At 68.1% G+C, this 55470-nt stretch carries 54 protein-coding genes and 1 tRNA gene (1 of these 55 only partly in view); 30 read left to right on the top strand and 25 right to left on the bottom strand.

From position 1 onward, the window contains the following. Positions 1 to 316, bottom strand: partial view of an N-acetylglucosamine-specific PTS transporter subunit IIBC gene (gene nagE, locus ACPYN9_RS12880; protein ID WP_424466937.1) — the 5' portion only. 1634 nt of this gene lie to the left of the window's left edge; the window shows 316 of its 1950 coding nt (coding positions 1-316); it begins with the start codon at positions 314 to 316; the stop codon falls past the left edge of the window. A gap of 94 nt (positions 317 to 410) precedes the next feature. Further along, a complete protein-coding gene (locus ACPYN9_RS12875; RefSeq protein WP_424466936.1) occupies positions 411 to 1127 on the bottom strand; it encodes a GntR family transcriptional regulator in 717 nt (238 codons plus the stop codon). Positions 1128 to 1214: 87 nt separating this feature from the next. On the opposite strand from ACPYN9_RS12875, the gene ACPYN9_RS12870 reads away from it, so the two are divergent. Continuing rightward, positions 1215 to 2033, top strand: a complete 819-nt coding sequence (locus ACPYN9_RS12870; RefSeq protein WP_424466935.1) for a hypothetical protein — start codon at positions 1215 to 1217, stop codon at positions 2031 to 2033. 10 nt (positions 2034 to 2043) lie between these two features. Here the strand turns inward: ACPYN9_RS12870 and ACPYN9_RS12865 are convergent, their stop codons facing one another. Continuing rightward, positions 2044 to 2346 (bottom strand): DUF427 domain-containing protein, encoded by a 303-nt coding sequence (locus ACPYN9_RS12865; RefSeq protein ID WP_424466934.1) that lies wholly within the window; start codon positions 2344 to 2346, stop codon positions 2044 to 2046. A 189-nt stretch (positions 2347 to 2535) separates the two neighbouring features. On the opposite strand from ACPYN9_RS12865, the gene glgX reads away from it, so the two are divergent. From glgX to ACPYN9_RS12825, 8 genes are all read left to right on the top strand, one after another. Next, entirely contained in the window at positions 2536 to 4581 is a 2046-nt protein-coding gene (gene glgX / locus ACPYN9_RS12860) for a glycogen debranching protein GlgX (protein WP_424466933.1), read from the top strand. Between the two features lie 203 nt (positions 4582 to 4784). Further along, positions 4785 to 5390, top strand: a complete 606-nt coding sequence (locus ACPYN9_RS12855) for an RBBP9/YdeN family alpha/beta hydrolase (protein ID WP_424466932.1) — start codon at positions 4785 to 4787, stop codon at positions 5388 to 5390. Positions 5391 to 5537: 147 nt separating this feature from the next. Next, on the top strand, positions 5538 to 6008 hold the full coding sequence (locus ACPYN9_RS12850; protein WP_424466931.1) for an Asp23/Gls24 family envelope stress response protein: 471 nt from the start codon (positions 5538 to 5540) through the stop codon (positions 6006 to 6008). Continuing rightward, entirely contained in the window at positions 6005 to 6205 is a 201-nt protein-coding gene (locus ACPYN9_RS12845; protein WP_424466930.1) for a DUF2273 domain-containing protein, read from the top strand. Before ACPYN9_RS12850 ends, ACPYN9_RS12845 begins: the two co-directional genes overlap by 4 nt. Next, positions 6202 to 6582, top strand: coding sequence for a hypothetical protein (locus tag ACPYN9_RS12840; protein WP_424466929.1), 381 nt, complete (start codon positions 6202 to 6204; stop codon positions 6580 to 6582). The genes ACPYN9_RS12845 and ACPYN9_RS12840 overlap by 4 nt, the downstream gene beginning before the upstream one ends. Further along, positions 6579 to 7160: a DUF6286 domain-containing protein gene (locus ACPYN9_RS12835; RefSeq protein ID WP_424466928.1), complete on the top strand. Its 582-nt coding sequence runs from the start codon at positions 6579 to 6581 to the stop codon at positions 7158 to 7160. The genes ACPYN9_RS12840 and ACPYN9_RS12835 overlap by 4 nt, the downstream gene beginning before the upstream one ends. Then, positions 7157 to 7762 carry a hypothetical protein gene (locus tag ACPYN9_RS12830; RefSeq protein WP_424466927.1) on the top strand — a complete coding sequence of 202 codons (606 nt, stop codon included), beginning with the start codon at positions 7157 to 7159 and terminating at the stop codon, positions 7760 to 7762. Before ACPYN9_RS12835 ends, ACPYN9_RS12830 begins: the two co-directional genes overlap by 4 nt. Before the next feature lie 75 nt (positions 7763 to 7837). Next, entirely contained in the window at positions 7838 to 8011 is a 174-nt protein-coding gene (locus ACPYN9_RS12825) for a CsbD family protein (RefSeq protein ID WP_424466926.1), read from the top strand. 78 nt (positions 8012 to 8089) lie between these two features. Here the strand turns inward: ACPYN9_RS12825 and ACPYN9_RS12820 are convergent, their stop codons facing one another. Together ACPYN9_RS12820 and ppsA are read right to left on the bottom strand one after the other, a co-directional pair. Beyond that, a complete protein-coding gene (locus ACPYN9_RS12820; RefSeq protein WP_424466925.1) occupies positions 8090 to 8806 on the bottom strand; it encodes a GNAT family N-acetyltransferase in 717 nt (238 codons plus the stop codon). 31 nt (positions 8807 to 8837) lie between these two features. Further along, positions 8838 to 11255: a phosphoenolpyruvate synthase gene (gene ppsA, locus ACPYN9_RS12815; protein WP_424466924.1), complete on the bottom strand. Its 2418-nt coding sequence runs from the start codon at positions 11253 to 11255 to the stop codon at positions 8838 to 8840. Between the two features lie 126 nt (positions 11256 to 11381). On the opposite strand from ppsA, the gene ACPYN9_RS12810 reads away from it, so the two are divergent. Further along, a complete protein-coding gene (locus tag ACPYN9_RS12810; protein WP_424466923.1) occupies positions 11382 to 12821 on the top strand; it encodes a helix-turn-helix domain-containing protein in 1440 nt (479 codons plus the stop codon). Between the two features lie 19 nt (positions 12822 to 12840). Here ACPYN9_RS12810 and ACPYN9_RS12805 read toward each other — a convergent pair whose 3' ends face one another. After that, entirely contained in the window at positions 12841 to 13443 is a 603-nt protein-coding gene (locus ACPYN9_RS12805; RefSeq protein ID WP_424466922.1) for a TetR/AcrR family transcriptional regulator, read from the bottom strand. Positions 13444 to 13593: 150 nt separating this feature from the next. Between ACPYN9_RS12805 and ACPYN9_RS12800 the strand changes: the two genes are divergently transcribed. Next, positions 13594 to 14307: an SDR family oxidoreductase gene (locus ACPYN9_RS12800; protein WP_424466921.1), complete on the top strand. Its 714-nt coding sequence runs from the start codon at positions 13594 to 13596 to the stop codon at positions 14305 to 14307. Positions 14308 to 14538: 231 nt separating this feature from the next. On the opposite strand, the gene ACPYN9_RS12795 is transcribed toward ACPYN9_RS12800, so the two are convergent. Next, positions 14539 to 15534, bottom strand: coding sequence for an NADP-dependent oxidoreductase (locus ACPYN9_RS12795; protein WP_424466920.1), 996 nt, complete (start codon positions 15532 to 15534; stop codon positions 14539 to 14541). Positions 15535 to 15792: 258 nt separating this feature from the next. On the opposite strand from ACPYN9_RS12795, the gene ACPYN9_RS12790 reads away from it, so the two are divergent. The 3 genes from ACPYN9_RS12790 (at position 15793) to ACPYN9_RS12780 (ending at position 18906) form a co-directional block, all read left to right on the top strand. Beyond that, a complete protein-coding gene (locus ACPYN9_RS12790) occupies positions 15793 to 16728 on the top strand; it encodes an SDR family oxidoreductase (protein ID WP_424466919.1) in 936 nt (311 codons plus the stop codon). A 218-nt stretch (positions 16729 to 16946) separates the two neighbouring features. After that, positions 16947 to 17795: a helix-turn-helix transcriptional regulator gene (locus ACPYN9_RS12785; RefSeq protein ID WP_424466918.1), complete on the top strand. Its 849-nt coding sequence runs from the start codon at positions 16947 to 16949 to the stop codon at positions 17793 to 17795. Positions 17796 to 18135: 340 nt separating this feature from the next. Next, a complete protein-coding gene (locus tag ACPYN9_RS12780) occupies positions 18136 to 18906 on the top strand; it encodes an SDR family NAD(P)-dependent oxidoreductase (RefSeq protein ID WP_424466917.1) in 771 nt (256 codons plus the stop codon). A 179-nt stretch (positions 18907 to 19085) separates the two neighbouring features. Here the strand turns inward: ACPYN9_RS12780 and ACPYN9_RS12775 are convergent, their stop codons facing one another. The 4 genes from ACPYN9_RS12775 to dnaK form a co-directional block, all read right to left on the bottom strand. Beyond that, a complete protein-coding gene (locus ACPYN9_RS12775; RefSeq protein ID WP_424466916.1) occupies positions 19086 to 19604 on the bottom strand; it encodes a heat shock protein transcriptional repressor HspR in 519 nt (172 codons plus the stop codon). A 9-nt stretch (positions 19605 to 19613) separates the two neighbouring features. Beyond that, entirely contained in the window at positions 19614 to 20624 is a 1011-nt protein-coding gene (locus ACPYN9_RS12770) for a DnaJ C-terminal domain-containing protein (protein WP_424466915.1), read from the bottom strand. Positions 20625 to 20720: 96 nt separating this feature from the next. Then, positions 20721 to 21431: a nucleotide exchange factor GrpE gene (locus ACPYN9_RS12765; protein ID WP_424466914.1), complete on the bottom strand. Its 711-nt coding sequence runs from the start codon at positions 21429 to 21431 to the stop codon at positions 20721 to 20723. 3 nt (positions 21432 to 21434) lie between these two features. After that, positions 21435 to 23300, bottom strand: coding sequence for a molecular chaperone DnaK (dnaK, locus tag ACPYN9_RS12760; protein ID WP_424466913.1), 1866 nt, complete (start codon positions 23298 to 23300; stop codon positions 21435 to 21437). A gap of 376 nt (positions 23301 to 23676) precedes the next feature. Between dnaK and ACPYN9_RS12755 the strand changes: the two genes are divergently transcribed. Further along, a complete protein-coding gene (locus ACPYN9_RS12755; RefSeq protein ID WP_424466912.1) occupies positions 23677 to 25302 on the top strand; it encodes an ABC transporter substrate-binding protein in 1626 nt (541 codons plus the stop codon). A 67-nt stretch (positions 25303 to 25369) separates the two neighbouring features. Here ACPYN9_RS12755 and ACPYN9_RS12750 read toward each other — a convergent pair whose 3' ends face one another. Further along, the gene (locus ACPYN9_RS12750; RefSeq protein WP_424466911.1) at positions 25370 to 26233 is read right to left on the bottom strand and encodes a hypothetical protein; all 864 of its coding nucleotides are present in this window, start codon (positions 26231 to 26233) and stop codon (positions 25370 to 25372) included. A gap of 189 nt (positions 26234 to 26422) precedes the next feature. Here ACPYN9_RS12750 and ACPYN9_RS12745 point away from each other — a divergent pair, with 189 nt between their 5' ends. From ACPYN9_RS12745 to ACPYN9_RS12735, 3 genes are all read left to right on the top strand, one after another. Next, positions 26423 to 27877: an MFS transporter gene (locus tag ACPYN9_RS12745; protein ID WP_424466910.1), complete on the top strand. Its 1455-nt coding sequence runs from the start codon at positions 26423 to 26425 to the stop codon at positions 27875 to 27877. A gap of 87 nt (positions 27878 to 27964) precedes the next feature. Beyond that, positions 27965 to 29026, top strand: coding sequence for an aldo/keto reductase (locus tag ACPYN9_RS12740; protein ID WP_424466909.1), 1062 nt, complete (start codon positions 27965 to 27967; stop codon positions 29024 to 29026). 70 nt (positions 29027 to 29096) lie between these two features. Next, complete coding sequence (locus ACPYN9_RS12735) at positions 29097 to 30143, top strand: lysostaphin resistance A-like protein (protein ID WP_424466908.1); 1047 nt, start codon at positions 29097 to 29099, stop codon at positions 30141 to 30143. On the opposite strand, the gene ACPYN9_RS12730 is transcribed toward ACPYN9_RS12735, so the two are convergent. Beyond that, positions 30115 to 31095, bottom strand: a complete 981-nt coding sequence (locus tag ACPYN9_RS12730) for a diacylglycerol/lipid kinase family protein (protein ID WP_424466907.1) — start codon at positions 31093 to 31095, stop codon at positions 30115 to 30117. The genes ACPYN9_RS12735 and ACPYN9_RS12730 overlap by 29 nt on opposite strands. A 142-nt stretch (positions 31096 to 31237) precedes the next feature. Here ACPYN9_RS12730 and ACPYN9_RS12725 point away from each other — a divergent pair, with 142 nt between their 5' ends. Together ACPYN9_RS12725 and ACPYN9_RS12720 are read left to right on the top strand one after the other, a co-directional pair. Beyond that, positions 31238 to 31522 carry a hypothetical protein gene (locus ACPYN9_RS12725; RefSeq protein ID WP_424466906.1) on the top strand — a complete coding sequence of 95 codons (285 nt, stop codon included), beginning with the start codon at positions 31238 to 31240 and terminating at the stop codon, positions 31520 to 31522. 162 nt (positions 31523 to 31684) lie between these two features. Continuing rightward, positions 31685 to 32158, top strand: a complete 474-nt coding sequence (locus ACPYN9_RS12720) for a DoxX family protein (protein WP_424466905.1) — start codon at positions 31685 to 31687, stop codon at positions 32156 to 32158. A 175-nt stretch (positions 32159 to 32333) separates the two neighbouring features. Here the strand turns inward: ACPYN9_RS12720 and ACPYN9_RS12715 are convergent, their stop codons facing one another. Genes ACPYN9_RS12715 through ACPYN9_RS12700 form a run of 4 tightly spaced genes read right to left on the bottom strand, consistent with a single transcriptional unit; the run spans position 32334 to position 37540 of the window. Continuing rightward, positions 32334 to 33320 (bottom strand): hydroxymethylglutaryl-CoA lyase, encoded by a 987-nt coding sequence (locus ACPYN9_RS12715; protein ID WP_424466904.1) that lies wholly within the window; start codon positions 33318 to 33320, stop codon positions 32334 to 32336. Then, complete coding sequence (locus ACPYN9_RS12710; RefSeq protein WP_424466903.1) at positions 33317 to 34744, bottom strand: CaiB/BaiF CoA transferase family protein; 1428 nt, start codon at positions 34742 to 34744, stop codon at positions 33317 to 33319. Before ACPYN9_RS12710 ends, ACPYN9_RS12715 begins: the two co-directional genes overlap by 4 nt. Before the next feature lie 6 nt (positions 34745 to 34750). After that, a complete protein-coding gene (locus ACPYN9_RS12705; protein WP_424466902.1) occupies positions 34751 to 36430 on the bottom strand; it encodes a DUF7059 domain-containing protein in 1680 nt (559 codons plus the stop codon). Positions 36431 to 36433: 3 nt separating this feature from the next. Then, positions 36434 to 37540 (bottom strand): LLM class flavin-dependent oxidoreductase, encoded by a 1107-nt coding sequence (locus tag ACPYN9_RS12700; RefSeq protein ID WP_424466901.1) that lies wholly within the window; start codon positions 37538 to 37540, stop codon positions 36434 to 36436. Between the two features lie 168 nt (positions 37541 to 37708). Here ACPYN9_RS12700 and ACPYN9_RS12695 point away from each other — a divergent pair, with 168 nt between their 5' ends. Genes ACPYN9_RS12695 through ACPYN9_RS12685 form a run of 3 tightly spaced genes read left to right on the top strand, consistent with a single transcriptional unit; the run spans position 37709 to position 40765 of the window. Beyond that, positions 37709 to 38791 (top strand): trypsin-like serine peptidase, encoded by a 1083-nt coding sequence (locus ACPYN9_RS12695; RefSeq protein WP_424466900.1) that lies wholly within the window; start codon positions 37709 to 37711, stop codon positions 38789 to 38791. Continuing rightward, positions 38791 to 39696: a hypothetical protein gene (locus ACPYN9_RS12690; protein ID WP_424466899.1), complete on the top strand. Its 906-nt coding sequence runs from the start codon at positions 38791 to 38793 to the stop codon at positions 39694 to 39696. Before ACPYN9_RS12695 ends, ACPYN9_RS12690 begins: the two co-directional genes overlap by 1 nt. A gap of 58 nt (positions 39697 to 39754) precedes the next feature. Further along, positions 39755 to 40765, top strand: a complete 1011-nt coding sequence (locus ACPYN9_RS12685) for a DUF4333 domain-containing protein (protein WP_424466898.1) — start codon at positions 39755 to 39757, stop codon at positions 40763 to 40765. Positions 40766 to 40885: 120 nt separating this feature from the next. Here the strand turns inward: ACPYN9_RS12685 and ACPYN9_RS12680 are convergent, their stop codons facing one another. From ACPYN9_RS12680 to dcd, 3 genes are all read right to left on the bottom strand, one after another. Then, on the bottom strand, positions 40886 to 41551 hold the full coding sequence (locus tag ACPYN9_RS12680; protein WP_424466897.1) for an NUDIX hydrolase: 666 nt from the start codon (positions 41549 to 41551) through the stop codon (positions 40886 to 40888). Between the two features lie 5 nt (positions 41552 to 41556). Beyond that, positions 41557 to 42675: a VIT1/CCC1 transporter family protein gene (locus tag ACPYN9_RS12675; RefSeq protein ID WP_424466896.1), complete on the bottom strand. Its 1119-nt coding sequence runs from the start codon at positions 42673 to 42675 to the stop codon at positions 41557 to 41559. A 269-nt stretch (positions 42676 to 42944) separates the two neighbouring features. Further along, positions 42945 to 43550 carry a dCTP deaminase gene (gene dcd, locus ACPYN9_RS12670; protein ID WP_424466895.1) on the bottom strand — a complete coding sequence of 202 codons (606 nt, stop codon included), beginning with the start codon at positions 43548 to 43550 and terminating at the stop codon, positions 42945 to 42947. A gap of 151 nt (positions 43551 to 43701) precedes the next feature. On the opposite strand from dcd, the gene ACPYN9_RS12665 reads away from it, so the two are divergent. Both ACPYN9_RS12665 and ACPYN9_RS12660 read left to right on the top strand, forming a co-directional pair. Next, positions 43702 to 43875, top strand: coding sequence for a hypothetical protein (locus ACPYN9_RS12665; protein ID WP_424466894.1), 174 nt, complete (start codon positions 43702 to 43704; stop codon positions 43873 to 43875). Between the two features lie 73 nt (positions 43876 to 43948). Beyond that, positions 43949 to 44022: transfer RNA gene (locus tag ACPYN9_RS12660), tRNA-Gly, on the top strand. 88 nt (positions 44023 to 44110) lie between these two features. Here the strand turns inward: ACPYN9_RS12660 and ACPYN9_RS12655 are convergent. From ACPYN9_RS12655 to cls, 3 genes are all read right to left on the bottom strand, one after another. Then, on the bottom strand, positions 44111 to 44347 hold the full coding sequence (locus tag ACPYN9_RS12655) for a DUF3072 domain-containing protein (RefSeq protein WP_424466893.1): 237 nt from the start codon (positions 44345 to 44347) through the stop codon (positions 44111 to 44113). 98 nt (positions 44348 to 44445) lie between these two features. Next, positions 44446 to 45363: a VOC family protein gene (locus tag ACPYN9_RS12650; protein ID WP_424466892.1), complete on the bottom strand. Its 918-nt coding sequence runs from the start codon at positions 45361 to 45363 to the stop codon at positions 44446 to 44448. A gap of 133 nt (positions 45364 to 45496) precedes the next feature. Further along, positions 45497 to 46975: a cardiolipin synthase gene (gene cls / locus ACPYN9_RS12645; protein WP_424466891.1), complete on the bottom strand. Its 1479-nt coding sequence runs from the start codon at positions 46973 to 46975 to the stop codon at positions 45497 to 45499. A 113-nt stretch (positions 46976 to 47088) separates the two neighbouring features. On the opposite strand from cls, the gene ACPYN9_RS12640 reads away from it, so the two are divergent. Further along, positions 47089 to 47712, top strand: a complete 624-nt coding sequence (locus ACPYN9_RS12640; RefSeq protein WP_424466890.1) for a TetR/AcrR family transcriptional regulator — start codon at positions 47089 to 47091, stop codon at positions 47710 to 47712. A gap of 125 nt (positions 47713 to 47837) precedes the next feature. Next, complete coding sequence (locus tag ACPYN9_RS12635; RefSeq protein ID WP_424466889.1) at positions 47838 to 49562, top strand: MDR family MFS transporter; 1725 nt, start codon at positions 47838 to 47840, stop codon at positions 49560 to 49562. 175 nt (positions 49563 to 49737) lie between these two features. Here the strand turns inward: ACPYN9_RS12635 and ACPYN9_RS12630 are convergent, their stop codons facing one another. Beyond that, positions 49738 to 50442, bottom strand: a complete 705-nt coding sequence (locus ACPYN9_RS12630; RefSeq protein ID WP_424466888.1) for a hypothetical protein — start codon at positions 50440 to 50442, stop codon at positions 49738 to 49740. 122 nt (positions 50443 to 50564) lie between these two features. Further along, positions 50565 to 52364, bottom strand: a complete 1800-nt coding sequence (locus ACPYN9_RS12625) for a DUF222 domain-containing protein (RefSeq protein ID WP_424466887.1) — start codon at positions 52362 to 52364, stop codon at positions 50565 to 50567. A 461-nt stretch (positions 52365 to 52825) separates the two neighbouring features. On the opposite strand from ACPYN9_RS12625, the gene ACPYN9_RS12620 reads away from it, so the two are divergent. From ACPYN9_RS12620 to ACPYN9_RS12610, 3 genes are all read left to right on the top strand, one after another. Beyond that, positions 52826 to 53545 carry a DedA family protein gene (locus tag ACPYN9_RS12620; protein WP_424466886.1) on the top strand — a complete coding sequence of 240 codons (720 nt, stop codon included), beginning with the start codon at positions 52826 to 52828 and terminating at the stop codon, positions 53543 to 53545. Positions 53546 to 53753: 208 nt separating this feature from the next. Then, positions 53754 to 54950: an MFS transporter gene (locus ACPYN9_RS12615; protein ID WP_424466885.1), complete on the top strand. Its 1197-nt coding sequence runs from the start codon at positions 53754 to 53756 to the stop codon at positions 54948 to 54950. Positions 54951 to 55180: 230 nt separating this feature from the next. Next, positions 55181 to 55387, top strand: a complete 207-nt coding sequence (locus ACPYN9_RS12610) for a hypothetical protein (protein WP_424466884.1) — start codon at positions 55181 to 55183, stop codon at positions 55385 to 55387. Positions 55388 to 55470 lie beyond the last annotated feature (83 nt).

Here is a 55470-nt window from a genome sequence, read left to right as displayed (position 1 = left end):
CTTCTTCGACCGGGATGCCTTGGAACTTCGCGACCGTCTCGGGGCTCAGCAGTCGTGTCACCACGAGCCACGAGACGAGGCCTGCGAGGGCGGCGGTTCCGTCTGGCTTCGATGCCATTCCGATCGCCACACCGAGCGCGAAGAGCAGGGGCAGGTTGTCGAGCAGCGCGCCACCGGCTGCGGTGAAGAAGGCCTGGACGACGTTCTCGCCGGCCGTGTTGAGAATCCAGTACCCGATGCCGGACAGGATCGCCGCTACCGGCAGGACAGCCACCGGCAGCATGAGCGATTTGCCGAGTTTCTGGAGATATTTCATGGCGTGACTCCATGGTCAAAGGAAAAGTTAGGGGGACTCTACTTGGAAAATCCGCCCTGGTATAGACCAGAGTTCGCCGGTGGTTCGGTTTGGGTCAGGAAAGGGGCAGCGTGAGGCGCTCCTGGAGCGGGAACGTGAGCTCGAAGCGGTCGGCCGGGAAGGTCGCCCTCGAGTACGACATCGGCAGTCCTCGGGCGATCGCGGCGCGCGAGAGGCGCAGCACGGGGTAGCTCGCGGCGATGCCGAGCAGCTCGATCTCTTCCGGGCTCGGCAGCGTGGCCGTGACGACCTCAACGCCCTCCGTCGGCAGGAGGTCGAGAGTCTCGAGCATCTCGTAGAGGCTGCCCCGAGCCGTCTCCTCGTTGAGCTGCGGAACCAGCGCCGCGGGAATCCACTCGTCTTCGAGGGCAAGCGGGCGGTCGTCGCCGAGACGCAATCGGCGCAGGTGGATGGTCTCCGCATCCGACGGGAGCTGCAGGTGCTCCTGCACTTCCGCGGGACGCTCGGTGCTTCGGACGAACGACAGCACCTGCGTCTCGGCGCGCATCCCGTGCTCGCGGACCGCGCTGGCGAACGAGCGCAGCCGCACCTGAAGCGAGACGGGCGGGGCGAGCTTCTCGGTGCCGATGCCCCGCTTGGTGCGGACGAGCCCCTCGCGTTCGAGGACGTCGATGGCTGCCCGAACGGTCATGCGTGCCACCCCGAGATCGGTCGCGAGCGTGCGTTCAGACGGCAGCAGCTCGCCGGGAGAGAGTGTTGCGGCGAGGGCTCGGACGCCCTCGAGAGCTGTTGATCCACTGCGCCTTGCCATGTCGCAAGTATCCCATCGTCGCGTGGGCGCGGTCGCGGGACCGGCGAACCGTTGCTCCACGTCGCGATGGTCCGCTAGCTTCAAACGATGGAGACCATCGGCGCGCCACGACGGGCCCTCGCGACGTTGGCCGCCTTCGCGTCCCTTGTCGCGCTGGCGGGATGCGCACTACGGGGCGACCCCGTCGACTTGCCGCCGACATTCACTTACGAGGAGACCGCGCCACCGGTAGCCGTCGACCCGGAACTGTTCTGGAGCGCAGACAGCACCAGCCTGGTCGTTGGATTCGAGAGCACACTGGTGCAGGGGTGCTCCGCAGTGCAGGAGGCCACGATCGAGCAGGTGGATGCACACAACCTCACGGTCGAGATCGTCAGCGTGGCAACGAGTATCGGCTTCTGCTCGGCGACGCCGAAAACCCTCTACGCAACGGCGGGCTTCCCAGACGGGGAAGCGCCGGCGACGCCGGTGTTCATCAATCTGGGCTTCCCCGATACGGGGCACACCTTCGAGCTTTCGCTCAGCGGAGACGCGCCGGCGGAGACAGCACAGGCACCCACAGACCTGGAACCGTCATTCACGTTCGGGGAGGACCCCTACCCGCCAGAGGTGGGCCCCGAGGTCTTGTGGACGGCGGATCGGACGGGCGTGGTCGTGAGATTCGCGAGCCACCAGCTCGCGCGGTGTTCCGTCGAACATTCGAGCACGATCGAACGGGTGGGCGATCACAACTTCACCGTCGTCATCACGAGCACGGCGGAAGCACGTGGCGCCGATTGCCCGCTCGGCGACCCGATCTCCTACGAGGCGATCAGCTTCCCCTCCGGCGAGGTGCCGAAAACGCCCGTGTTTCTTGACCTGAGCTTCCCCGACACGAACACCGGGTACGAGCTGACGCTGAGCTGAGCCCGCCTCGTCAGCCGATGCTGACCTGCGACTTGTCGAACGCGACGTAACCGGCGAAGTCGTGGCCGACGCGTTCGGTCGAGCCGTCGAAGGGCTCCGGGTAGCTCCAGGCTGCGTCGCGGTGCGTGGTGCCGTCGACGACCACATCCCAGTACTGGGCGTGGCCCTTCCAGGGGCACGTGTACTGGGTGTCGCTCTTCGTGAAGGCCTCGGTGTTCAGCGAGGACGGCGGAAAGTAGTGGTTCCCTTCGATGCCGACAAGTTCGGACTCGGGTGCCTCTGCGATGACGCTTCCGTCGATGGTTGCCTTCATGGTGTTCTCCTCCGATTGTCCGACAGACGGGAAGCTTGACCCCGTCGCCTGGGAGAAGGGTGATGCGATCGGATGCGCGTGCGCCGTACCTGAGAGAACGTCGGTAAGCAGGCGCGGGCCCTGCCTTACTGTCAGCGGCGGGGATGCCCGCTTCGGCGCCCCTCTCCCTCACCACTGGAAGGCTCGCCGTTGCCGAACCACGCCCCCTCCCGTCCGTATCCGCTCGGCTTCAGCACCGTCGACGGCCGTTCGAACTTCGCCGTGTACTCCGAGACCGCTGACGCCGTGTACGTGTCCACGTTTGATGAGTCAGGCAGCGAGACCCGCACGCAGCTCGAGAGCCGAACGGGCCACGTCTTCCACGGCTTCGTCGACGAGCTGCAGGTCGGCACCCGCTACGGGCTGCGGGTCGACGGCCCGTGGGCGCCCGTGCAGGGGCTGCGGCACAACGTGCACAAGCTGCTCCTCGACCCGCACGCCACGGCCGTCGAAGGGCGGTACGACTGGGGGCAGGCGGTCTTCGGCCACGACATGAACGAGCCGGAGCAGCGCGACGACACCGATTCCGCTGGCGCCGTGCCGCTGAGCGTCGTCACCGACCCGAGCTTCGACTGGGGCGACGACGCGTCGCCGCGCATCCCGCTCGACCAGACGGTCGTCTATGAAGTCCACGTCAAGGGGTTCACGCAGCTGCACCCTGACGTGCCGGAGGAGATCCGCGGCACGTACGCCGGGCTCGCGCATCCGGCCGCCATCAAGCACCTTGTTGACCTCGGCGTCACGTCGGTCGAACTGCTTCCCGTGCAGCAGTTCGTGCAAGACAGCCACCTCGAGGGGAAGGGGCTGCGCAACTACTGGGGCTACAACTCCATCGGGTTCTTCGCGCCGCACGGCGACTACGCGGCGGCCGGCGACGGCGGCGGGCAGGTCGCCGAGTTCAAGGAGCTCGTCAAGGCGCTCCACGCCGCCGGGCTCGAGGTGATCCTCGACGTGGTCTACAACCACACGGCCGAGGGCAACCACATGGGTCCGACGCTGTCGTTCAAGGGCATCGACAACGCCGCCTACTACCGCCTCGTCGAGGGCGACGAGAGCCACTACTTCGACACCACCGGCACGGGCAACAGCGTGAACGTCAGCCACCCGGCCGCGCTCGGCCTCATCATGGACTCGCTCCGCTACTGGGTGACCGAGATGCACGTCGACGGCTTCCGCTTCGACCTCGCCACGACCCTCACACGCCAGGGCGGCGACGCGGAGCTGCACAGCGCGTTCCTGACCCTCATCCAGCAGGACCCGGTGCTCGCGCCGGTCAAAATGATCGCCGAGCCGTGGGACACGGCCGGGTACCAGGTCGGCGGCTTCCCCGCGGACTGGTCGGAGTGGAACGGCAAGTTCCGCGACGACGCGCGCGACTTCTGGAACGGCAGCGACGCAACGCTCGGCACGACTGCCCAGCGCATCCTCGGCTCCCCCGACGTGTACGAGGCCAGCCGCAGGTCGCCACTGTCGAGCGTGAACTTCATCACCGCGCACGACGGCTTCACGCTCGCCGACCTCACCGCGTACAACGACAAGCACAACGCGGCGAACGGCGAGGACAACCAGGACGGCGAGAGCGACAACCGCTCGTCGAACGGCGGAGCGGAAGGCCCAACCGATGACGAGTCGGTGAACGAGCGCCGCGGCCGCAAGCGCCGCAACCTGCTCGCGACGCTGCTCCTCTCGGCCGGCGTGCCGATGCTGCTCGGCGGGGATGAGCTCGGCCGCACGCAGGGTGGGAACAACAACGCCTACTGCCAGGACAACGAGATCTCCTGGTTCGACTGGGAGGCGGTGGATGCGGACCTGCTCGAGTTCACGCGCACGCTCATCCGTCTGCGCGCCGAGCATCCCGCACTGCGGCCGGCCTGGTTCCGTCAAGCACCGGATACGGGCGCGAGCGACACGGTTGACGTGCTGCGGTCGGACGCGCGTGGTTTCGACGACGCAGACTGGGACAACCCCGAGGCGCGGTCGATCGCGTTCGTGTTCACGCACGATGGCGCCGACGCGTTCGCGTTGCTCCTCAACGCGGCCGAGAACGCCGTCGAGTTCACGGTTCCGGATGCGCCCCACGGCTCCTGGGAGCTGTCGCTGTCGAGCGACGACGAGCAGCGCGTCAGCGCCCCCGTGACGACACTCATGGTCAAGGAGGGCTCGTTCACGCTCCTGAGCTCGCCACTCCAGCACTGACCGGTGTGGCTTCGCCTGAGCCCTCCCCGGAACGCCCCTCCGCGGAGGGCTCAGGCGACGGGCAGCCTCGCCGGAAACATGCGGCAAATGCAGGTTCGCGAGCGCCGGGATCCTGCATTTCTCGCGTGGATGCGGCGCGCACGCGGGTTACGCCCGTGTCCACCCCCTGCCCGCAGATGTCGCCTCGCCCCTAACTTTGAGACATGTCAGCATCCGCAACTGCGTCCGTAGCGTCTGTCACGCCTCCGAGCCGCGTCATCATCGTGCACGGGTACCGCGCGAACGTCGACGCGCATTGGTTCCCGTGGCTTCGGGAGGCGCTCGCCGACCGCGGCATCGCGGCGACGAGCGTCGTCCTCCCGCTGCCGGATTCCCCCAACGCCGCCGACTGGCAGCGCGAGGTCGCGCTCGCTCTCGGGACGCCCGATGAGCGCACCTGGATCGTGGGCCACTCCCTCGGGGCGGTGACCACGCTCCGCACGCTCGCCGCCCAGCTGGGCGATTGGCGTCTCGGGGGCGTCGCCTTCGTTGCCGGCTTCACCGGGCGACTCGACACGCTCCCCGACCTCGACGACTACCTCGCCGAGGAGGTCGACGTCGAGGGCCTGGTCGAGCGCATCGGCACCCGCGTTGTGATCCGCTCGGATGACGACAGCCTCGTGCCGCCCGCCGCCTCAGATGAGCTCGCCCGCCGACTCGACGCGCAGCTGCACGTGGAGCCGGGCGCGGGCCACTTCCTCGAAGCGACCGGCGTGACGGCCTTGCCCGCCGTCCTGCACATGCTGGTTGGCGGCGAGCGACAGAGCTGATCTCAGACCGCTCGCGCCGCCAACCTGTGCGTCAGCTGGGAGCCCGAAACGGGTTTGTGACACATCGGGGGTGGGGTGCGTCTCCTCTGTACAAGCCCACACGGTGCATCGACACCGGGGGCAGAGACCACAGAAAGAGAGATCATCATGGCGAACACGACCCCCAACACGACCCCCGCCCCCAAGACGGTCCAGACGTCCAACAGCGTCGTCCCCACCGGCCACTCCGACGGACGCGGCACGACGACCATCGTCGACAGCGTCGTTGCACGCGTCGCTGGCATCGCGGCTCGTGACGCCCGCGGTGTCTACGACCTCGGAGGTGGTGCAGCCCGCGCGATTGGCGCCATCCGCAACGCCCTCAACGCAACGGACCAGAGCCAGGGTGTGAACGTTGAGGTCGGCGAGAAGCAGGTCGCCGTCGACGTCACCATCGTCGCCGAGTACCCCGTGTCGCTGCAGGATGTCGCCGACGGAGTCCGCGCAGACGTGATTCGCGCGATCGAGACCATCGTTGGCCTCGAGGTCACCGAGGTGAACGTCACGGTCAACGACGTGCACCTGCCCAGCGACGACGACAACAAGAACGATGAGACGGAAGAAGCGCGAGTCCAGTGAACACCACATCCCTCACACGAACCGGCATCCTCATCGGCGCGGTCCTCGCGCTGACCTGGATCATCCTCGGATTCTGGGCGTTCTTCTTCGTCGCGATCGCAATGGTCGTCGGCGGGATCATCGGCCGTATCCTCGAGGGCAAGCTCGACGCGACGGCACTCGTTGACGTCATCCGAGGCAGGAACACCTCCTCATGAGCGCCGCCGCGACCACACTCAGCGGCGCGGCGCAGCGAGGCACAACACGACTCACCGCGAAGGCCCTGACTCGTCTCGTGTCAGCTGTCGCCGGTGACGCGCTCGGGGTCGACGCTGGCAGCGTCAGCGTCGACCTCGACGACCACAACGGCAAGCTCGCGCTCCGCCTAAGAACCCCCATCCGGGTTCCCTCGCTCGCCCGCATCCGCGAGCAGCCTGGCGCGCTGGAGCGCAGCGGTGGCCCGCTCCTTGAGCGAATCGACACCGCCAAGTCCACCATCCGGGACCGCGTGCAAGCCCTCAGCGGCTCGCACATCGCCCACGTCACCATCCGGGTGACTGGGCTCGACATCAAAGCCGAGGAGCGAGTCAGATGAGCACCCCCACCTCGCTGTACGCGCGCATCTCCAGGCGCGAGACGCACTCCCCACGGTCTGCGCTCGCGATCACCGTCGCCGTGCTCCTCATCATCGTGGCGGCCTGGGTCGGCACGGAACTCGTGCTCTCGCTGCTGGCACTGCCAGCGCTCCTCGTCGCGCCGGCCGACATGTTCACGTCGACGCTCGGCGTGCTCGAGCAGCCGGCTCAGTACGTCGGCATCGCCGGTGTGATCGTGGCCATCATCGGGCTGGTCCTGCTCATCGCAGGCCTCGCCCCGGGGCGCCGCGCACGCCACACGCTCACGTCGACCCGAACCGCGACGGTCGCCGACAACGCGGTCATCGCATCCGCTCTCGCCCGGCACGCGGCACACGTCGGCCACGTCAGCCCAGACAACGTCACCGTCTCGGTTTCCCACCGCCGCGCCGACGTGCACCTGGTGCCCGCATCCGGGGTGCCCGTCGACTCTGCAGCAATCGCCGCGGTCGTCAACGAGCAGCTCGAGCAGTACAACCTCAACCCCCGCGTCACCGCCAAGGTGCGCGTCGCAGAGAACGGGAGGGTCGGCGCATGAACAGCACCAACCGAGGCCTGAATCGCCTCCTCATCGTCGCCCTCGGCCTCGTACTCCTCGTTGTCGGCGCGGCTGCCGCCGTCGGCGCCTGGGTGCCAGGCGCGAAGGATGCGTGGACGCCGGTCTCCGAAGGCGTGCAGACGCAGACGAGCAGTTGGCTGCAGCAGACCCCGCTCGCCGACACCGGATCGAGCTGGATCCTCGTCGCCCTCGTCGCCCTCATCGTGCTCGGCATCATCCTGTTGCTGGCCTTCAGCCTGCGACAGGGCCAGGGGCGAACAGGAACGATCATCCGCGACCGCAGCCCGGAGACGGGCCGCACCATCGTCGACGTCTCCGTCGCACGGGACGCGCTCTCGGACGCCCTCGACGCCCGCGACGAGTTTCTCTCAACCAGCGTCTCCGCCTACGACGTGAAACGCACCCCGGTGCTCAAGGTTTCGGCGACCTGCCGACGTGGCGTCTCCCCCAGGGACGCGACCGCGATCGTCGAGCAGAACCTCGAAGCACTGGATGCGCTCCTCGGCAAGCAGGTGCCGGTGCTGCTGCGGCTCAGCGGCGGCTTCCGAGCCCGAGTGCAGCAGTCGACGCGACTGCAGTAGCCCACCCCAGCCACTAGACCCCAAAGCGGCACCGCCAACCGGCGGGACCGCATCCCCCAACAGAAAGGAACTGCCATGAGCGCAGGAGACAAGATCAAGAACGCAGCCGAAGAGTTTGGCGGCAAGGCCAAGGAAGCGATCGGCAAGGCAACCGACAACGAGAAGCTCGTCGCCGAGGGCCAGGCCGACCAGGCCAAGGCCAACGTGAAGCAGGCTGGCGAAGACGTCAAGGACGCCTTCAAGAAGTAGCGTTCACGAGCACCAGCGAAACGGCAGTCACCCCTCGGGGCGGCTGCCGTTTCGTTGCGCTGCTTGGTGCTGGTTCGCTCACCGGCGCCGCAGGGGTGAGCGCTGTTTCCCGTCGGCGTCGAAGTTCTCTGGTGCCAGCCACGCCTCGAAGGCCTCTCGCTTGCTCGGCCATTCCGTGTCGATGATCGAGAACCAGGACGTGTCGCGCGTGCGCCCCTTGTAGACCGTCGCCTGCCGGAACGTGCCTTCGAAGACGAACCCGAGGCGCTCGGCGGCCCTGCGCGAGGGCTCGTTGAGGCTGTCGCATTTCCACTCGTAGCGGCGGTACCCCAGCTCGTCGAACACGTACCGCATGAGGAGGGAGTGCGCCTCGGTCGAGATCGGCGTGCGCTGCATCGCGCGGGAGAAGACCACCCACCCCACCTCGATCACGCCGTTCGCCGGGTCGTGTCGCATGAGCGCGAGGGTTCCGACGGCCCTCCCCGTGGCGGCGTCGATCACCGCGTAGTGCCGCGGGTCTGTGCCCTGCGCCTGCGTGTGCGCGAACGCCAGGTAGGCGTCAAACGACTCGAAGGGCCCCACCGGCAGGTACGTCCAGTCACGGTCGGGGGATGCGGCGTACGCGGCGTGCAGGTCGCTCGCGTGGCGGTCCGGGTCGAGGCGCTCCAACGAGCACCACCCGCCGTCGAGTCGCTCGGCTTCCGGCAGGGGCCGCGTCGTCCAATCCGGCAGGGCCTCGCCGATCGGCTGCCCGGCCGGCGAGGTCCTGCTGTTGCCTGCGTTGTGTGCGCTCACGCCTCAATGCTAGAAGGCGTGCGGTCACGCGTCAGGCGTGCGCTGCGAGCCTCGTCCACGTCTCCACGACCGTGTCGGGGTTGAGCGACAGCGACGAGATGCCCCGGTCGAACAGGTACTGGGCGAGCTCCGGGTGGTCGCTCGGCGCCTGCCCGCAGATGCCGACGTAACGGCCGTGCTTCGTGCACGCGTCGATGGCGAGGTCGATGAGGTGCAGCACGGCGGGGTTGCGCTCGTCGAAGCTGTCGGAGATGAGGCCGGAGTCGCGGTCGATGCCGAGCGTGAGCTGCGTGAGGTCGTTCGAGCCGATCGAGAAGCCGTCGACGAGCTCGAGGAACTGCTCCGCGAGCAGCGCATTCGACGGGACCTCGCACATCATGATCACCTCGAGGCCGTTCTCGCCGCGCCGCAGCCCGTTCTCGGCGAGGCGCTCGACCACCGCACAAGCTTCATCCACCGTGCGCACGAAGGGGATCATGACCTTCACGTTCGTCAGCCCCATGTCGTCGCGCACCAGCCTGATCGCCTCGCATTCGAGCGCGAACGCCTGTGCGAAGTCGTCGGAGATGTAGCGGGATGCGCCGCGGAAGCCGAGCATCGGGTTCTCCTCGACGGGCTCGTAGCGGGCACCGCCAAGCAGCCCCGCGTACTCGTTCGACTTGAAGTCGGAGAGGCGCACGATGACGGGCTTGCCGTCGAACGCGGCGGCGAGGGTCGCGACGCCCTCGGCGAGGCGGCGCACGAAGAAGTCAGCCGGGGAGTCGTAGGCGGCGATGCGCTCCTCAATCTCCGCGCGCAGCTCGGCGGCCTGGTCGTCGAGCTCGAGCAGGGCGCGCGGGTGCACGCCGATCTGGCGCGAGATCACGAACTCCATGCGGGCGAGCCCGACGCCGTCGTTCGGCAGCGCGGCGAGGGTGAACGCGGCGTCCGGGTTACCGACGTTGAGCATGATCTTGCCGGGTAGCTCCGGGAACGAGTCGAGTTCGATGCGCTCCACCTCGATGGGCAAGATGCCGGCCAGCACCGCGCCGGTCTCTCCCTCGGCGCACGTCACGGTCACCTCGTCGCCGTCCGCGAGCCGCTCGGTCGCATCCACCGCGCCCACGACCGCGGGCACGCCGAGCTCGCGGGCGATGATCGCGGCGTGGCAGGTGCGCCCGCCACGGTTCGTGACGATGGCGGATGCGCGCTTCATGATCGGCTCCCAGTCGGGGTCCGTCATGTCGGCGACGAGCACGTCGCCCTGCTGGAACTCGCTCATCTGCGACGGCGAGGTGAGCCGGCGCACGACGCCCGCGCCGATGCGCTGCCCGATGGCCCGCCCCTCGACCAGGGTCGCGCCGCGCTCCTGCAGCGCGTGTCGCTCCAGGGTGCCGGCCGCTCGCCGCGAGACGACCGTCTCGGGTCTGGCCTGCAAGATGTAGATGCGCCCGTCGACGCCGTCCTTGCCCCACTCGATGTCCATGGGCCGCCCGTAGTGCTCCTCGATTGCGAGGGCCGCCTCGGCCAGCTCGGTGACCTCGGCGTCGGTGACCGAGAACCGGCGCTGCGCATCCGGTGCCGTCTCGACGAACTCGGTGGTCCGCCCGACGCGTGTGTCCTCCGTAAACACCATGCGGGTCGCTTTGCTGCCGACGCGGCGCGACAGCACCGCAGGTCGCCCCTCGCGGAGGGTGCGCTTGTGCACCGTGAACTCGTCCGGGTTCACCGCGCCCTGCACGACGCCCTCGCCGAGCCCGTAGGCGCTCGTCACGAACACGGCGCCGTCGTAGCCCGACTCAGTGTCGACGCTGAACATGACGCCGGCCGCACCCTCGTCCGAGCGCACCATGCGTTGAACACCGACGGAGATCGCGACGCCGGTGTGCGCGAAGCCCTGGTGCACGCGGTACGCGATGGCGCGATCGGTGAAGAGCGACGCGAACACCTTGCGGGTCGCGTCGAGCACGTTCTCGATGCCGGCGATGTTGAGGAACGTCTCCTGCTGCCCCGCGAACGACGCGTCGGGCAGGTCCTCGGCCGTGGCGCTCGAGCGCACGGCGACGAGCAGCTGGCCGTCGGTCTCGGCTTCGAGCGCCGCGTAGGCCGTGCGCATCGCTGACTCGAGCTCGGGAGCGAGCGGGGCCGCCTCGATGCGCGAGCGGATGCGCGCCCCGACGATCGCGAGGCGCGCCACGTCGTCGACGTCGAGGCCGACGATCTCGCCGCGGATCCACGAGTCGAGGCCCGTCTCGCGCAGGTGCCGATTGAAGGCGCTCGCCGTCGTGGCGAAACCATTGGGGACACGCACGCCGGCGTCGTGCAGGTTCGCGATGAGCTCGCCGAGCGAGGCGTTCTTGCCGCCAACCTCGGGGAGATCCGCGAGGCGAACGTCGCTGAAGGGCAAGACGTAAGCCTCGTGGCTCGTGGATGCGTCTGCGGCGGCCGGGGGTTCGTGGAGCAGCGTCATGATGAGTCCTTCTGGGTGTCGTCGTTGACAAGTGGTGACGGGGTGCACTCAGTATTCGGCGCAGAAGCGGGCCTCTTTCGTGAAATGAGTCGTAAAGAAGTGGTGTTCTTGCGCTAGCGTCATGCCATGCCCGCCGACGTGTACACCGCCTCCGTGCTCGGAGCCCGCATCCGCCACTACCGCTCGAATGCGAAGCTCACGCTCGACGACCTCGCCGCGCTGCTCGAGACAAGCCCCAGCCGCATCTCGCTCATCGAGAACGGACGCCGCGAGCCCAAGCCATCGGAGCTGCCCTCGTTCGCCACGGCGCTCGGGGTGACGGTCGAGGATCTCGTGCGCGCCGAGGCGCCAAACAGCCGCGCAGCGCTTGAGCTCGAACTGAAGCGCGCCCAGTCGTCGCCGCTGTTCGCGGGACTCGGCCTGCCGAAACTCCGCGGCGGCAAGGGCATGCCAGACGACACCCTCGAGACGCTCGTCGGCTTGCACCGCGAACTCGAGCGACGCGCGCAGGCCGCGTCCGCAACGCCGGAAGAGGCGCGCATCCGCAACACCGAGCAGCGTGCGTGGATGCGGGAGCGCAACAACTACCTGCCCGACATCGAGGCGGTCGCCGAGGAACGCCTCCGTCAGGTCGGGCACGTCGCTGGGGCGCTCACGCACCGCGAGGTGCACCTCATGGTCGAGCAGCTCGGCCTCGAAATCGTCTACGCCGACGACCTTCCCCGCTCGACGCGCAGCATCACCGACCTCGAGAACGGCCGCATCTACCTGCCGCCGGAGTCGATCCCGGGCGGCCACGGGTTGCGCTCGATCGCCCTACAGGCCGTCGCGCACCGCATCCTCGGCCACACACCCCCAGACTCGTACGCCGACTTCCTGCGACAGCGGCTCGAGATCAACTACTTCGCCGCCGCGTGCCTCATCCCCCGCACCCAGGCGGTCGACTTTCTCAGCGCCCGCAAGAAGGACAGAGACCTCGCCGTGGAGGACTTCCGCGACGCGTTCGGCGTCACCCACGAGGCCGCCGCACTGCGCATGACAAACCTCATGACCGAGCACCTCGGGATGCGCGTGCACTTCCTGCGCGTCGGTGCCGACGGCGAGGTGTACAAGGCGTACGAGAACGACGACCTGCCGCTACCGCTCGACGTGACCGGCGCCGTCGAGGGGCAGATCGTGTGCCGCCGCTGGGGTGCGCGCCGCGCGACGGAGATCGAGCACCGCACCACCGAGTTCTGGCAGTACACCGATACCCCGGCTGGCACGTTCTGGAGCACCATCCAGACCGGAAAATCCGCCGAGGGGGTCTTCTCGATCACCTTCGGCGTGCCGTTCGACGACGCCAAGTACTTCCGCGGGCGCGACACCGAGAACCGCCAAGTCTCGCGCTGCCCCGACGAGACCTGCTGCCGACGCCCCGACCCAGCCCTCGCCGCACGCTGGGCCGGACGCGCCTGGCCGAGCGCCCGCCTGCACGCGCAGATCCTCGCGTCCCTACCGGCGGGCCGCTTCCCAGGCGTCGACGACAGCGAGATCTACGCGTACCTGGAGCGGCACGCGCCGTAAGGCTCGGAGGTCGGCAAGCTCAGGCTGGCAGGATCGCGACCAGCTGCGCCCGCACCTGGTCGACAATCTCGTCAACCGAGAGCGAGACGTTGATCGACGCTGCCATGGTGGTGAACATGATGGCAGAGGTGACCTGCGCGAGGGCGCCGGCCGTGTCGGCCGTTGCCGACGTCTCGCGCTCGATGACCTCGGCCACGAGCTCCTGGGCCTGCCGCGTCAGCGTCAGCGCCTCTGCATGCCGAGGCTCTTCTGGGTCGCCGAAGACCATCTCCCGCAGGTAGGTGCGGCCGTTCTCGACCTGCTTGCGGTTGCAGGCGACGACGGGGCGAAGCACGGCAAGCACGCCGTCGAGCGCGCCGCTCGTCTCGGCCGCAGCCGCCCGGCCCTCCTCGAGCGCAGCCTCGTACATGGAGTTCTGCACGAGCAGCAGCAGCTCACCCTTGGTCTTGGCGTAGAGGAACAGCGTTCCGGTGCCGATGTCGGCGCGATCCGCGATCTCCTGCGTGGTGACGTCATCGACCCCACGCTCGGCGAAGAGCTCGCCAGCCACCGCCGTGATGCGCTCGAGCTTGTCGAGCTTGTTTCGCTCGCGGCGACCCATCGGACGGGCGTCGGTGACCATCGAGGACTCCTCGGGGAATAATTCATGAGCAGGCTCAGTTATGAGTTCAGTCGTTACCGTGTCGAGTCGGCACTCGCGCCAATTCTTCCACGCGGCCGCAGAGCCCGTCTGCACCCACGACCCCACCCCAACACCACGAAAGAGCCTCACATGCCATCACTTCAGGGAGCAGTTGTCCTCGTCACCGGTGCGAACGGAGGTATCGGCACGAACTTCGTGCGCGAAGCCCTCGCCCGCGGCGCCGCCAAGGTCTACGCCACGGCCCGCACACCGCGCACCTGGGACGACGAGCGGGTTGTCCCCCTCGCCCTCGACGTCACGGACCCAGCATCCATCGCGTCAGTTGTCGAAGCCGCGCCCGACGTGACCGTGCTCATCAACAACGCCGGCGCTTCGGTCTCATCCCCCAGCATCCTGTCGCACAGCGACGAGGAGATCCGAGCGAACGTCGAGACCAACTTCCTCGGGCCACTCTTCCTTGCCCGCGCGTACGCGCCGCTCCTCGCGGACCGTGAAGGGGCAGCCATCATCGACGTACACTCGGCTCTCAGCTGGTACGCCGCGCTCGGCATCTACAGCGCCACGAAGGCCGCGCTCTGGTCGGTGACGAACTCACTGCGCCTCGAACTGCAGCCAGCAGGCGTGCACGTCGTCGGCGTCCACGTCGGCTGGGTCGACACGGCCATGGCGGCGCACACTGACGACCCCAAGACCGATCCGGCCGTGCTCGTCTCGAAGGTCTTCGACGCGACCGAGGCCGGCGAGTACGAGGTGCTCGCAGACGAGACATCGGTGCAGTTGCGGGCAGGACTCAGCGCCCCACTCGAGGCGATCTACCCGCAACTCGGCACGACCACCAACTAGCGGCTTCCTCGACCGGGGAGGGGCTCCGACACCAGGCGGCACCCCTCCCCGCGCCGCGCCGCCCCGCGGCCCGCGGCCCGCGCCAGGACCTTGATGGGTTTCGCTGACCCTGATGGGTTTTTTCCCATCACCGGTCGGCGAAACCCATCAACGTCGCTGGGGTCGAAGCACACACGGCCAGCACCGACGAGGATCTCGCTTATCGAGCGCCGCGAGTGTGACGACGGCTGATCACGGGTTACTGATGACCACCTTGCCGCGAATACCACCGTCCCGCAGCGACTCGAGTGCGAGCGCCGTCTCGTCGAAGGGGAAGACGCGCCCCACGACGGGCCTGAGCGCTCCACGCTCGATGAGCGCGGTGATCTCGCGCAGTTGCTCGCCGCTCGCGCGCATGAAGAGGAAGCGGTAGTCGACGCCGAGGCGTTTTGCCTGCTTTCGGACTTTGCCGCTGAGACCGGCAATCGCGAGGCGCAGCACGGGGTTCAGCCCGGCCGCCTTGGCGTACTCCGGGGTGGGCGGCCCGGAGATGCCGACGGCGATTCCACCGGGCTTCAGAATGCGGAGCGACTTCTCGAGGTTCTCGCCACCAAGACTGTCGAGCACGAAGTCGTAGCCACTGAGCAGCTGTTCGAAGTCCTCGGTCCGGTAATCGATCGCGTGGTCAGCGCCGAGCCCGCGAACGAACTCAGCGTTCGACGCGCTGACAGTAGTAGCCACCTCGGCTCCGAGGTGCTTCGCGAGCTGGATCGCGATGGACCCAACCCCGCCCGAGCCGGCGTGGATGAGCACCTTCTGTCCGCGTTGCACGTTGCCGATTTCGACGAGCGCCTGCCATGCGGTCAGCGCGACGAGTGGCAGCGAGCCAGCCTCCTCCATGGAGATCGACGACGGTTTGGGCGCCACATCCGCTTCGTCGATTGCGATGCGTTCGGCAAACGTGCCGATGCGGTGATCACGGGGCCTCGCGTAGACCTCGTCGCCCGGATGGAACTCGCGAACCGCGGCGCCAACCCGGAGCACCGTTCCGGCGACATCGTGCCCGAGGGTCAGCGGCAACTTATACGGCAGGATCTGCCTGAATTCGCCGATGCGGATCTTCTCGTCGAGCTGGTTCACACCGGCGGCCTGGACGCGGACGAGGACGTCGTGATCACCCACGACCGGCTCGGCGACGTTGGCCTCGTGCAGGGGCGTCTTGTATTTGGAGAAGGTAAACGCGCGCATGAGTGCAGCTCCGGTTCCGGGTCTCGACTTGAGGATGCACCCAACGTTAGCCGAGTCGACTCAATTCTGAGTCAACTCAGACATATTGCCAATCGATCCCGAAGGGCGCCAGGCACCTCACCCAGGGACCAGGAATCCCTGGATGAGCGAGTCCTGAATCGGTGAAGATCGACGCAGCAGAATGGTTCCAGCGGCCAGACTGGCCATTCGCTTCCTCAGCATCTCGGGCACCTCGCCCGCACAACCCAGGAGAACCTCGTGCCGAAGAACATCGACATCCCCGTCCCATCACTCAATGGCAAGCTCGCCCTTGTCACGGGTGCGAGCGACGGAATCGGCTTCCACATCGCATCCCGCCTCGCCCGCGCAGGCGCCGAGGTCATCATGCCCGTGCGCAACCGCGAGAAGGGCGAGAAGACGGCCGAGCGCATTCGTAACTCGAACCCCAGCGCGAAGCTCGAGCTACGCACCCTCGACCTCTCGTCGCTCGCCTCGGTCACGGCACTCACCGACGAGCTCGTCACCGACGGACGCCCCATCAACATCCTCATCAACAACGCCGGCGTCATGACCCCGCCCGAGCGTCGAGCGACGAGCGACGGGTTCGAGCTGCAGTTCGGCACGAATCACCTCGGCCACTTCGCGCTCACCACGGGCATCCTCCCGCTCCTCAAGGCGGGCAAAGCGCGCGTGACCACGCAGGTCAGCGTCGCGGCGAACCAGGGCGCCGTGCACTGGGATGACATCAACTGGGAGCGCAGCTACAGCAACATGGGCTCGTACAGCTCGTCGAAGATCGCCACCGGCCTGCTCGGCATGCAGCTGCACCGGCTCAGCGAGGCGAACGGCTGGGGCATCACCAGCAACCTCTCGCACCCCGGCGTCTCCCCGACGAACCTGCTCTCGGCGCAGCCGGGCATGGGTCGCTCGAAGGACACCACCGAGGTGAAGGTCATCCGCGTGCTCTCCCGCATCGGCATCGCCGGCACCCCGCAGAGCGCAGCTCTCCCCGCGGTGCTCGCGGCGACGAGCCCCGACGCCAAGGGCGGCCGCCTCTACGGCCCCAAGGGGCCGGGCCACATCGGGGGCGGCCCCGCAGAGCAGAAGCTCTACTCACGAGTCGCCGGCGAAGCGGATGCGCGCCGCATGTGGGAGCTGTCCGAGCAGCTCGTCGCCGAGCACGCCGCACGCTAGCTCTCGCGCACGCGCATCCACCCCGCGCACGCGCATCCATCCCGCTCACGCAGGGCGCGCATCCGCTCGCCCCGCACGACGCCGCGAGCTGCCGCAAATGGTCGCCATACTGCCCGCATGACGACCCTTTGGGGCAGCTCGCGAACGTGACGAGACCGCGCGACGCCGCACACGAGGGGCCTTGCACAACAACACCCCTGGAACGGAGACTCAGCCACATGGACAGAGCCCAGCTTGCAGACTTCCTCCGCAGCCGCCGCGAAGCGCTGCAGCCGGAGGACGTGGGCCTCAGCAGGGGCCTGAGGCGCCGCACCTCCGGGCTGCGGCGCGAGGAGGTCGCGGCGCTCAGCGACATGTCGGTCGACTACTACAGCCGCCTCGAGCAGCGCCGCGGCCCGCAGCCGTCCGAGCAGATGCTCGCCGCCATCGCGCGCGGACTGCGGCTCACCGTGCCGGAGCGCGACCACCTCTTCCACCTCGCCGGCCACCAGCCTCCGAAGCGCACCGCCCTCAGCAGCGAGCACGTCTCGCCCGGTCTCATGCGCATCCTCGACCGCCTCGCCGACACCCCGGCGCAAGTGATGTCGGCGATGGGCGAGACGCTCGTGCAGACCCCATCGGCGCGTGCTCTGTTCGGCGACGAGACCCGCTTCACTGGCAACGCGCGCAGCGTCGTCTACCGCTGGTTCACCGACCCGGCAGCCCGAGACGTCTACCCCGCGGCCGACCACGCGAAGCTGTCGCGTGCGTTTGCTGCGGATGCGCGTGGCTTCGCCGCGCAGCAGGGCCCCGAGTCGCGCGCCCAGCGGGTCGTGGATGCGCTCCTCGCGCAGAGCGGTGAGTTCGCAGCCATCTGGGCCGACCACGAGATCAACGCGACGCACGAGCTCGAGAAGCAGGTGCAGCATCCCGAGACCGGGGTGATCACCGTGCAGTGCCAGTTCCTCGTCGACCCGATGCAGGGGCAGACGCTGCTCGTGCTCACGGCGACGCCCGGCACCGACAGCTACGAAAAGTTGCAGCTGCTCTCCGTGCTCGGCACCCAGCGCCTCACCGCGGAGGCCTGACGGCGCGGCACGACGCGGCGCGGCACGACGCGGCACGGCACGAGCGCGGCGCGGCGCATCCATCACCGCGACGGCCCACGAAGTTGTGGCGTTCTGCTGTTGCGCCGCTTCCCAAGGACACTTCGCCACAACCCTGTGTCTCGTGGAACCTCGCACGGCGCTCCGACCGACCGTCCTCCAACAGCGCTTCGCATCCAACCATTCCGCTGTGTCGGTACACAGTGGATGCGCATGAGCGGCCCCTAGCCTGGTCGCGTCGCTGGCGACACGGACCCGGCGGCTGACGACTGCCGCGGGCGAGCGACGTCACGCGGGCAAGAGACGACAAGGGAGCCCAGACATGACAGATTTCAACGGACGCTCAGTGCTCATCACCGGCGGGGCCGGCGGCATCGGCGCCGCAACCGCAGAGGAATTCCTCAAGCAGGGTGCGCGCGTGGCACTCGTTGATCTGTTCGCGGAGCCGCTCGAGGCGACGCGCGAGCGACTCTCCGCGCACGGCGAGGTCATCGCGATCACGGCCGACGTGACCCGCGAGGCAGACGTCGAGCGCTACGTCGCCGAGACGGTCGAGGCGTTCGGCACGATCGACGTGTTCTTCAACAATGCCGGCATCGAGGGCGCAGTCGGCCCGCTCACGGAGGCGAGCGTCGACAACTACGAGAAGGTGTTCGCCGTCAACGTGCGCGGCGTCTTCCTCGGCATGAAGCACGTGCTCAAGGTCATGACTGAGCGCGGCAGCGGCAGCATCATCAACACCTCGTCAGAGGCTGGCCTCGACGGGGCGCCTGGTGTCTCCGCCTACGTCGCCTCGAAGCACGCGGTCGTCGGCTTCACGAAGTCGGCCGCGCTCGAGGTCGCCTCGACCGGGGTCCGGGTCAATAGCATCCACCCGTCCGGAGTGAACACGCAGATGGTGCGGCGCCTCGAGGAAGGCTTCGGCGGCGGCGACACCGAGGCGGCGAAGGCCGGCTTCCAGGCAGCGATTCCGATGGGCCGCTACGCGGAGCCGCTCGACATCGCTCGGGTCGTGGTGTTCCTCGGTTCCGACGAGGCGTCGTTCGTCACGGGCGCGCAGTGGCGCGTCGACGGCGGCAACGGCGCTCGTTAGCCGCCCGCCAGGGCGTGCCCGAAACACCCGAAGACTCTCAAGACCCGAAGACCTGAAGACCTGAAGACAGAGTTGTGGCCCGATGCAGTTCCTGATTCCAGGAACTGCATCGGGCCACAACTTTCGAAGCTTCGGCGGCGGCGTCCGGCACAGCGGCGCACCGCGGCCCACCGCGGCACCTAATCGCCCGCAGGCTTCTTCGTGGTGGCGCGGCGCTTACGGACCGTGCGCGGCCGCTCGTCGCCGGGGCCGTCCGAACTCGGCTCGTGCATCCGCGCTGGCCGCCATACGACGACCTCGGTGCGCCTCGCCGTGCGCCGCCCGTGCGCGAGCGGCACGACGTCGCCGCGCTCACCGGCCGCGAAGACGCGACCACCGAGCCGCGCGAGGCGCTCGTCGGCGAGTTCGCCTTCGAGGGCTCGCACGCGGCGTCGGAGTCCAAGCACCTCGCGTTGCAGTTCGAGCACGCGCGCAATGCCCTCGAGGCTCACGCCTTCATTCGAGAGCACGGCAATCTCGCGCAGCTGCGCTACGTCGCGGAGCGAGTAGCGACGCACGCGCCCAGAGGTGCGCTGCGGGGTGACGAGACCCATGCGGTCGTACTGCCGCAGGGTCTGCGGGTGCATGTTCGCGAGCTCCGCCGCCATCGCGATGGCGAAGATCGGGGCGTCTTCGTCGAGGTCGGAGGGGAATGCCATGGGCTCGCCTTACCTGCCCTGGCGGGCGAGGCGGAGGAGGTCCTCGCGGGGGCTCTCGTCGCCGGAGGCGGCGACGAAGTCGGCGAGCGCCTTCTCTTGCGCGCTCGAGAGGCGGCTGGGCACGGCAACCTCGAGGTGCACGAGCAGGTCGCCCTTGCCCTTCTTGGTCTCGATTCCTCGTCCCTTGACGCGCAGCGTCTTGCCGTTGGGGGTACCGGGTGCGACCTTCACGCGCACGGTGTTGCCATCGACGGTCGGCACCTCGATGGTGGCGCCGAGCACGGCCTCCGCGAAGGAGACGGGCACGGTCACCTCGAGGTTGAGGCCGGAGCGTGTGAACACGGGGTCGGGGCGCACGGTGACGGTGAGGATCAGGTCCCCGGCTTCGCCGCCGTTGGGGCTCTGTCCGCCCTTGCCGCGAAGTCGGATTTTCTGTCCGTCTTCCACACCGGCCGGAATGCGCACCTTCACGACACGCCCGTCCTGGCCCTGCAGCTCGACCGTGTCGCCCTTGATGGCGGTCATGAAGCCGAGCGTCGTGGATGCGGTCTGGTCGCGCCCCTTCTGCGGTCCGGTCTGGAACCCGGCTGGTCGACCAGCGCCACCACCGAAGCTGCCGGGGCCGAAGCCACCGCCGCCTCCGCCGAACATCGAGCCGAGGAGGTCTTCGAAGTCTGCGTTCGAGGCTCCGCGGCGTGCGCCGCCGCCGTTGAACATGCCGCCGAAGACGTCCTCGAAGCCCGCGCCCCCCGGACCGCCTGGCCCCTGTTGGAAGCGGGCACCGGAGCCCATGGCGCGCATCTGGTCGTACTCTGCGCGGTGCTCTGGGTCGGAGATGACCGAGTAGGCCTCGGAGATCTCCTTGAACTTCGCCTCGGCAGCGGTGTCTCCCGGGTGCGAGTCAGGGTGATACTGACGCGCGAGCTTCCGGTACTGCTTCTTGAGGTCTTTTTCGTCTACGTCCTTCGATACGCCGAGCACCGCGTAGAAGTCCTTGTCAAACCAATCTTGACTGGCCATATGGTCCTTCTGTTCCTAGATATGAGCACGAGAGGGGGCCCGCAGCAGCGGTGCCCCCTCCCGTGTTCGATCGGGCGGATGCGCCGATCGCGGTGCTTATGAAGCGGGTACGAACACCGCTGCCTTCGCGACGCGGACGACGCGGTCGCCGACCGTGTAGCCGCGCTCGACGACGTCAGCGATCGTGTCGGTCGTGACGTTCGGGTTGGGCAGCTGGGCGATCGCCTCGTACCGCTGCGGGTCGAAGGCTTCACCCACTTCTCCGTACGAGGCGAGGCCGAGACGTTCGACCGCGCTGCGCAACTTGTTGGCGATGACCGCCATGGGCGTGTCCTCTTCGAGGTCGCCGTGCTTCTGGGCACGGTCGAAGTCGTCGAGCACTGGGAGGAGGGAGCGAAGCACTTCGGCCTTGGTGGCGTCGTACGCTTCGGTCTTCTCGCGGTCGGTGCGGCGGCGGTAGTTGGCGTACTCCGCCTGGACGCGCTGCAGGTCCAGCAGGCGCTCCTGCGCGAGATCGCTCTCGCCTGGGGTGCCTTCGGTTGGCGCGTCCTCCGCACCTTCGCCGCTGAGGAGCTTCTCGAGATCCTCGACGCTCAGGCCTTCAGCCGCGGCGTCAGCAGCCTGGCCGGCGGCCGGGTCGGCGGAGTCCGTCTCGGACCCCGCCGACTCGGCGTCGGCAGCCTTGCCGAGGTCGCGAACTTCGCCAGTCTCCGGGTCGATCCGACGCTTGTCGTTGATGATCGGCTCGCTTGCTTCTCCCGAGTTCTCGGGACCGCGTGCTTCTGACTCGTTTCGCTCTTCAGCCATGGGTTACTTCTTGTCCTTGTCGTCCTCGTCGTCCACGACCTCGGCGTCGACGATGTCGTCGTCGGCTGCCTGGTCTCCGGCGGGTGCGTCGGCCGCGGGGGCCTCTGCTGTCTGCTCAGCCTGGGCTGCGGCGTAGATCGCTTCGCCGAGCTTCGTCTGGCTGGTGTTGAGCTTGTCGAGCGCGGACTTCACTGCAGCGTCGTCGTCGCCGGCGAGGGCCGTCTTGAGGGCGTCGACGTCGCCTTGGACCTCGTTCTTGACGTCGGCGGGGAGCTTGTCGTCATTCTCGGTGAGCACCTTCTCGACCTGGTAGACCGTGGTCTCGGCGATGTTGCGCTGCTCGGCGCCTTCGCGGCGCTTCTTGTCCTCTTCCGCGTGCTCTTCAGCTTCGCGGACCATGCGCTCGATGTCTTCCTTGCCGAGGCTGGAGCCACCGGTGATGGTCATCGACTGCTCCTTGCCCGTGCCTTTGTCCTTTGCGGAGACGTGCACGATGCCGTTGGCGTCGATGTCGAACGTGACCTCGATCTGCGGCATGCCGCGCGGGGCGGGTGCGATGCCGGTGAGCTCGAAGGTGCCGAGGTTCTTGTTGTCGCGGGTGAACTCGCGCTCGCCCTGGAACACCTGGATCTGCACGGACGGCTGGTTGTCGTCGGCCGTCGTGAAGGTCTCGCTGCGCTTGGTCGGGATGGCCGTGTTGCGCTCGATGAGCTTGGTCATGATGCCGCCCTTGGTCTCGATACCGAGGGAGAGCGGGGTGACGTCGATGAGGAGAACGTCCTTGCGCTCACCCTTCAGCACACCAGCCTGGAGGGCTGCGCCGACTGCGACGACCTCGTCAGGGTTGACACCCTTGTTCGCTTCCTTGCCGCTGAGCTTCTTGACGAGCTCGGCGACTGCCGGCATACGAGTGGAGCCACCGACAAGCACAACGTGGTCGATCTCGTCGACCTTGATGCCAGCCTCGCGGATGACGTCTTCGAAGGGCTTGCGGGTGCGCTCGAGGAGGTCCTTGGTGAGGTCCTCGAACTTCGCACGGGTGATGCTGGTGTCGAGGTTCGCCGGGCCGTTCTCCGTGAGGGAGAGGTAGGGCAGCTGGATGCTGGCGCTGGTGGAGCTGGAGAGCTCCTTCTTGGCCTGCTCGGCGGCTTCCTTCAGGCGCTGCAGGGCGATCTTGTCGTTCGAGACGTCGACGCCGGTCTGCGACTTGAATTCGGTGATGAGGTACTTGACGAGACGGTCGTCCCAGTCGTCGCCACCGAGGCGGTTGTCACCGGCCGTCGCGCGAACCTGGATCGTGGAGAAGTCGTCGTCCTTGCCCACCTCGAGGAGGGAGACGTCGAAGGTTCCACCACCGAGGTCGAAGACGAGGATGAGCTCGTCTTCCTTGCCCTTGTCGAGGCCGTAGGCGAGGGCGGCTGCGGTCGGCTCGTTGATGATGCGGAGCACGTTGAGGCCGGCAATCTCGCCGGCTTCCTTCGTCGCCTGGCGCTCGGCGTCGTTGAAGTATGCGGGGACGGTGATGACCGCGTCGGTCACCTTGTCGCCGAGGTACTGCTCTGCGTCGCGCTTGAGCTTGCCGAGGATGCGCGCGGAGATTTCCTGCGCGGTGTACTTCTTGTCGTCGATGCCCTGGGTCCAGGTGGTTCCCATGTGGCGCTTGACCGACGAGATGGTGCGGTCAACGTTCGTGACCGCCTGACGCTTGGCGGTCTCGCCGACGAGGACGTCGCCGTCCTTCGTGAAGGCGACGATCGACGGGGTCGTGCGGAAGCCCTCGGCGTTTGCGATGACCTTCGGCTCGCCACCTTCGAGGACTGCGACAACCGAGTTCGTCGTTCCGAGGTCGATTCCAACAGCACGTGACATGTGTGGTTCTCCTTCTGTAGGGATGTGTCTGTGTGAGTCTTCGTCGGCCCAGGGCCCGAACTCCCGACAATCGGGGCGGACAGACCTGAGCCGTCTGCGCTCAAGTTTACTCAGCACCAGGTGCGAGTCAAGCTCAGCGCCTGAGAGTTGAGTGAGAGCGACTCAAGTCTTGTCGATGTCCTGAAGCTCATGTCGATGTCATGCGGCGCAACGTACCCGCACGCCGAGTCACGTGACTTCAGGCACGTCGCCTTTGTGACGCGGTTCCTGGACGCCGCCTGAGCTTCCTGACACGCTCTCGCCAGCCGCCGCACCCGGCGTGCCCCCGCAGCGCCTCCCCGCGCCTCCCCGCGCATCCTCCTACGACAGGACAGCCATGTTCAGACGCCGCTCCACCATTTCCGCCGCCGTCATCGGCGCCGCACTCACCTCTCTCCTCCTCAGCGGATGCGCCACTGGGCAGAGCACCGCAAGCGCCGGGTCCGAGACCCCCGTCGCCGGCGGCGACCTCGTGCACGCCGTGACAGCGATCGCCGACGGCTGGCAGCAACAGCAGTCCAACAACTGGCACAAGAGCCAGGTGTGGACCCAGCTGGTGGAGACCCTCGTGTACGTCGACAACGCCGGCGAGGTGCACCCGTGGCTCGCCGAGTCGTGGGAGGAGAGCGACGACGGACTTCAGTACACGCTGAAGCTGCGCGACGACGTCACCTTCTCGGATGGCACGGCGCTGACCGCCGACGTCGTCGCCAAGAACCTCGAGGTGCTCGGCCTCGGCGACGAGAGCAAGGGCATCCCACGATCCCCGATCGTGCCGGGCGAGTTCGCGAGCGCCGAGGCCGTCGACGACACGACCGTGCTCGTGACCCTCAGCGCACCGAACCGCGGGTTCATCCCGAGCCTCGGGTTCTTCGCGGCCGGCATCCTCGGCGAGCGCACCATCGACCTGCCGCTCGAGGAGCAGTCGAAACTCGAGAACGTCGTCGGCACCGGACCGTTCGTCTTCGAATCTCAGGTGCCGGAACGCGAGATCGTCGTCACGAAGCGCGACGACTACAACTGGGCGAGCGAGGCGTTCGACCACGAGGGCCCCGCCTACCTCGACTCGATCACCTTCAACGTGCTCGAGGAGGACTCGGCTCGGCAGGGAGCGCTCGAGGCCGGCCAGGTCGACTCCGTGCACTTCGTGCAGCCGAGCGAAGAGCAGCGCCTCATCGACGACGGCTTCAACGTCATCTACGGCGAGTACCTCGGCACCCCCATCAACTTCGTCCTACGGCCCACCGCCGAGATCACGGATGATGTCAACGTGCGCCAAGCCATTCAGCATGGCGTGAACCGCGAGGAGATCGTCGACACCGTCTACAACGCCAACTGGAAACCGGCCACCTCCTCAGTGCAGGCCGCCACGCCAGGGTGGGTCGACCTGAGCGAGCACCTCGCGTTCGATCAGGATCTCTCCAACCAGCTCCTCGACGACTCCGGCTGGACCGAGCTGGACGGCGATGGCTACCGCAACAAGAACGGCACGCGCCTCACGATCCCCGCCTACACGTCGCCGTTCGTGAACGGCTCCAACCAGATCCTCGAGCTCGCCAAGCAGCAGCTGAAGGCGATTGGTATCGAACTCGAGATCCGCCAGTCGGACGCGAGCACCTACAGCGACGTCTTCGCCGCGGGCGGCACGCCGATCTTCCCCGTCGCCAACTCGTTCCTCGACGCGACGACCCTGCGCCAGTACTGGGGCCAGGACTTCACCAACCAGTTCCAGCTCGAGAACGGCGAACTCGAGGAGCAACTCTTGGGCGTCACGCAGACCGCGAACGGCACCGAAGAGCGGGCGGCGAACCTCGCCGAGGTGCAGCAGACCGTCATCGACGAGGCCTACACGATTCCGCTCGTCGACAACTACCAGGTGTTTGTGACGAGCGCGGACGTGCTGGGCATCCAGACCAACGCCGTGGGACGCCCGTACTTCTACGACACCTGGCTCGACCGGTAGGCGCGGGGGCCGGGCGCTCACACGGCGAACCGTCCTCGGACGCTCTCCGCCGCGCATCCCGAGCACCTCACGGGTCGTGGAACTCGACCGGGAAGTCGGCGATGTGCAGACCGGATGCGCGGATCGCGTCTTCGATCGGCGTGCGGTGGGCGGCGGGTGCGATGACGTGGACCCGATCGACGCCGTCGACCGGCGTGCCGCCCCCGTCGGCCCAGAAGCTGGTCACCTCGTGCTCGTCGGCGAGCTCGGTCAGCAGGTCGACGTAGGCGGCCTGCTGGCCGGGAAGGATCGTCGCGCCAAGCCGCGTCGAGTTGAGCTCGACCGTTCGGGTCGCATCGAGCCCCGCCGCGAGCAGCAGTCGCGTCGAATGCTGCACCAAGGGCAGCAGGTGCGCGTACCCGGACGGTGCGTCGTCGAGCGAGACGAGCGCGAAGCGGCCGTCCTCCCAGATCGCGGGCTGCACGGATAGAGCCGGCGCGAGCTCGGCGAGCTCGTCGACAAGCGGCTCGGCTTCGAATCCGAACGTCGGGCACGCGTCGGCGGTGAGGGCGCGCCTGGAGGAATCGGTCTCGCTGTGCAGCGAGATGACCCCGCCCGCCTCGGTCGCGACCCGGATCGACCAGCTCACGGCACTGGGATAGGCCGAGGCGCAGAGGTCGCCGAGCAGCGTGCCAAGGTGTTCTCGATCGACGCTCAACCCGACCCAGGAGATCGGGTCGACGAACAGGGGCGCCTCAACCCAGCGCTCATGCTTCACCTCACCGACGCCGGGCAGCTCGTCGACCTGCTCCGCGAACGCGTCAAACTCGGCCGTCGGGCGGTCGAAGTGCGTCTCGTTCACCATCCAGCTGAACAAGGTGCCAACGGCGAGCAGCATCGCGACGAGCGCTACGACGAGAGCGGCGAGCCACACTCGGGTCCTGAGCCTCATGCATCCACCGACTTTCTGCTTCCGCTCCAACGTCCCGGCCACTGCCCGCGCACGCTGTCGGAGCGACGTCTTCCCACCTAACGGTGCCACGCGCACGCCACTGCGCGGTTGACGCCAGGAGAACGGCCGGCAAACGTCGACGGCGGGGCCGTTCGCCTCCGCGCCGCCTCACGCACATAGAATCCGCGCATGGCATCTCCTGGCCGCGCCGACGACGGCGCTCCCTCCCCCAGCCACCCGACTCCGAGCGGCAGAGTCGAAACCGTCGACGGCGGGACGGCGGTCACGCCGAAGGAGCTGAAGCGGCGGGCGACCGCGTGGGCCCTCTGGGATGTCGGCAACTCGGCGTTCCAGGCGGTCGTCGTCACGTTCGTCTTCGCCACTTACCTGGCGAGCGACCTCTTCATCGACCCGCAGATCGCCGCGCTCGGCGACGCGAACCCGCTCGACCCGCAGTACCTGGCCGCGCAAGCCGCATCCACGAACGTCATCGCAAATCTGAGCACGGTCGCCGGCCTGCTCGTCGCCCTCATCGCCCCGGTGCTCGGCCAGCGTTCCGATGGCTCCGGCAAACGCAAGCTGTGGCTCGGCATCTTCACCGGCATCACGGTCGTCATCATGCTGGCGATGTTCTTCATCCAGCCGGGCGAGGAGTACCTCTTCTGGGGCGCGCTGCTGCTCGCCGTCGGCACGATCTTCGCCGAGCTGAGCGGCGTCAACTACAACGCCATGCTCTCGCAGGTCTCCACGCCCAAGAACGTCGGCCGCATCTCGGGCATCGGCTGGGGCCTCGGGTACCTCGGCAGCATCGTGCTGCTCGTGCTGTTGCTGGTGCTGTTCATCCAGTCGTTCGGCGTCGAGGGTCGAAACGGCGTGCTCCAGGTGCCGAGCGGGGCGGATGGGGGTGCGCTCGATATCCGTTTCGCCATCGTCCTCGCGGCCGTCTGGTACGTGGTCTTCGCACTGCCCATCATGTTCAGGGTGCCGGAGATCCCGAAGGACGCGGACCGGCCGAAGGTCGGGTTCCTCGCCTCGTACGGCATCCTGTTCCGACTCATCGGACGCCTCGCGAAAAGCGACCCGAGGTTGTTGCTGTTCCTCGCCGCGAGCGCCGTGTTCCGTGACGGACTGCAGGCGATCTTCGCCTTCGGCGCGATCCTGGCAGCGCAGGTGTACGGCTTCGCGCCGAGCGAGGTCATCTACTTCGCGGTCGCGGCGAACCTCGTCGCCGGGCTCGGCACGCTCGCCGCCGGCTGGTTCGACGACCGGTTCGGCCCGAAGCTCGTCATCATGGCGTCGCTGGTGTCACTCACCGCGTTCTCGGTCGTGCTGCTTTTCCTGCCATCGGAGCAGACCGTGTTCTGGATCTTCGGCATCGCGCTCTGCCTCTTCGTCGGGCCGGCGCAGGCCGCGAGCCGCTCCTACCTGTCGCGCGCGACGCCTCCGGGCCGCGAGGGCGAGCTGTTCGGCCTGTACGCGACGACAAACCGCGTCGCGAGCTTCATCACGCCCGCGCTCTTCAGCCTCTTCGTGTTCCTCTCCGGCAACCCGAAGATGGGCATCATCGGCATCGGCATCGTGCTCTTCGTGGGCTTCCTCATGATGCTGCCCGTGCCGAGCAAGGTGAGGCAGGCGAGCGCGTAGCGGGATGCGCGCGAAGCGATCCCGAGTGTTACCCCCTGGGCCAGGCGCGCTGGCGGAATGTCGGTGGCCCGAACCAGACTTACTTCCATGACGCACGAACCCGCCAGCACCACCGCCAAGCTCCCCACGACCCTCCTTGGCGATGGACTCGTCACGACCGTGCAGGGCTATGGCGCGATGAGCCTCAGCGATGCCTACGGCCCGATCGACGACGAGCAGGCGCTGCGCACGCTGCAGCATGCGGTAGATGCGGGCATCACGTTCATCGACACGGCCAACATCTACGGCGACGGCCGCAGCGAGCGAACCATCGCGAAACTCTTCCCGTCGCAGCGGGAGCGCATCCAGCTGGCCACCAAGTTCGGCATCACAAAGGGCGACGGCGTCGGCAAGCGCGGTGTGCGAGGTGACCGCGCGCACGTGCGCGAGCAGGTCGACCTGTCGCTCAAGCGGCTCGGCACCGACTACATCGACCTCTACTACCAGCACCGCGTCGACCCGAACGTGCCCATCGAGGAGACGATCGGGTTCGTCGCCGAGCTCGTTGCGGAGGGCAAGGTGCGCCACATTGGACTGAGCGAGCCGACGGGCGCCGAGATCATCCGCGCCGCCGCCGTGCACCCGATCGCCGCCGTGCAGAGCGAGTACAGCATCTTCAGCCGCGACCTCGAGGCGCACGTCCTCCCCGCCATCCGCGAGGTGGGGGCCGGCTTCGTGCCGTACTCCCCCGTCAGCCGCGGCCTGCTCACCGACTCCTGGGCCGAGCTCGAGGCTACGGCCCCCAACGTGCGCGCCAACTTCCCGCGCTTCTTCCCCGAGCACCTGCCCACCAACCGCGCGCTGGCCGGCGAGGTCGCAGCCGTCGCGACGCAGTTCAGCGAGCAGCACGGGCGTCATGTCTCGGTCGCCGAGGTCGCCATCGCGTGGGTCTACGCTAAGTCAGCCGAAATCGGCGTGCGCGTCTCGCCGATCCCCGGAACCCGCAGCCCGCAACGCGTCGACGAGAACCTCCGTGCGATCGGCCTCACGCTCACCGCCGACCAGCTTGCGGTGCTGGATGCGCTCGGCGAGCGAGTCGTGGGGCACCGCTCCGCAGACCCAGCGTGGACGTCGCAGGGCCGCGAAGAAGCTCAGCTCGCGGCCTCCTGACCCGACGCGGGCGCCCCACATCCACCGCCTCGCGTCGTTGACAGCAGGGGCGCCGCAACGAGAGGGTGAAATGGTGCAGCCGACCCCGCAAACCTCCCCCACCACCCTTCCGGCGAGCGATCGTTCCACGACGGGCAGGGGGAAGTCCACGACCGGCAGGGAGACGGCGGCGCTCGGAGTCTTCTTCGCGCTGGCCTTCGGCCTGCCGTGGCTCGTGACGCTGCCGCTCTGGCTCGGCGAGGGCCTCGCGCATCCCTGGTTCCCGGCCATCTCCATCGCCATGATGATGACGCCGGCCGTGGCCGCGCTCGTCGCGGTCTTCGCGGTCGAGCGGCCCGCGCGGCCGTGGCAGACGCTCGGCGTGCTGCCGTTGAAGCCAGCGAGCCGGCTCATCGGCTACCTCGCGCTCGCCCTCGGCGTGCCTGTCGCGATCGTGTTCGCCGCCCTGCCGGTCGGCGCGCTCTTCGGCGTCTACCCGATGGACCTCGTGAACTTCTCGGGCTTCCAGGCCATGCTCGACGAGCAACTCGCCGCTGAGGGGGTCGGCGACCTTCAGCTCCCCATACCGATCGCCGTGCTCGTCGTCCTGCAGCTCGCGAGCATCCCGCTCGGCGCCTTCCTCAACCTCATCCCGGCACTCGGCGAGGAACTGGGGTGGCGCGGCTGGTTGCTCCCGAAGCTCCTGCGGCTCGGCACCGTTCCCGCGCTCCTCATCTCCGGCGTCATCTGGGGCCTCTGGCACGCGCCCCTCATCCTGCTCGGCTACAATTATGTGGATGCGCCCGGCTGGCTCGGGCTGACCATGATGACCGGGATGTGCATCCTGGTCGGGGCGGTCTTCGCGTGGCTGCGCATCCGCTCGGAGTCGGTGTGGCCCGCGGCGCTCGCGCACGGCGCCTTCAACGCGGCCGCCGGGTCCTACCTGCTGTTCGCGGCGGCCGGTGAGCGCGTCGACACCACGCAGGCGACGATCCTCGGCTGGACCGGCTGGATCGTGCCCCTCATCCTCGTCGGGGTGCTCTTCGCGACGAAGCAATTCGCGCCCCCGCGCCGGGCGGCCGCCGATGCAACGCCGCGAGACCCGCGGCTCACGCCTCCCGAGGCACGCGGACAGTAAGCGCCCCTGCATCCAGCCAGGCGTTGAACGCCACGGCGGTGCCGAAGCTGTCGCCGTCGAGCTCAATCTCCTCCGGTCTCGAGAGGCGCGCCACGAACCGGGTGCCCGTTTCGTAGCGGAGGTCACCGTCGTTGCGGCGTTCACCCGCGAGCGCGGCACCTGCCTTGCTGCGGCGGAGGACCCCGTTGGTCCACGCGATCTTCACCCAGACGCGGACCCACCCGAGGGCGCTTCCGGGCCGCATCATCATGACGTCGAATCGGCCGTCATCGACGACGGCGTCGGGCAGCAGCAGGATGTTCGCAGGCAGTGAGCCGCAGTTGCCGAGGATGAGCGTGTGCATCGTCGCGCGCTTCGGCCTTCCGCCGTCGAGCTGGAAGCGCAGGTGCAGTTCGTCCGGGTCACGCAGCGACGCGATGATGGCCGTCACGTAGGCGGCCCATCCGGCCTTCTTCTTCAGGTCCTCGTCGGTGTTCGTGATCATCTTCGCGTCCATCCCGAGCCCTGCCATCACCACGAAGACGTGCTCGTCACGCGATCCGTCGGCACGCTCGATGTCGATGACACCAAGGTCGATGGCTCGGTCGTCGCCCGTGAACGCCGATCCGACAGATCCGGGCAGGTCGTCGAGCGTCAACTTCAGGTTCCTCGCCAGCAGGTTCCCCGTGCCGGAGGGCAGGAGCGCCACCGGAGTTGCATGGCCTCGGACCGCCTCAGCTACAGCCCGCACCGTGCCGTCGCCGCCCGCGGCGATGATGACGTCGACGTCAGCGTCGAGCGCCCGCGCCGTCGCCTCCTGGCCAGGGTCGTCCTCGGAGGTCTCGAACCAGAGCGTCTCACCCCACCCTGCGGCGCTCGCCTCGGCGGCCACGGCCGCTTTCAGCACATCCAGCTCGACCTTGATCGGGTTGTACACGACTCCTGCGATCTGCGTCGCACGGTCACTCGTCATCTTGTCCTCATCAGCTCGGCGATCAGCCCCGCGGATGCGCTCCGTGCGGCAGACATGACAGACGCCCCGGGCGCAACCGCCGCCGAGTGACCCACGCACATCCACTTCAGTGTGCGGCCACGCAGGAGAACCTCGTTGCCCCTTGACCTCGTGGGCAACCACCAGGACGGGCGCGTACGGTCGTCGCCTGCGCCATCTCGGCGAGCACGTCACCACGAGGAGCCCCATGCTGCTGATCTTCGGCACCCGCCCCCAGGAACGCATCGTCGCATCCGGCTCCGCGGTCTGCCGCTTCTGCAACGTCCAGGCACTGCAGCGAACGATCGAGCGCAGCAACCGCTTCACGCTGTTCTTCGTGCCCCTCTTCCGGTTCTCCAAGAGCCGCGTCTCGCAGTGCCTGAACTGCGGAGCCGAGACCCCAGCCTGACGCGACGGGGTCACGGCGTCGCGGCGTCGCGGGGTCGCGGGGTCGCGGCGTCGCGGCGTCACGGCGTCACGGCGTCACGGCGTCTCAGCGTCACGGCGTCACGGCGTCTCAGCTCTTCTCCCCGTTCGCCGGGCACACGGGTCGAGGCCGCAAACTGGTCGCATGTCTCCCGCAGAACCCGCACGGACCACCCCGCGAACCTCGTTGCCGCGAACCGTCGCGCGGGTGCTCCTCGGCCTCTTCCTCGTGTTCGCCGGGGCGGCACACCTCACGTTCGCGCGAGCTGAGTTCCAGGCCCAGGTGCCGACGTGGCTGCCGCCCAACGCCGACTTCGTCGTGGTGGCGTCGGGGGTAGTCGAGGTGCTGCTGGGGCTGGCGCTCATCGCGGCGTGGCGGTGGCGCGTGGCCGTCGGCTTCGTTGTTGCGGCGTTCTTCGTGGCCGTGTTCCCTGGCAACATCTCGCAGTACGTGACCGGCACGGACGCGTTCGGCCTCGACACCGACGCGGCCCGCCTCATCCGCCTGCCCTTACAGGTGCTGCTCATCGCGGTGGCGCTCTGGTCGACCGCCGCGTGGCGCGACCGCCGCGAGCTGATGACGCCGTTTGGCTTCAGGCGAGCCCACGAAACCCGGTAAGCATCGAGACGCAGCGCCGCTCGCCGCTCCGCGCATCCGACACCCCGCATCCACGCGGAAGATGAAGGTTCGATCGCGAACGAACCCGCGTTTCCCGTGTGGATCGGATGCGCCCGGCGAAGCAGGAGCGCCAGCGCTCGAGCGAAGCGGGAGCGCAGGCACGCGAGCGGCTGTGTCAGCTTGGCAGCACCCATTCGAACGCTGGGGCCTTCGACCTCGCCCCCTGCCGCGCTTTCGACCGGTTCGGCTCGCCGAGCTCGGTGAGCAGCGCCTCGGATGCGCGCACGATGCTCGCGAACGCGGCGGGGGTGAGCCAGTCGGGGCGCATTGCGAAGAGCAGGTCTTCGGTCGCCGTGTTGCCACTCGCGCCGGGCGCAAACGGGCACCCACCCAGCCCGCCGAGGGCTCCGTCGACGACGACCGCTCCCGCGAGGACGGCGGCCAGCGCGTTCGAGACGCCGGCACCCCAGGTGTCGTGACCGTGAAAGACGACGTCGCGCCGGGGCGTCTCGGCGACGACCCGCGCGACGAGGGCGTGCACCTCTCCCGGGTGGGCCTGACCGAGGGTGTCGCAGATGACGATGTCGGCGGCGCCCGCGGTGCGCGGGTCGTTCGCGATCTCGATGACCCGGTCGGGGTTGACGGGCCCGTCGAACGGGCACGTGAACGACGTGGCGATGCAGAGCTGGATGCGCCCGCCGGCCTGCTGGGCGAGCGCGACGGCGTCGGGCATGGCCGCGATGCTCGCCTCGGTGCTCCGACCGATGTTGGCCTGATTGTGAGCGTCCGACGCGGAGAAGCAGTACTGGAAGTTACGTGCGCCCGCGGCGGCGGCCTTCTCGACGTGCCTTGGGGTGGCGACCCACACCCAGCTGCGCTGCAGCTCCTCAGGGGTGAGTGCCTGCAGCACCTCAAGGGTGTTTGCCATCGGTGGCACGAGGTCACCCCTCGCCATCGACCCGACCTCGAGCTCCGGCACGCCCGCCGCGAACAGCTCGCGGGCGAGCGCGACCTTGCGCTCGGCCGACAGCATCCGCCCCGTGAGCTGCAGGCCATCGCGGAGCGTCACGTCGCGGAGCCGCGCGGCGGCGAGCGAAGGCTGGCGCGGTGCCGGCGCGCTCGGGCTCGTCTGCGAGGTCGACGGTGCGGGCGAGGGCGTCATCGTGTCTCCGGTGCCGGGTTGGTCGACGCCGGGTCGGTCGACTCCGGGTCGGTCGACGCCAGGTTGGTCGACGCCGGATCGGTCGACGCGGGGTTCGCCGACGCCAGGTTGGTCGACGCGGGGCTACTCGTCTCGGGGTCGTCCATGGCACGGGCGCTCGGCGCGCGGTCGCTCGTCTCGGCGTCATCTGCCGCACGGCCGTCCGGTACAGCGTCGCTCGTTGCGCCGAGGTAGGCGGCGAGCACTGCCGCCGTGTCGGCGCCGAGCTGCGGCGCGAGCGTGCGAATCGGCAGCGATGCCGGGCCGAGCACGGGCACGATGCCGGGGAAGCCGACCCCTTCGTGCGTCACGTCGCCGTCGGCGACGTCGAACTTCTGGATCATGTCGCGCGCCGCGTACTGCGGGCTCTCGCTGATGTCGGCGGCCGTGTAGATGGGGCCGGAGGGAACCCCTGCCTCATCGAGGACATCGAGCACCTCGTCGGCGGTGAGCGTCGCGGTCCAGGTGCCAATCGCCGCGTCGAGCTCGTCTCGACGATCCCAGCGCAGGTTGTTGGTCGCGAGCCCCGGGTCGTCCGCAAGATCGGGCCGCCCGATGATGCCCATGAGCCGGTGGAAGATGGCGTCGGCGTTGCCCGCGATGACGACGCTCTTCCCGTCGCGGCAGACGTAGGCGTTCGTCGGTGCGATGCCCTCGATGCGGCCGCCGACCCGCTCCCGGACCACTCCGTGTGCCTGGTAGTCGGGGATCAGCGACTCCATCATCGAGAACATCGCCTCGTTGAGTGCCACGTCGATGACACGTTCGACGAGAGGCGCCGGTCCGAGTCCCGCGCCGCGCCGCCGCTCGCGCTGGAACATCGCCATCATGACCCCGTAGGCGGCGTAGACCCCAGCGATCGAATCGCCGATCGAGACGCCCACGCGAACCGGTGCCCGGTCGGGATCCCCGACCAGGTTCCTGAAACCGCCCATCGCCTCGGCGATGGCCGCGAACCCGGGTCTGCTCGAAAGCGGACCGGTCTGCCCGAACGCGGAGATGCGTCCGATCACGATCTCCGGGTTGGCCTCGTTGAGGATTTCGGGGCCAATGCCCCACCGTTCGATCGTTCCCGGTCGGAAGTTCTCGAGGATCACGTCGCAGTCGGCGGCGAGCGCCCGCACCGCATCCCGGCCCTCGTCGGTTCGCAGGTCGAGCGTGATCGACTTCTTGTTGCGGTTGATGGTGTGGAACAGCATCGAGGTCGTCGAGCCGGGATGCAGGCGCCAGGACCGCAGCTCGTCGCCAGTGCCGGGTCGCTCGACCTTGATGACCTCGGCGCCGAAGTCGGCGAGCATCCGCCCAGCCGTCGGGGCCGCGATGAAGTTGCCGAGCTCAAGCACCCTGACCCCGTCAAGCGGGGCGATGCGACCTGCCGGGCTCATGAGCGCCTACCGCCAGCGTGGCTCGAGGAAGCCGAGCGCGACGAGCTCGCGGACGTCGGGGACGAGGCTCGCGCGCAACGCCTCTTCCTCGACGTCGACGAGCGAGGCAATCGCCGTGACGATCTGCGAGCCCACGAGTTCGCCGTCACACACCGACACGAAGCCGGTGAGCTCGGTCGACATCGACATCGTGCGACGGAACCCCGCACCCTGCCGGAGCATGATGATGCTCGGGTCCTCGTCGCCTGGCCGCGAGTGGCGCTCCTCGGTGACGTCGCCGGCGACGACCAGCGGCTCGTCGAAGAGGGCCGCGTCGTCCAAGCCGCGCAGCCACGTGACGGCCTCAAAGCCGTCGCGGATGTGCTCGGCCAACGGGTGCCCGAGCGCGTGCGTGAGGTGCTCAAAGCGGCGCAGCGGACCCCCGACCGCGCCCTGGTGGGTGCGACGCAGGAAGAACATGCCCATGCCGATGCGCTCAACGTCTCGGCTCGCGAAGTCCTGCAGGTAACGACGGAACGCCTGCTGCCAGCTCGAAAGCTCCGCGTTCTCTGCCGCATCCTTCAGCCACATGTCGGCGTACTCGACGGGCGTCGCGTCTTCCCGCTGCACGACCCAGAGGTCGACGTCGTCTGCCGGCCAGGTCTCGAGGCGCGAGTGCCAGGTGGCGTCGCCGGCTCGCACCTCCCAGTTCCCCAGCATGCAGGCAACCCCACCGGGGGCCAGCACCGTGCCGAGCTCGCGCACGAGCCCTTCGACGATGCTGTCGCCGGGCTTGCCGCCGTCGCGATACGTGTACTGGTCGCTGCCCGCTTCGCCGTCGCGGCGGGGCGTGATGACAAAGGGAGGGTTCGAGACAAACAGGTCGAACTGCTCGCCGGCGACCGGCTCAAGCATGTTGCCCAGTCGCAGACTCACGCGGTCGTCAAGGCCGCCTGGCGCGATGCCGAGCGCGACCGCGTTGAGCAGCAGGTTGAACTTCGCGAACGCGAGGGCGCGCTCCGAGATGTCGGTCGCGACGACGTGGCGCGTGTGCGCGAGCAGGTGCATCGTCTGCACGCCCATGCCGACGCCGAGGTCGAGCGCACGCGCCACCGGCTCTCTTGGGGTGAGCTGCGCGAGCAGGGTCGTCGCCGGGCCGATGCCGACCACGTGATCGCGTCGCAGCGGCCGGTCGCGGCCGAGCTGCACACCCCCGAGATCGGAGGCCACCCACATCTCGACGCTGCCGTTCACACCTTCGCTCGCGTAGGGCCGAACGTCGACGAGCGCCGCGATCAGCTCCTCCGCCAGGTGCTCACCAGACGCGTCGCCGGGCGCATCCGTCGCCGATGGGCGTGGGAGGCGCTCGACGAGGCGCGCTGCGAGCAGCTCCTCGAGGGAGGGCACGTCGCTCGCCTCGACCGGCTCTGCCAGCACGAACAGGCGGATAAGCGCCGACAGCGCGTCGTCGGGCTCGCGCGAGAGGGCGAACGACGCGGGCTCGAGCAGGTCGCGATGCAGCGCATCCGCCGCCTCGGCGCCCAGCCGCGACTCGACGCCGTCGACCGTGAACCCCACCTCCCCGAACGTCACCGCGAGCGCGCGGAGCAGCGCCTCGTCGGTGCTGTCTGGGGCGTCGCTCGGGTCGTCGAACGAGAAGGCGTCTGCGGCGGAGGCGGGAATGGCATGGCGCGCGTGGGAAGTCACCCGTCAATTATGCGGATGTGCACCGACAGTCGCGTGCGTCGCCAGCGTCTCAGGGGCGCGTGGGGCCCAGGCTGCGGGGTCGCGCAGCTGTGCGAGGGCCTCGATCGTGCGGAGGCGCACCTCCACGTCGTGCGTCGTCGCGGCGAGGATCACCTCGTCGGCACCCGTGCGCTCGATGAGCCGGTCGATGCCCTCCGCCACCGTGGTCGCCGTACCGACCAGCTGCGTTCCGGTCGTCGCGTCGTACAGCGAGCGGTCCTGGATGCGGTTCGCGTAGGCCGCGGCGCCCTCTGGCGAGAGGACACGGGTGGGCCTGCCGAAGCGAATCTGGTGCATGGCGGCGCGGCTCGGCAGCGCGAGACGCGTCGCCTCGTCCGCCGTCTCGGCAGCGATCGCCGACACCGACACCATGAAGTAGGGCTCGCTCAGCACCGGCGACGGCACGAAGTGCTCGCGGTAGTGGTCGGCGGCGGCCTTCGGGTCGGCGTGCATCGCGAAGTGGTGCGCGAACGTGTAGGGCAGGCCGTAGGCTGCCGCGAGCTCCGCCCCATAGAGGCTCGAGCCGAGCAGCCAGATCTGCGGGTGGGTCGCGGCGTCGGGCGTCACGCGGAGGCGCGCGAGCACGTCGCGGTCGTGCTCGTCACGCACGTCGCCGAGGAACCCCATGAGCTCGAGCACGTCGTTCGGGAACTCGTCGACACGCTCGCGCGACACGTCGCGGCGGAGCGCCGCCGCCGTGAAGGGGTCGGTGCCCGGGGCGCGCCCCAGGCCGAGGTCGATGCGGCCGGGATACAGCGACTCGAGGGCCGCGAACTGCTCGGCGACGACAAACGGCGCGTGGTTCGGGAGCATGACACCGCCGGAGCCGAGGCGGATGCGCCGGGTGCCGGCCCCGAGGGCCGCGAGCAGCACGGGCGGGGTGGTCGAGGCGACGAGCTGCGTGTTGTGGTGCTCGGCGACCCAGTACCGGTGGTAGCCGAGCTCGTCGGCGCGCTGCACCAGCCGGCGGGAGGCGGCGATCGCGTCGGCGCTCGACTGCCCCTCAGCCACCGGGATCAGGTCGAGCACGGAGAGCTTCGGCGTTCCAGGCATGGCAGGGGCAACGCGCACCGGTGTTCCCCTATTCCTCGGTTCCCCTGCCCCTCCTGCGCCCGTTCGCCGCCGATCAGGGGAGAACTCCCCGTCACCTGGGTTTTCGGCCAGTTCGCGGCCGGAGTGTCGGTGGCCCTGCGTAGCATGACAAAGAACGGCAGACCCAGCGTGCCGAAGGAGAGACCCATGACCCGACACCGCCGCCGACCGCGGGCTCTGTTCGCGAGCCTCGGAGCGTTCGCGGCGGTCATGCTGCTGGCCGGATGCTCGGTGACCGCAACGGCCGTCCCCTCGGCGAACGGCTACGACGCGGTCGACGCTCCCATTGAGGGTGGCACGGTCAGTCTGCGCGACTCGTTCGAATCGTCCCCGCAGGAGTCGCACGACTTCTGGTCCGACCCAGACATGTTTAAGAACGCCGAGGGTTTCGACTACACCGCGCCAGACAACGGCATCACCGTCGGTGTCGGAGACCCGGCGACGGGCGCGTTTGTCGCCCCGACGACCCCGGTGCCTGCAGCCGAGTCGCCGAACGGCTACGGCGATGTCTCCGAGGCCGTGCCGTTTGACCGCGCCGGGCTGGGCGCATCCACCTTCGGCCGCCTTTACATGTCGTTCGCAAGCGGTCTCGCCGTCTGCTCGGCGACCGTCGTGAACTCCGGCGAGCGCAACATCGTCGTCACGGCGGCCCACTGTCTCGTCGACTTCGAGAGCAACAAGGCCGTGGCGAGCAATGTCGTATTCATCCCAGGCGATCGCGGCGATGGCGCCGAGCAGCCCTACGGGCGCTGGGCGGCGACCGACTACAGCATCCCGCAGCACTTCCTCGACAACGCCAACTACGGCGACCAGGGCGTGTACGGCGAAGGCTGGAACAACGACTTCGCGTTCCTCGTGATGGAGGAGAAAGACGGGCGGCGCATCCAGGACGTGACGGGTGGCCAGGGCATCGCGTTTGGGGTTCCAGCCAAGGCGATCACGCAGGTCGGCTACCCCAGCGCCAGCCCATACGACGGCTCTGAGGAGTACATGTGCGCCTCGAGCCAGTGGCGTGAAGGCTCGGCGGGCGGGTACACCCACATGTGCAGCATGACTCCCGGCGGATCCGGCGGGGCATGGCTGGTCTACTACGACAAGATCGTGGGCGCCGGCTACGTTGCCGCGACGTCGTCGACGGTGCTTTCTGCCGCCAACCCGCCGTTCCGCTGGGAAGGCTCGGTGCTCGGGCAGACGGCGCTGTCGCTCTACAACGAGCTCGGGGGTTCGTGATGCGCGTGCAACGGACGATCGCAGGGGTCACGGCGCTGCTCGTCGGGCTGGTGTTGAGCGGATGCGCGGCCACCACCCCCATGGCCGTCGCGAACCACGAAGCCAAGCTCGAGTACCACGCCGATACCGGTGCCGAGCTGCTCGGCGACTCGCTCGTCGAGGGGCTCGCCGCGGTCGAGAGCTTCTCGGCCACCGCCTACACGCACGGCAAGGCCTCCACCGGGGCGACGCTCAGCACCCAGCACGAGACGAGCGTCGTCGGTGCCTCGTACGTCACGAAGGAGTCGACGGCCGAGCCAGGCATGTCCATCGATGAGGTGCACATCGCCGGCAGCGGGTTCACCTACTACCTCTTCGGCAGCGCGTACACCTCGGTCGTGTCGACGCCGTGGGCCCGCATTCCGATGGGCGACCTCGACCGGGCAGGCGACCCGCAGCGCACCTGCATCCTCGGCACTGTCATCTTCATGTGCAACCTCGTCAAGGCGTGGCAGCTGTCGAAGGAGACGAAGGGTGAGGAGCTGCCCGAGAACCTCGAGGTCTCCGCTGACGGCAGCAAGCACTTCACGTCGGCGGTGACGTTCGACTCGCTCGAGGAAGCCGGCCTCTACACCCTGGGCGACGATCTGAAGGCGCAGCTCAGTGAAGAGGAGCTCGGCACGCTCCTCCCCCTGCACGTGTGGGTGGGGGCCGACGGCATCATCCAGAAGATCGAGGTCAACGGCACGATGGATGCGGCCTCCCTCGACGTGGAGGTGCAGTTCGGCTTCGAGATCACCGGAACGCCAACCGAGGAAGACCTGCCGGACGACCCCGCGTCGCTCGCGCCGCAGTACGTGACCAACGTCTCGGCGGACGACGCGAGCACCTTCTGGGATGCGATCGGGAAGGCGAGAACCGGCTGAGGCTGGGCGAGCTCATGAACGCGTCAGCAACAGCAGCAGACAAGCTGGAGGGAGCACGATGACTTTCCCACCGCAGGGCGGCCCGCAGCGGCCGTTCGACCCGCGCGACCCAAACGACCCGCGCAACCAACAGAACCCGCGCAACCCGCAGCAGGAACAGGGCGGGCAGGCGCCGGGCGGGCAGGCGCAGCAGGGCCAGGCGCCACACGGCCAGCAGGGCCAGCACAGCCAGCAGCCGAACCAGTGGCAGCCAACCGCGACCGGGCAGGGTCCATCGGCCTCCGGGCCGAACGGGTCTCCAGGGTCCGGCGCGCAGTACCCGCAGCAGTCGCCGTTTGGGCAGCAGCGGTCCCCTGATTCCAGCGCTTCGTACGGCTCGGGTGCCGCGTATGGTTCGAGCTCCTCATACGGCGCGGGCGCCGGTTCCGCGCGCGGAGCGAGCGCCACGTCGGCCTACGGAGCCGGGGTGCCGTCGGCGGGTGTGCCTCCAGTCAGCTCAGCGACGGGCAGCGGCTACGGCGCGGCGTCTTCGAACTCGTTCGGTTACGACGGGTCCACGGGGTATCCCACTCCGAGCGCGACGTACGGGGTTTCCGGGGGTGGATACGGTGCGCAGTCCGGGACCCCTCTCCCCGGGGGTTCCCCCGGGGAGGGCTTCGGCTACCAGCAGCCGAACGGGTACCCGATGGCGGGTGGCCCGGGTTCGCAGTTCGGGCCGGGGCCGGGGCAGCCTGGCGTGGGGCAGGCCGGGAAGCCGGCGCGCAACTCGCGCCTGCTGTTGATCTTGGCGATTCCGGCGGCCGCGCTGATCGCGGGGCTGGGTGGGTATTTCATCGGTGAGAGCAACGGCAGCGTCCTGGCGGCGGAGCCGTTGCAGGCTGAGGTCACGCGTGTGCTGCAGGACGACTTCGGCCTGGTGGAGGTCGGCGACGTCGCTTGCCCGGAGCAGGTGAAGGTCGACCAGGGTTCTGAGTTCCAGTGCACGTTCACGTACGCCGGCCAGGACCAGTCGGTCACGGTCACGGTGTCTTCTGCCGACGGTCAGGTGGTGGTCGGCGCCCCGGAGTAGGCGCCGTCGGCGCAACGGCAACGCCTGTCCAAGCGGAGTGCTTTCGTGCGTCAGTGCCTCAGTGCGTCCTCGGCTGCGGAGGCCCCATCGAGCCAGGATTGACCTCGGAGCTGTCCCTGACTACAGCCCAGGGTCGGCATCAGTCTCGGTCTCGGCCCACGAACCAGCCCCATGTCCATGCCCAACCCCGGGCCCTTGCCCGGGCCCGGGGCCACGACCGGCGCCGGGGCCCACGATCGGCAGCGCGACCCCATCGACGAGCAGTTCATACTCCGGCCGGTCGGCAACCGCGACAGCGATGCGTGACGCGAGGTGCTCTGGCATGTCGGGCAGCGCATCCACCGGGAACCAGGCCACCTCCGTCGACTCGTCGTCGCCGACAGCCGCGTCGCCAGAAATCCACGAGCAGCGGAAGACGAGGTCGCAGTATTGCGCGCGATCACCGGTCGCGTGCACGATCTTCGGCGACACACTCAGCCGGACGAGTCGATCGACGCGAACCTCGACCATCGCCTCCTCGAGGCTCTCACGCACGGCCGCAGTCGCCGGATGCTCGCCCGGATCGACGATCCCCGTCACGGGACTCCACACGGCATTGTCGGCACGCCGCACGAGGAGCACCTCCTCGCCGAGCGCGGCCGGTCCGCCTCCCTCGACCCGGGCGCCCGACGAACCCCGCGCATCCACGCTCGGCCGGATGATGACGGCCGTCGAGCCGGCCAACCAGAGCGGATGCTCGGGGCCGATCTTGGCGCGAAGGTCGGCGACGAACTCAGGAATAGGCATGCGCCCTATCCAACCGCAACTCCGAACGCGAGTCCCAGCACGTACGTGACCGCGGCCGCGCCGTAGCCGATGAGCAGCTGCCTAGCGGCGCGACGCCACGGCGGACCACCGGAGAGCACACCCACGATGGCGCCGGTGGTGAGCAGCGCGAGTCCAACGACGACGGCCGACACGACCACGGCCGCGAGACCGCTCATGCCGAAGAGATACGGCAGCACCGGCAGGAGCGCGCCCCCAGCGAAGAAGCAGAAACTCGAGATGGCCGCGGTCCACGCGGTGCCGAGCTCCTCGTGCTCCTCGTCCGGCGCCTGCAACGAGATCGGACCGGATTCCGGATCAGCGCCCTGCAAGGCGAACACGCGGTGGGCGTAGCGGCGCGCCTCGTCCTCGTCCATGCCGCGCGCCCGGTAGACAAGCTCCAGCTCGTTGGCGTTGACGTCGAGCCGCTGGATGGTCTGCGGCGTATCGGGGCTCGGCGTCGACGCCTGCAGTAGCTCCCGCTGCGATCGCACGGAGACGTACTCGCCCGCCGCCATCGAGAGGGCACCGGCGAGGAGGCCCGAGAGGCCGGTGGCGAGGATGATGACCGTCGGCGCCCCGGTGGCGCCGATGCCAAGCACCAGAGCGAGGTTCGACACGAGCCCATCGTTGGCGCCGAAGACGGCGGCCCTGAACATGCCAGACATGCGAGAACGACTGCGCATCGCGAGTCCGCGCACGACCTCCTCGTGGATGCGCTCGTCCGCTGCCATCTCAGGTGTTGCATCCGCTTCCCGCTCGTACGGCGAACGCGACTCAGCCCGCTGGATGAGCGCCAGCACAAACAGCGAGCCGAACCGGCGGGCGAACCAGCCAAAGAGGCGCGTACCCAGCTGCGCCCGAACGCCGCCGTCGCCGGCGGGACCGAGCAGGCTCAGCCAGTGCTCTTCGTGACGCACCTCGGCGTTCGCGAGGCCGAGGAGGATATCCCGCTCCTCACCTTCACGTCTCGCCGCAAGGTCACGGTAAACGGCGCCCTCGGCGCGCTCGTCGGCGAGGTAGCGACGCCAACGCCGAATATCGGCGGGCGTCGGCTCGCGGGTGAGGTCCCCGGATCCGGGAACGGGGGCTGGTGTCTGTGGCATGGCCGTGCATCCTTCATGCGGACGCCTCGAGCCCGAAAGCACGGGCATCGTTGGCAACGTTCGCCCCACGTTATTCGCGGCGCACCCGGTTTCCGCAACCTCCCGCAGATGTTCGGTGCACCTGACCACGGCGGCTCGACGTGCCGGAAAACACCTCGTGGGCGCACTGGCGCGGCCCGGCACGGCTAGGCCCGGTGAGGCCCAACGCGGGCGCGGCGCGGCGCGGCCAGGCGCGGCGCAACCAAGCGCGGCCCGGAAGCCCGCGGCGACTACTGCCCCGGCGCTCCCGCTTCGGTCACGGACACGTCAGAGCGCGTGAAATTCTTGAACGACCTCGACGCGGTCGGACCGCGCTGCCCGAGGTATCTGGAGCTGTAGATCGCGGATCCGTAGGGGTGTTCTGCGGCGCTCGACAGCTGGAAGAAGCAGAGCTGCCCGATCTTCATGCCGGGCCACAGCTTGATCGGCAGGGTCGCCACGTTCGACAGCTCGAGCGTGACGTGCCCCGTGAATCCGGGGTCGATGAAACCGGCCGTGGAGTGCGTGAGCAGACCGAGACGCCCGAGCGAGCTCTTCCCCTCGAGGCGGGCCGCGACGTCGTCGCCGAGGGTAACGCGCTCGAACGTGGAGGCGAGCACGAACTCGCCGGGATGCAGCACGAACGGCTCGTCCGGCTTGGACTCGACGAGCCTGGTCAGCTCGGGCTGCTCCTCCGCCGGGTCGATGAAGGGGTAGCGGTGGTTGTCGAAGAGCCGGAAGTACCGGTCGAGGCGCACGTCGATGCTCGACGGCTGGACGAGGCCCGGCTCGTACGGTTCGAGGCCGATGCGGCCAGACTCGACGCCCTGCTTGATGTCCCGATCACTGAGAAGCACGCCGCCAGCCTAGTTGCTCGGTGGATGCGCGTGCCCAGCGGGATGCGCGTGCCTGGCTCGATGTGCACGACCCGGTGTGCCCGGGTGCGCATCCACGCAGCAGCGGATGCCGACACCCGTCGGGCACAACTCGCGGCGCTACTCTGAACCGGTGAAGAAGAACGTCTGGACCATCGTCGGTGTCATCGTCGCGGTGGTCATCTCCTGGTGGCTTGTGGACGTCCTGTTCCACTTGGCCTGGTTCATGGTGCGGCTCGGCGTCGTCGCGGTCGTCGCCGTCGTCGTGTTCTTCGCGATCCGCGCGCTCGTCTCGAAGCGCGAGTGAGACGCCAGTCGCAACGCCACCGGGCGGCTTCGATGTACGATGGTCAGGTCTGCGGGCCTCGGTCTGTGGATGCGCGGATGTAGTTCAATGGTAGAACTTCAGCTTCCCAAGCTGATAGCGCGGGTTCGATTCCCGTCATCCGCTCCAGACACGGCAACACGGCAACGCGGGCCGGCGCAATGTGTGCGCCGGCCCGCGTTGTCTCTGTCGGCCCGCGTGACGGGCCTTCGACGGGTTAGCTGTCGCCGCGGCCCGTCTTCTGCTGGAGGCGGTCGATGTGCTCGGAGGCCTCCGCCTTCGTGATGTCGGCGGGAATCTCCTCACCCGCCTCGCGTGCGAGCGTGTCCAGGTAGCTGCGCTGCGCACCCGTCATCGGCTCGTCGCCGGTGACCCAATTCGACGGATCCTTCTCGGTGCCGTTCTCGTCTGACTCGGTCGCGCCGAGCATTTCGCCTTCGTGTGTATCTGCCATGCCGGCAACCGTAGGCCGCGGTCCTGGCTCGCGGCCCGGTGCCGGCTGGGAATATGTGTTCGAAACTCAGACCCCCGGGCACTCTGCAGTGCTAGGCCTCAGAAGTCGGCGATGACGAGCTTTTTCATCTGCATCATGCGCTCGTAGGCGCCCGGCCGCTGCATCAGCTCGCCCATGTTGGCTGGGACGATCTGCCAACTGACTCCGAACCTGTCGGCGAGCCAGCCGCACTGCTCCGCCTCGGGGACGGCGCTCATCGAGTCCCAGAACCGGTCGATCTCCGCCTGGTCGGCGCAGTCGACCTCGAAGGAGACGCCGCAGTCGAACCCGAACGGCTGGTCAGCGCCGTTGTCCATAGCCACGAACCACTGCCCTGCAAGCTGGAAGTCGGCGTACATGATGGCTCCGGCCGGGGCAGGCCCAGACTGCATTGGATACTCGGCGATGTTGCCGATGCGCGCATCTGGGAACAGCGAGACGTAGAAGTCGATGGCCTCGCGCGCCTTGTTCTGAGCCTCGCGACCGAACAGCATGCTCGGAACGATGAAGGGGCGCGCCTCGTCGGCAGCGCTCAACGCTCCGGAGTCGACGAGCATGAGCTGCCAGCTCACCCCATAGCGGTCTTCGACCCAGCCGTAGTGCGGGCTGAAGTCGTACTGCTGGAGCGGCATGAGCACCTTGCCACCCTCGCTGAGCGCCGCCCAGAGGCTGTCGAGGCTCTCGCGCACTGAAGCCGTGTCTCCGCCGAGCACTCGTGGGTCGAAGTTGAGCATGAAGGAGACCGACGGGTTTGGCCGAAACTGGTCGCCCGCGTTGATGAGTGTGAATCGGTAGTCGTCGATCTCGACGCCCACGACGAGCGGAAGCCCAGCAAAGTCCTTCTGGAAGTCGAGGAGGTCGGTCTCCGGGTAGCGCGCTTCCACTGACGTCGTTGTCTTCGGGAAGACGGAAGCGTAGAACTCGCCGGCTTCCTCGGCGTTCTTGTTGAACCAGAGGTTCGGAATAATCTTCTGCATGACTCGCTGCTCCTGCACGCGTCGGTTGACTCGGGTTCGATCGAACCTGAGTGCCAAGTTACTCCCGACTTCCGACATTCGCGGCACGTCCCGCATCCGATACGGAGCGAACTTCCAGCCCGCCTCGCCGCTCCTACTGGAGGCCTGCGGTCAGCCTCGCGAGATTGTCGAGCACGGTGGAACGAAGCGGCTGCTTGCGCCACTCGTACATGGTGAGCTCGCGCGAATTCTCGCGGTAGTCCTGCTGCACCTCACGGAGGTCCTCAACGAAGTCCGCACTGCGCACCATGAGCGAGACCTCGAAGTTGAGGGAGAACGAGCGCATGTCCATGTTCGACGAGCCGATGACGGCGACCTCGTCGTCGATGGTGAAGTGCTTGGCGTGCAGGATGGTCGGCGACTTGTACATCCAGATGCGCACCCCGGCCTCCAGGAGCGCCTCGTAGTAGGAGCGCTGCGCGTGGTACACCATCGCCTGATCTCCGATCTCGGAGACGAACAGCTCAACGACGACACCCCGAGCCGTCGCCGTGGTGATGGCGTAGAGCATCGACTCGTCTGGCACGAAGTAGGGGCTCGTGATGATGATCGACCTCTGCGCGACATACAGCAGGTTGAGGAACAGGCGAAGGTTGTTCTCGCTCGGGTAGCCCGGACCGCTCGGCACGATCTGGCAGTCCATCCGCGCTTCCTGCGGCATGGTCTCGACGTCGGAGAGGTCTTCCGGGATGATCGTGCCGGACTCCGAGTACCAGTCGGTGATGAAGACAGCACTGACGGCGTGCACGGCCGGCCCCTCGAGGCGGACCATCAGGTCGTGCCAGTGCAGGCCGCGGCGTATGTTGCCGCGCTTGTTGTAGGTGGAGTCGACGACGTTCTGCGAGCCGAGGTAAGCGGAGTTGCCGTCGACAATGAGGAGCTTGCGATGGTTGCGCAGGTCGGGGCGCTGGTACTCGCCGCGCCACGGACGCACGGGCAGCATGTAATGCCACTCGGCCCCCGCATCCGCCAGCGCCTTCAGTCTCGACAGGGTGTGCTTGCGGTAGCCGGGCACGCGAATGGATGCGATGTGGTCGAGCAGGATGCGGACGCTCACGCCCCTGGCGGCCGCCCGGTCGAGGGCGTCGAAGATCGGCATCGTGGTGCGGTCGCAGGCGAGGATGTAGAACTCGACGTGCACCCAATTTTCGGCGGTGTCGATCTCGGCGGCCATCGCCAGGATCGTCTCCTCGTAGCTGCCCTGCAGCACGACTTCGTTGTCGCTGATGAGGGGCATTGCCGTGTAGGTGCGGTTGAGGGCCACGACGGAGTCGAACCAGGGCGGGTCGCTGTGGTGGGTCGGCTCGACCTCGACGCTCGAGACGGCCATGTTGATGAAGGTTGTGACCTCCTGCTGCCGCTCCATGCGCTTCGCGGGCAGACGGAAGCTGCCGAGGAGGAGGAAGGCGACAACCCCGACGTAGGGGATGAGGAAAATGGCCATGAGCCACGCGATGCCGACGCTCGGCTTGCGATTCCGGGGCACGACGATGATCGCGATGATGCGAATGATCAGGTCGATGATCGCGAAGATGAAGCCGGCGCTGATCGTGATGTGCGGAATCTCGGCCATCTGGTCTCCTCGGGGTACTAGGGGACAGCGTAGGGCAACGGATGCGCGCACCGCGGTCATCAGGCCGCCAGCGACATGCTTGCACTTTCGGGTATTAGTGCAATACTGCACATGTGAATGAAAGTGCAACGAGCCTCCGGGCTCGCAAGATGGCGGACACGAGCCGACAGCTCTCAGCGGCAGCCAGAGCACGTGCCCTCGAGGTGGGCCTGTCCGGCTTCACGATCGAGGAACTCTGCGAGCACGTGGGCATCTCCCGACGCACGTTCTTCAACTACTTCGCGTCGAAGGAGGATGCCCTGCTCGGCATCTCCGCACGCCGAGACACCACGCACCTCGACGAGCTCTTCGTCGCAGGCGGTGACCCTCGGAGCAACAGCATCAGCCCCGACCTCCTGGAGGCACTCGCGCAGCTCGCCATCACGCGCTGGCGGGAAACGGACCCGGAGCCCGACCCGGAGCACGTGCGGCAGATCATGGCCGTCGTTGACCAAGAGCCGCGCCTGTTCAAGCGGATCCTCGAGCACATGTCGAGCGACGAGAAGCGCGATGTGGCCCTCGTCGAGCGACGCGAGGGGTTGCCCGCCGGCGACCTGCGCGCAGCGGCGGCAGTGCAGGTCCTCATGGCGGTCATGCGCGCCAGCGCTTTCGAGTTTTTCACCACCGACACCACCGACGACATCGAGACGGTCGTCGCCAGACGGGTCGCAGCCATGCGCGCCGTCCTGAGCGGCTGACCGCCGGATCGCTGCATCCGCTCGCACGAGCATCCCGCCGCCGCCCCGTCGCGCTCGCTCACGTGGCGCACTCACCGCCGCGCACGCGCGAGCCGACCGTACCTCTTCCTTCGAACGGACCCCGCATGACCACCACCACTCAGGCTCCGGCCGAGCCGCAGTTCCTCCTCACACAACGCCGGATCTGGACAATCTTCGGCGCGCTCATCGCCGGCATGCTGCTCTCGAGCCTCGACCAGACAATCGTGTCGACCGCGATGCCCACGATCGTCGGCGAGCTCGGCGGCGTCGACCACCAGGTGTGGATCACCACCGCCTACCTGCTCGCGACGACCATCGTCATGCCCATTTACGGCAAGTTCGGTGACGTGCTCGGGCGACGCAACCTGTTCCTGATCGCAATCGCCATCTTCACCCTCGCATCGGTTGGCTGCGCGTTCGCTGGCGACTTCTGGACGTTCGTGGTCTTCCGAGCGCTGCAGGGGCTCGGCGGCGGCGGCCTCATCATCCTGTCGCAGGCGATCATCGCCGACATCGTGCCCGCCAGCGAGCGAGGCAAGTACCTGGGACCGCTGGGCGCCGTGTTCGGCCTGTCTGCCGTGGGCGGCCCGCTGCTCGGCGGCTACTTCGTCGACCACCTGACCTGGCAGTGGGCGTTCTACATCAACATCCCGGTCGGCATCGCGGCGTTCATCATCGCCGTGGTCGCACTGAAGCTGCCCAGCAAGAAGGCGACGAAGCGCATCGACTACCTTGGCGTGATCTTCCTGTCGGCAGCGACGACGTGCCTCATCTTCTTCACCGATTTCGGTGCGGATGCGGAGCACGGTTGGGGCTCCATGGTCACGTGGGCGTGGGGGCTGGGCCTGCTCGTTGCGGCCGCGCTGTTCGTGTTCGTCGAGTCGCGTGCGGAGGATCCGATCATTCCGCTCGGACTGTTCAAGAACCCGATCTTCGTGAACGCGACGGCGATCGGCCTCACGCTCGGCATCGGGATGTTCGCGGCGATCGGCTTCGTGCCGACCTTCCTGCAGATGTCGTCCGGAACGTCAGCGGCGGCGTCCGGCCTGCTCATGCTGCCGATGATGGCCGGCCTCATGGGCACGTCGATCGCTTCGGGAATTCTCATCTCGAAGACCGGGCGCTACCGGATGTACCCGATCGTGGGCACGGTGCTGACGGGGCTGGCGATGGTCGCGATGACGACACTCACCGCCGATACCCCGATCTGGCTGATCTGCGTGTTCCTGTTCTTCTTCGGCGCAGGGCTTGGCCTGATCATGCAGGTTGTGGTGCTGGTCGTGCAGAACGCAGTGCCTGCTGCGGAGATCGGCACGGCGACGAGCACGAACAACTACTTCCGCGAGGTGGGCGCGGCTCTCGGCACGGCCGTCTTCGGAGCGATCTTCACGACCCGGTTGACCGAGAACTTGACGTCGGTGTTCACGGCCAGCGGCGCGAGCGCGGCGGATGCTGCGACCGCGACGTCGACGATCGACCCGCAGACCCTGTCGCAGTTGCCGGATGAGGTGCGCGACGGCATCGTGACGGCCTACGCGGATGCGCTCGCGCCGGTGTTCTGGTACCTCGTGCCGTTCATTGCGCTCGCGTTCCTGCTGTCGCTGTTCCTCAAGCAGATCCCCCTCTCGGATGTCGCGGGCCTCGTGGCTCGTGGCGAGGCGGTCGGCGGCGCCGAGGCGGAGGAATTGGATGCGGCGAGCCGGGCGTCGCACGCCGGCGTCAAGCAGGCGACTGGCCCGGCCGAGCGTGGGGTGGGGGCGAGCGGCGCTGATGCGCGTGGAACTGGTGCATCGCAGCCCACGGCCGGCATGCCACCGCGCGAGGACTGAGTCGGCGCGACGGAAAGTTCAGGTTGAGAACGGCAGGTTCTCGCGGGCCGGCGGCGTGGGGGTTACCTCAGACCGCCGGCCCGCTCAGGCCCCGGCCCGCTCAGTCCCCGGTTCGCTCAGTCCCCGGCCCACTCAGGCGACTCAGTCCCCCGGCCCGCTCAAGCCCCCGACCCGCTCAGGCAGCAGGCTCGCGGTCGAATGCGCTTGCAGCTCGGACCCCGGCTTCGAGGTGCATCCCCGCGATGGGGAGCACAGCGGCGATCGCCTCCGCGGTGAGCCGAGGTCCGAGCCGTGCGCCTCGCCGGACCGAGTCGGGGTCGACGCGGTCCGGCGCCGCTTCTGGGTCGTCGAGTTCCATGGCCGCGCCTTGGAACCAGTCGTCGGCCGTCTCGAGCATTCGCTGCTCGCTGAGGACTGGGAGCAGGTGCTGTTCGAGTCCGTCTGCGACCTGGAGGCCGGCGGGGTCTTCGTGGGCGACGGTCCGCCAGTCGTCTGGGCCGTCGGCGGACGGGTCGAACCAGTACACGAAGCCAAGCCAGGGCAGCTCCGTGCCGTCCGTCGAGTCTCGCCCCGACTCGTGGCGGACGGCGGTTTCGACGGCGTCGACGGCCCAGTCGGGGATCCCGTTCCTGGGGTCGATGCCGCGCTGGTGGGTTTCGGAGTGGTCTCTGTCGATGCCGGCGAGGACGGCCTTCCCGCCGGGGAGCTGTGTGAGCCGCGCCCAGCTCCCTCCTCCGTCAGAGAAGAACCAGCCCAGGTCGTCGGCACGTGTGTTGTCGGCGCGCTCACCGAGGATCGCTGTTTCGATGGCGGCGGCGAGCGCCCAACGCCCGCGCATCGTCTCCAAGGGCGGGAGTTCGCGTCTGCGGCTTGCGGTCATGCGCCTATCCTCTCAATCAGGTCGCGGGGAACATCCGCTCGATCACGTCGTGGGGTGAACATCCGCTCGATCACGGCGTGGGGTGAGCATCCGCTCAAGCACCTCCTGGGGTGAGCTTCCGTTCATTCACGTCGTGGGGTGAACACTGGACCGGTCGCTCTGCGGTCCCGCCCGCGAATAGGGTCGCGGCTTGTTCTCGGCCCGGTTGCCGGCTCGACCTTCCACACTCGGTCGTTTGAGGGCACGATGGTGAGCCGCTCGAGGTGCACTTCATGGTGGTGGAAGGTGCAGAGCGAGATTCCGTTCGAGGTGTCGGTTGGACCGCCCGACCACCACGGGAGCACGTGATGGACCTCGATCATGTCGAACGACAACTCGCACCCCGGCGCCCTGCATCCGCCGTCCCTGGCGAAGATGGCTCTTCGCTGGGCCGGACTGAAGAGCCTCCGTTTTCGACCGAGCTTGAGGACCTCACCGGAGTCGTCGACGAGCGCCGCGCGAATGATCCCGTCGCAAAGGACGCGCCTCGCGGCCTCAATGGAGACGGGCTCACCGGTGTGCTCAAGGCGTGCGATGTCTGCCGGCGTTTCCGCAGCACCGACGAGACCCGCTCGTGTGACGGCTACGACCAGCGTCGGAGCCTCGCCGCCCGTCCGAGGCGCCGACGACGATTCGGCGTGCTTCGCAAACAGCGCGACGAGGGCGTCGATGCGCCGTTGCGAAAGGCTACGGCCGTCACTCAACGGCTGGTCATCCTGCGTTTCGCCAGCACGAAGCTCTACGCCACGAGGCTCGCCGTCACGAGGCTCTCTGGCGCAGCGTTCGCCGGCGTCACCGTGGGCGCCACAGCCGACCCGACCGTGAACATCTCCGCTGCAATCACCGCAGACGTCTCTGCCAGCGTCATCCCTGACGTCGCTGCCGGAGTCACCGCTGACGCCACTGCCGGAGTCACCACTGACATCACTGCCGGAGTCACCGCTGATGCCTCCTGCACCGGCACCCCCAGACGAACACGAAGCAGAAGCAGAGCCAGCGGCAGAGGCTGAGCCAGCGCCTGAAGCTGAGCCGGCACCAACACCAGAACCAGCAGCCGCAGCCGCAGCCGCACCGTCGCAGGGCGAGTCTCGCCGAGGCGAGAGGTACGCGTCGAGCACGCGCTGGAGGATCTCGGCCTGTTCGGCGGTCGCCACGAGCCGACCCTGCACCATGCCGTCGGCGCGCCGGGTGAACGTCAGGCCGCGCTTCTCGGCGCAGCGCTCGGCGCTTGGTTCGGCCCCGTCGGGGTCGAGGAAAGCGACCCAGACGGCCGCCTGTTTCGCGAGACGTTCCGGCGAGGCTGGCTCATCGTCTTCTGGCGTGAGACCGCACGCGGCCTGCACCAGCTCGTACTCGGCGCGCTCAAGGTCTGCGAGGTCTGCTCGGCTGTTCGCTTCTCGAAGGCCTTTGACGATCGCGGAGGCCTGCGACAGCGTCACACGACCCGCGGAGACGGCCGCCGCGACGTGCCCCCGGGCGGGGAGGAGCGGCTCCCCGGTCATGCTGATGCTCTCGCGCGTCGCCTCAGCGATCTCCCTCAGGCTGACAGCCTCACCCCGACGCAGGCCGAGGATCTGTTGCACTGCCTCGTGGACGGAACGGAAACCTCCTCGGCGAACCAACGAGCCCGCGAACGCGACTGGAGTCACTTCGTCGCGACTCAGGAGCTCGGCCGTCATCTCGATCACTGTGGCTTCAAGCATCCGCCTGTGCGCGGCCAGCTCTTCAAAGGCCGCGAAAAACTCGGCGTCGAGCAATGCAGCGACCGAGCTGCGTCCGCTGATGAGGGCGTCGACAGACGCCGTCGCACCGAGCGAAGACTCCCGTGACGCCGCCGCGACCCCGGCGGCCAAGAGGTCACCAGGCAGGACGCCCGAAGGCAAGGCACCCGCAGATAAGGCACCAGCAGGCAAGGCACCCGCAGATTCTGCCCCGACGGGCAACCAACCTCGACCCCGCGTACCCGCAGTCGACTCGCTCCCCGCCCCCAGGCCACTCGGCGACACGAGCAGGCCAGGGTCTCGCGAGGCGTCGTCGCCTCCTGGACCGTTAACTAAAGCCACCGTGCTGACCTCCCCCAAGATCTAGATCGACAGTACCACAGATTGGTATATATCTTCTAGTCTAGGCTTTGAGCAATAACAAATACACGTACATACATACGACTTTCGCCATCAACCGACACCCGAACGAGCCCCCGGAGACCCTCACCCAACACTCGACACGGCGAGACCGACCGCCGACGTCGGATCCTGTGTCCCTCTCAGGGCTCGCGCGGGATACTCTTTCGATCACCTCTGCTTCACCGATCACCTCCGCATCTCAGCGACTGGACGCACCTTCCGTGGCTCCCACACTCATCCCCTGGCTCGACCCTGAAACGATCATTCACGGGGCTGGCCCCTGGGCGCTGCTCGTTGTCTGCCTCATCGTGTTCTCGGAGACCGGGCTGCTCGTCGGGTTCCTGCTGCCAGGAGACACACTGCTGCTCATCACGGGCCTGCTCGCCTTCTATCCGGGTATCGGCTTCGACATCTGGTGGGTTTGTCTCGCGATCGGCTTCGCTGCGTTCCTTGGCGGCGAGGTCGGGTACCTGATCGGCCGGAAGGCAGGCCCGAGGATCTTCGAACGCAAGGAGAGCGGCCTCTTCAGCAAGAAGAACGTCGAGCGCACCAACGCGTTCTTCGAGCGCTTCGGCGGCCTCGCCGTCATCGTCGCTCGCTTTGTGCCCATCGTGCGGACGTTCGCGCCGGTCGCAGCGGGCGTCGGCAAGATGGACTACCGCAAGTACACGATCTACAACCTCATCGGCGCCCTGGTGTGGGGAGCAGGCCTCACGTACGCCGGCTACCTTCTCGGCTACGTCCCGGTGCTCGGCGACTTCATCCGCGAGTACATCGACATCATCCTGATCCTCGCCGTGCTCGCGACCGTCGTCCCCACGGGCATCCACTACCTCCTCAGCGCTCGGCGAGCACGTCGCGAGGGCGAGCTTGCGAGCGCGCAGGACGCCGAGGCTCTCGCCCTGGCCCCGAAGGACTTCGATCAGAAGCTCGGCGACTAGACCCGACTGAGCGTGGTGGCCACCCAGCGACGGCGCCACGCCGCGGCCCAGCGGGGTTCCGCGAACCCACCATCACAACACCCCCGAGGGCATGCGTCGTCGCGCGACTCGGTCCGCCTCCGGGGCTCCGGACGCGGCGTAGGCTGGCCTCCGCGGCATGGCTCGCCGCGGACCACGACGGCATTGCAGTGAGGAGATCTGTTCTCGGATGAGTGGCATCTGGCGGTACCAGTCGACCTCGATCCCGCTGCGACTGGCGAACGCCGGTGCGGTCGTCGCGATCCCGCTGCTTGCCGTCGAACAGCTCGGCGACGTGGCCGTCGGTGGGTTCCTCGTCGCTGTTGCCCTGTTTCCGAGCGTCATCGCGGCACCGCTCGTCGGAGCGCTCCTCGACCGGATGCGCCGCCCACGGCTACTGCTCATCATCGGCGGCATGATCACAGCGGCCGCGTACCTCTTCGCGTCGCAACTCGGCACCCTGCCGGTGGGGGTCATCGCCATAGTGCTCGCCGCGGCAGGCTTCGTCACCCCTGCCTACATGGGCGGCCTCTCGAGCTTCGCCCCAGACAACATCGAGCCGGTCAGGAAGGCGTACGCGCAAGACGCGCTGTCGTACACGATCGCCTCAGTCGGAGGGCCAGCGCTCGCAGCACTCGCGATTCCCCTCGCGGGCTCAGCTCGCCTTGCGATGGTACTGCTCGGCATCCTCGCCCTCGTCGGCGCCGTTGCCGGCTTTGGTATCCGGATGCACGCGAAGGAGGGAGCGGTCGAAGGCCTCGGCCGCACGATCGCACGCGGCATGACCTACCTCGTGAAGCACAAGCCGATCGCGATCGTGACCGTGGCTGGCACGGTCAGCCAGGTCGCCGGCGGCGCGCTCGGCATCGCCGCCATCGCAATCTCCCTGGAACGTACCGGCTCCGAAGCATCCGCCGCCTGGATCGTCACCGCCTACGCGATCGGCGGCCTCGCCGGCGCGCTGTTCATGGCCATCAGAACCTGGACGACCCGAGGGCCCGTGTGGGTGATGGGTATGGGGTTCGTCGCGACCGGCGCCTTCCTGCTCATCGCGGTTCCCGCGCTTCCGGTCGGCTTCACGTTCGTCGCCGTCTTCATCTCCGGACTCTTCGCGGCCCCCGCAAACGCCGCCATGATGCTGCTGCGCGACAAGGAGAGCAAGCCCAACGTTCGCTCGCAGGTCTTCACGATCGGCGCGGGCCTGCGAGTCACCGCAGCCGCGATCGGTGCAGCCATCGCCGGCCTCATGGCGGGCTTCGAGGCCGGCTGGCTCGTGGCGGGCATGGCCGTCATCTGGATCCTGTCCGGCGCCGTGCTCTGGTTCTTCCCCAACCCGCCGGCACGCACCGGTGTCATCCCCGTGCAGAAGGGACCGCGGGCGCCGTAGGGATGCGGGCGGGCTCGGGTGCGGATGCGGGCGGGCTCGGGTGCGGATGCGGACGAAGACGTTGCCCGTCACCTGCCTCGTTACGAGCCCCCTCAGTCGGCGATGCGATGCGCCGCGATTGCTGAACGCGCGACAGGGGAGCACCTCAAGCCACGTGTGCGAGCACACCGACTGACGTGGGAGACTCGCCTGAAGTCGCGCGCCCAGCGCCTGCACGAGCGGAGCATCCCATGGCCGACAACCCGTTACTCGTGGTCTTGCTGATCGCGCTTGGCCTCGCCGCCATCGCGTTCCTTGTCGTGTGGATGCTGCGCGCAGCACCGCGCACACCGCGCGACGCCGAACTCTCCCCTGACGAGCGGCGCCGCCGCGCGGAGAACCCGGGCCCGCCGCCGACGCGTATCCACTTCGACCAGGGCAACAACTCGGGTTATTGAGCTGGCCTAGCTGTATTGACCCGTGAGGTTGTGAACACGGTCTGAGGGGCGTTGGCCGCCGATCCCGGTGTGGGGTCTGTGGT

Source organism: Pseudoclavibacter helvolus (genome assembly GCF_049707175.1).
GTDB lineage: Bacteria > Actinomycetota > Actinomycetes > Actinomycetales > Microbacteriaceae > Pseudoclavibacter > Pseudoclavibacter helvolus_A.
The sequence above is the reverse complement of the archived record's forward strand: the minus strand, read 5'-3'. Positions and strand labels throughout refer to the sequence as shown.

What these genes read in the sequence shown, in the direction of transcription:
- ACPYN9_RS12875 (WP_424466936.1), bottom strand. Translation starts at nt 1,127, where the DNA reads ATGGCAAGGCGCAGTGGATCAACAGCTCTCGAGGGCGTCCGAGCCCTC.
- ACPYN9_RS12870 (WP_424466935.1), top strand. Translation starts at nt 1,215, where the DNA reads ATGGAGACCATCGGCGCGCCACGACGGGCCCTCGCGACGTTGGCCGCC.
- ACPYN9_RS12865 (WP_424466934.1), bottom strand. Translation starts at nt 2,346, where the DNA reads ATGAAGGCAACCATCGACGGAAGCGTCATCGCAGAGGCACCCGAGTCC.
- ACPYN9_RS12855 (WP_424466932.1), top strand. Translation starts at nt 4,785, where the DNA reads ATGTCAGCATCCGCAACTGCGTCCGTAGCGTCTGTCACGCCTCCGAGC.
- ACPYN9_RS12850 (WP_424466931.1), top strand. Translation starts at nt 5,538, where the DNA reads ATGGCGAACACGACCCCCAACACGACCCCCGCCCCCAAGACGGTCCAG.
- ACPYN9_RS12840 (WP_424466929.1), top strand. Translation starts at nt 6,202, where the DNA reads ATGAGCGCCGCCGCGACCACACTCAGCGGCGCGGCGCAGCGAGGCACA.
- ACPYN9_RS12835 (WP_424466928.1), top strand. Translation starts at nt 6,579, where the DNA reads ATGAGCACCCCCACCTCGCTGTACGCGCGCATCTCCAGGCGCGAGACG.
- ACPYN9_RS12830 (WP_424466927.1), top strand. Translation starts at nt 7,157, where the DNA reads ATGAACAGCACCAACCGAGGCCTGAATCGCCTCCTCATCGTCGCCCTC.
- ACPYN9_RS12825 (WP_424466926.1), top strand. Translation starts at nt 7,838, where the DNA reads ATGAGCGCAGGAGACAAGATCAAGAACGCAGCCGAAGAGTTTGGCGGC.
- ppsA (WP_424466924.1), bottom strand. Translation starts at nt 11,255, where the DNA reads ATGACGCTGCTCCACGAACCCCCGGCCGCCGCAGACGCATCCACGAGC.
- ACPYN9_RS12810 (WP_424466923.1), top strand. Translation starts at nt 11,382, where the DNA reads ATGCCCGCCGACGTGTACACCGCCTCCGTGCTCGGAGCCCGCATCCGC.
- ACPYN9_RS12805 (WP_424466922.1), bottom strand. Translation starts at nt 13,443, where the DNA reads ATGGTCACCGACGCCCGTCCGATGGGTCGCCGCGAGCGAAACAAGCTC.
- ACPYN9_RS12800 (WP_424466921.1), top strand. Translation starts at nt 13,594, where the DNA reads ATGCCATCACTTCAGGGAGCAGTTGTCCTCGTCACCGGTGCGAACGGA.
- ACPYN9_RS12795 (WP_424466920.1), bottom strand. Translation starts at nt 15,534, where the DNA reads ATGCGCGCGTTTACCTTCTCCAAATACAAGACGCCCCTGCACGAGGCC.
- ACPYN9_RS12785 (WP_424466918.1), top strand. Translation starts at nt 16,947, where the DNA reads ATGGACAGAGCCCAGCTTGCAGACTTCCTCCGCAGCCGCCGCGAAGCG.
- ACPYN9_RS12780 (WP_424466917.1), top strand. Translation starts at nt 18,136, where the DNA reads ATGACAGATTTCAACGGACGCTCAGTGCTCATCACCGGCGGGGCCGGC.
- ACPYN9_RS12775 (WP_424466916.1), bottom strand. Translation starts at nt 19,604, where the DNA reads ATGGCATTCCCCTCCGACCTCGACGAAGACGCCCCGATCTTCGCCATC.
- ACPYN9_RS12770 (WP_424466915.1), bottom strand. Translation starts at nt 20,624, where the DNA reads ATGGCCAGTCAAGATTGGTTTGACAAGGACTTCTACGCGGTGCTCGGC.
- ACPYN9_RS12765 (WP_424466914.1), bottom strand. Translation starts at nt 21,431, where the DNA reads ATGGCTGAAGAGCGAAACGAGTCAGAAGCACGCGGTCCCGAGAACTCG.
- dnaK (WP_424466913.1), bottom strand. Translation starts at nt 23,300, where the DNA reads ATGTCACGTGCTGTTGGAATCGACCTCGGAACGACGAACTCGGTTGTC.
- ACPYN9_RS12755 (WP_424466912.1), top strand. Translation starts at nt 23,677, where the DNA reads ATGTTCAGACGCCGCTCCACCATTTCCGCCGCCGTCATCGGCGCCGCA.
- ACPYN9_RS12750 (WP_424466911.1), bottom strand. Translation starts at nt 26,233, where the DNA reads ATGAGGCTCAGGACCCGAGTGTGGCTCGCCGCTCTCGTCGTAGCGCTC.
- ACPYN9_RS12745 (WP_424466910.1), top strand. Translation starts at nt 26,423, where the DNA reads ATGGCATCTCCTGGCCGCGCCGACGACGGCGCTCCCTCCCCCAGCCAC.
- ACPYN9_RS12740 (WP_424466909.1), top strand. Translation starts at nt 27,965, where the DNA reads ATGACGCACGAACCCGCCAGCACCACCGCCAAGCTCCCCACGACCCTC.
- ACPYN9_RS12735 (WP_424466908.1), top strand. Translation starts at nt 29,097, where the DNA reads ATGGTGCAGCCGACCCCGCAAACCTCCCCCACCACCCTTCCGGCGAGC.
- ACPYN9_RS12730 (WP_424466907.1), bottom strand. Translation starts at nt 31,095, where the DNA reads ATGACGAGTGACCGTGCGACGCAGATCGCAGGAGTCGTGTACAACCCG.
- ACPYN9_RS12720 (WP_424466905.1), top strand. Translation starts at nt 31,685, where the DNA reads ATGTCTCCCGCAGAACCCGCACGGACCACCCCGCGAACCTCGTTGCCG.
- ACPYN9_RS12715 (WP_424466904.1), bottom strand. Translation starts at nt 33,320, where the DNA reads ATGACGCCCTCGCCCGCACCGTCGACCTCGCAGACGAGCCCGAGCGCG.
- ACPYN9_RS12710 (WP_424466903.1), bottom strand. Translation starts at nt 34,744, where the DNA reads ATGAGCCCGGCAGGTCGCATCGCCCCGCTTGACGGGGTCAGGGTGCTT.
- ACPYN9_RS12695 (WP_424466900.1), top strand. Translation starts at nt 37,709, where the DNA reads ATGACCCGACACCGCCGCCGACCGCGGGCTCTGTTCGCGAGCCTCGGA.
- ACPYN9_RS12690 (WP_424466899.1), top strand. Translation starts at nt 38,791, where the DNA reads ATGCGCGTGCAACGGACGATCGCAGGGGTCACGGCGCTGCTCGTCGGG.
- ACPYN9_RS12685 (WP_424466898.1), top strand. Translation starts at nt 39,755, where the DNA reads ATGACTTTCCCACCGCAGGGCGGCCCGCAGCGGCCGTTCGACCCGCGC.
- ACPYN9_RS12680 (WP_424466897.1), bottom strand. Translation starts at nt 41,551, where the DNA reads ATGCCTATTCCTGAGTTCGTCGCCGACCTTCGCGCCAAGATCGGCCCC.
- ACPYN9_RS12675 (WP_424466896.1), bottom strand. Translation starts at nt 42,675, where the DNA reads ATGCCACAGACACCAGCCCCCGTTCCCGGATCCGGGGACCTCACCCGC.
- ACPYN9_RS12655 (WP_424466893.1), bottom strand. Translation starts at nt 44,347, where the DNA reads ATGGCAGATACACACGAAGGCGAAATGCTCGGCGCGACCGAGTCAGAC.
- ACPYN9_RS12650 (WP_424466892.1), bottom strand. Translation starts at nt 45,363, where the DNA reads ATGCAGAAGATTATTCCGAACCTCTGGTTCAACAAGAACGCCGAGGAA.
- cls (WP_424466891.1), bottom strand. Translation starts at nt 46,975, where the DNA reads ATGGCCGAGATTCCGCACATCACGATCAGCGCCGGCTTCATCTTCGCG.
- ACPYN9_RS12635 (WP_424466889.1), top strand. Translation starts at nt 47,838, where the DNA reads ATGACCACCACCACTCAGGCTCCGGCCGAGCCGCAGTTCCTCCTCACA.
- ACPYN9_RS12630 (WP_424466888.1), bottom strand. Translation starts at nt 50,442, where the DNA reads ATGACCGCAAGCCGCAGACGCGAACTCCCGCCCTTGGAGACGATGCGC.
- ACPYN9_RS12615 (WP_424466885.1), top strand. Translation starts at nt 53,754, where the DNA reads ATGAGTGGCATCTGGCGGTACCAGTCGACCTCGATCCCGCTGCGACTG.
- ACPYN9_RS12610 (WP_424466884.1), top strand. Translation starts at nt 55,181, where the DNA reads ATGGCCGACAACCCGTTACTCGTGGTCTTGCTGATCGCGCTTGGCCTC.